The 57,671-nt window shown below is 44.9% G+C and carries 47 protein-coding genes, 1 tRNA gene and 1 pseudogene (2 of these 49 cut by a window edge); 17 read left to right on the forward strand and 32 right to left on the reverse strand.

What is annotated here, in order from left to right:
- The 3 genes from ldpA to QUB37_RS01935 form a co-directional block, all read right to left on the reverse strand.
- Positions 1-583: the 5' portion of a circadian clock protein LdpA gene (ldpA, locus tag QUB37_RS01925; protein ID WP_333158580.1), read on the reverse strand. 569 nt of this gene lie to the left of the window's left edge; the window shows 583 of its 1,152 coding nt (coding positions 1-583); it begins with the start codon at positions 581-583; its stop codon lies off the left edge, out of view.
- 425 nt (positions 584-1,008) lie between these two features.
- Positions 1,009-2,331: a four-carbon acid sugar kinase family protein gene (locus QUB37_RS01930; protein ID WP_333158582.1), complete on the reverse strand. Its 1,323-nt coding sequence runs from the start codon at positions 2,329-2,331 to the stop codon at positions 1,009-1,011.
- A 321-nt stretch (positions 2,332-2,652) separates the two neighbouring features.
- On the reverse strand, positions 2,653-3,321 hold the full coding sequence (locus QUB37_RS01935; protein ID WP_333158584.1) for a hypothetical protein: 669 nt from the start codon (positions 3,319-3,321) through the stop codon (positions 2,653-2,655).
- Between the two features lie 96 nt (positions 3,322-3,417).
- On the opposite strand from QUB37_RS01935, the gene QUB37_RS01940 reads away from it, so the two are divergent.
- Positions 3,418-4,590: an IscS subfamily cysteine desulfurase gene (locus QUB37_RS01940; RefSeq protein ID WP_333158586.1), complete on the forward strand. Its 1,173-nt coding sequence runs from the start codon at positions 3,418-3,420 to the stop codon at positions 4,588-4,590.
- A 133-nt stretch (positions 4,591-4,723) separates the two neighbouring features.
- Here the strand turns inward: QUB37_RS01940 and QUB37_RS01945 are convergent, their stop codons facing one another.
- Together QUB37_RS01945 and QUB37_RS01950 are read right to left on the reverse strand one after the other, a co-directional pair.
- Positions 4,724-5,728 (reverse strand): glycosyltransferase family 2 protein, encoded by a 1,005-nt coding sequence (locus QUB37_RS01945; RefSeq protein ID WP_333158587.1) that lies wholly within the window; start codon positions 5,726-5,728, stop codon positions 4,724-4,726.
- 52 nt (positions 5,729-5,780) lie between these two features.
- Positions 5,781-6,509: a C40 family peptidase gene (locus tag QUB37_RS01950; protein WP_333158589.1), complete on the reverse strand. Its 729-nt coding sequence runs from the start codon at positions 6,507-6,509 to the stop codon at positions 5,781-5,783.
- A gap of 111 nt (positions 6,510-6,620) precedes the next feature.
- On the opposite strand from QUB37_RS01950, the gene QUB37_RS01955 reads away from it, so the two are divergent.
- A complete protein-coding gene (locus QUB37_RS01955; protein WP_333158590.1) occupies positions 6,621-7,559 on the forward strand; it encodes a serine hydrolase in 939 nt (312 codons plus the stop codon).
- A gap of 116 nt (positions 7,560-7,675) precedes the next feature.
- Here QUB37_RS01955 and QUB37_RS01960 read toward each other — a convergent pair.
- The 5 genes from QUB37_RS01960 to QUB37_RS01980 form a co-directional block, all read right to left on the reverse strand.
- Positions 7,676-7,764 (reverse strand) — tRNA-Ser (locus tag QUB37_RS01960).
- Between the two features lie 97 nt (positions 7,765-7,861).
- Positions 7,862-9,001, reverse strand: a complete 1,140-nt coding sequence (locus QUB37_RS01965; protein ID WP_333158592.1) for a patatin-like phospholipase family protein — start codon at positions 8,999-9,001, stop codon at positions 7,862-7,864.
- Between the two features lie 47 nt (positions 9,002-9,048).
- Entirely contained in the window at positions 9,049-9,897 is an 849-nt protein-coding gene (locus QUB37_RS01970) for a mechanosensitive ion channel family protein (RefSeq protein WP_333158594.1), read from the reverse strand.
- A gap of 246 nt (positions 9,898-10,143) precedes the next feature.
- Positions 10,144-11,346, reverse strand: coding sequence for an alanine racemase (alr, locus tag QUB37_RS01975; protein ID WP_333158595.1), 1,203 nt, complete (start codon positions 11,344-11,346; stop codon positions 10,144-10,146).
- 110 nt (positions 11,347-11,456) lie between these two features.
- The gene (locus tag QUB37_RS01980) at positions 11,457-12,752 is read right to left on the reverse strand and encodes a transposase (protein ID WP_333158597.1); all 1,296 of its coding nucleotides are present in this window, start codon (positions 12,750-12,752) and stop codon (positions 11,457-11,459) included.
- A 421-nt stretch (positions 12,753-13,173) separates the two neighbouring features.
- Between QUB37_RS01980 and QUB37_RS01985 the strand changes: the two genes are divergently transcribed.
- Entirely contained in the window at positions 13,174-14,754 is a 1,581-nt protein-coding gene (locus QUB37_RS01985; RefSeq protein WP_333158599.1) for a peptidoglycan-binding protein, read from the forward strand.
- A 96-nt stretch (positions 14,755-14,850) separates the two neighbouring features.
- Here QUB37_RS01985 and QUB37_RS01990 read toward each other — a convergent pair whose 3' ends face one another.
- The 3 genes from QUB37_RS01990 to QUB37_RS02000 all read right to left on the reverse strand — a co-directional run bounded on the left by QUB37_RS01990 (position 14,851) and on the right by QUB37_RS02000 (position 18,293).
- Positions 14,851-15,885, reverse strand: coding sequence for an S-layer homology domain-containing protein (locus QUB37_RS01990; protein ID WP_333158601.1), 1,035 nt, complete (start codon positions 15,883-15,885; stop codon positions 14,851-14,853).
- Positions 15,886-15,962: 77 nt separating this feature from the next.
- Positions 15,963-17,396 carry a DUF3370 domain-containing protein gene (locus QUB37_RS01995; RefSeq protein ID WP_333158603.1) on the reverse strand — a complete coding sequence of 478 codons (1,434 nt, stop codon included), beginning with the start codon at positions 17,394-17,396 and terminating at the stop codon, positions 15,963-15,965.
- 12 nt (positions 17,397-17,408) lie between these two features.
- A complete protein-coding gene (locus tag QUB37_RS02000) occupies positions 17,409-18,293 on the reverse strand; it encodes a Uma2 family endonuclease (protein ID WP_333158605.1) in 885 nt (294 codons plus the stop codon).
- Between the two features lie 208 nt (positions 18,294-18,501).
- Here QUB37_RS02000 and QUB37_RS02005 point away from each other — a divergent pair, with 208 nt between their 5' ends.
- The 3 genes from QUB37_RS02005 to QUB37_RS02015 are packed head-to-tail and all read left to right on the forward strand — an operon-like array spanning position 18,502 to position 21,419.
- Complete coding sequence (locus tag QUB37_RS02005; protein ID WP_333158608.1) at positions 18,502-18,744, forward strand: addiction module protein; 243 nt, start codon at positions 18,502-18,504, stop codon at positions 18,742-18,744.
- Between the two features lie 23 nt (positions 18,745-18,767).
- A complete protein-coding gene (locus tag QUB37_RS02010) occupies positions 18,768-20,999 on the forward strand; it encodes a KAP family NTPase (protein ID WP_333158609.1) in 2,232 nt (743 codons plus the stop codon).
- 45 nt (positions 21,000-21,044) lie between these two features.
- Positions 21,045-21,419: a transcriptional regulator gene (locus QUB37_RS02015; protein WP_333158611.1), complete on the forward strand. Its 375-nt coding sequence runs from the start codon at positions 21,045-21,047 to the stop codon at positions 21,417-21,419.
- 97 nt (positions 21,420-21,516) lie between these two features.
- Here the strand turns inward: QUB37_RS02015 and QUB37_RS02020 are convergent, their stop codons facing one another.
- The 3 genes from QUB37_RS02020 to QUB37_RS02030 all read right to left on the reverse strand — a co-directional run bounded on the left by QUB37_RS02020 (position 21,517) and on the right by QUB37_RS02030 (position 24,146).
- Complete coding sequence (locus QUB37_RS02020) at positions 21,517-22,401, reverse strand: hypothetical protein (RefSeq protein WP_333158910.1); 885 nt, start codon at positions 22,399-22,401, stop codon at positions 21,517-21,519.
- 126 nt (positions 22,402-22,527) lie between these two features.
- Complete coding sequence (locus tag QUB37_RS02025; protein WP_333158613.1) at positions 22,528-23,133, reverse strand: DUF1517 domain-containing protein; 606 nt, start codon at positions 23,131-23,133, stop codon at positions 22,528-22,530.
- 467 nt (positions 23,134-23,600) lie between these two features.
- Positions 23,601-24,146 carry a hypothetical protein gene (locus QUB37_RS02030; RefSeq protein ID WP_333158615.1) on the reverse strand — a complete coding sequence of 182 codons (546 nt, stop codon included), beginning with the start codon at positions 24,144-24,146 and terminating at the stop codon, positions 23,601-23,603.
- A gap of 357 nt (positions 24,147-24,503) precedes the next feature.
- Between QUB37_RS02030 and rfbB the strand changes: the two genes are divergently transcribed.
- From rfbB to hpsJ-A, 4 genes are all read left to right on the forward strand, one after another.
- A complete protein-coding gene (gene rfbB / locus QUB37_RS02035) occupies positions 24,504-25,610 on the forward strand; it encodes a dTDP-glucose 4,6-dehydratase (protein WP_190735191.1) in 1,107 nt (368 codons plus the stop codon).
- Positions 25,611-25,996: 386 nt separating this feature from the next.
- Positions 25,997-26,848 (forward strand): cyanoexosortase A, encoded by an 852-nt coding sequence (crtA, locus tag QUB37_RS02040; protein WP_333158617.1) that lies wholly within the window; start codon positions 25,997-25,999, stop codon positions 26,846-26,848.
- Entirely contained in the window at positions 26,848-27,516 is a 669-nt protein-coding gene (locus QUB37_RS02045; protein ID WP_333158619.1) for a cyanoexosortase A system-associated protein, read from the forward strand. The genes crtA and QUB37_RS02045 overlap by 1 nt, the downstream gene beginning before the upstream one ends.
- 178 nt (positions 27,517-27,694) lie before the next feature.
- Complete coding sequence (gene hpsJ-A / locus QUB37_RS02050) at positions 27,695-28,372, forward strand: HpsJ-like protein, cyanoexosortase A-associated (RefSeq protein ID WP_333069035.1); 678 nt, start codon at positions 27,695-27,697, stop codon at positions 28,370-28,372.
- A 315-nt stretch (positions 28,373-28,687) separates the two neighbouring features.
- On the opposite strand, the gene QUB37_RS02055 is transcribed toward hpsJ-A, so the two are convergent.
- Positions 28,688-29,329, reverse strand: a complete 642-nt coding sequence (locus tag QUB37_RS02055) for a cofactor assembly of complex C subunit B (RefSeq protein ID WP_333158621.1) — start codon at positions 29,327-29,329, stop codon at positions 28,688-28,690.
- Positions 29,330-29,447: 118 nt separating this feature from the next.
- On the reverse strand, positions 29,448-30,179 hold the full coding sequence (gene rpaB / locus QUB37_RS02060) for a response regulator transcription factor RpaB (RefSeq protein ID WP_071587789.1): 732 nt from the start codon (positions 30,177-30,179) through the stop codon (positions 29,448-29,450).
- Between the two features lie 164 nt (positions 30,180-30,343).
- Here rpaB and radA point away from each other — a divergent pair, with 164 nt between their 5' ends.
- The 6 genes from radA to QUB37_RS02090 all read left to right on the forward strand — a co-directional run bounded on the left by radA (position 30,344) and on the right by QUB37_RS02090 (position 34,392).
- Complete coding sequence (radA, locus tag QUB37_RS02065; RefSeq protein WP_333158623.1) at positions 30,344-31,900, forward strand: DNA repair protein RadA; 1,557 nt, start codon at positions 30,344-30,346, stop codon at positions 31,898-31,900.
- A gap of 45 nt (positions 31,901-31,945) precedes the next feature.
- Entirely contained in the window at positions 31,946-32,182 is a 237-nt protein-coding gene (locus QUB37_RS02070) for a type II toxin-antitoxin system prevent-host-death family antitoxin (RefSeq protein ID WP_333158625.1), read from the forward strand.
- Complete coding sequence (locus tag QUB37_RS02075) at positions 32,179-32,565, forward strand: type II toxin-antitoxin system VapC family toxin (RefSeq protein WP_333158627.1); 387 nt, start codon at positions 32,179-32,181, stop codon at positions 32,563-32,565. The genes QUB37_RS02070 and QUB37_RS02075 overlap by 4 nt, the downstream gene beginning before the upstream one ends.
- A 31-nt stretch (positions 32,566-32,596) precedes the next feature.
- Positions 32,597-32,821, forward strand: coding sequence for a hypothetical protein (locus QUB37_RS02080; RefSeq protein ID WP_333158629.1), 225 nt, complete (start codon positions 32,597-32,599; stop codon positions 32,819-32,821).
- Positions 32,822-33,136: 315 nt separating this feature from the next.
- Positions 33,137-33,991: a TIGR02587 family membrane protein gene (locus tag QUB37_RS02085; protein WP_333158631.1), complete on the forward strand. Its 855-nt coding sequence runs from the start codon at positions 33,137-33,139 to the stop codon at positions 33,989-33,991.
- Entirely contained in the window at positions 33,988-34,392 is a 405-nt protein-coding gene (locus QUB37_RS02090) for a TIGR02588 family protein (RefSeq protein ID WP_333158634.1), read from the forward strand. The genes QUB37_RS02085 and QUB37_RS02090 overlap by 4 nt, the downstream gene beginning before the upstream one ends.
- Positions 34,393-34,612: 220 nt before the next feature.
- Here the strand turns inward: QUB37_RS02090 and QUB37_RS02095 are convergent, their stop codons facing one another.
- The 7 genes from QUB37_RS02095 to QUB37_RS02125 all read right to left on the reverse strand — a co-directional run bounded on the left by QUB37_RS02095 (position 34,613) and on the right by QUB37_RS02125 (position 39,571).
- The gene (locus QUB37_RS02095) at positions 34,613-35,206 is read right to left on the reverse strand and encodes a CPBP family intramembrane glutamic endopeptidase (RefSeq protein WP_333158637.1); all 594 of its coding nucleotides are present in this window, start codon (positions 35,204-35,206) and stop codon (positions 34,613-34,615) included.
- 31 nt (positions 35,207-35,237) lie between these two features.
- Positions 35,238-36,320: a DUF3326 domain-containing protein gene (locus QUB37_RS02100; RefSeq protein WP_333158639.1), complete on the reverse strand. Its 1,083-nt coding sequence runs from the start codon at positions 36,318-36,320 to the stop codon at positions 35,238-35,240.
- Positions 36,317-36,508, reverse strand: a complete 192-nt coding sequence (locus QUB37_RS02105; protein ID WP_333127563.1) for a hypothetical protein — start codon at positions 36,506-36,508, stop codon at positions 36,317-36,319. The genes QUB37_RS02100 and QUB37_RS02105 overlap by 4 nt, the downstream gene beginning before the upstream one ends.
- Before the next feature lie 57 nt (positions 36,509-36,565).
- Entirely contained in the window at positions 36,566-36,883 is a 318-nt protein-coding gene (locus QUB37_RS02110) for a 2Fe-2S iron-sulfur cluster-binding protein (RefSeq protein WP_333158642.1), read from the reverse strand.
- Positions 36,884-37,126: 243 nt separating this feature from the next.
- A complete protein-coding gene (locus QUB37_RS02115; RefSeq protein WP_333158644.1) occupies positions 37,127-37,666 on the reverse strand; it encodes a Uma2 family endonuclease in 540 nt (179 codons plus the stop codon).
- Positions 37,667-37,798: 132 nt separating this feature from the next.
- Positions 37,799-38,980, reverse strand: a complete 1,182-nt coding sequence (locus QUB37_RS02120; RefSeq protein WP_333158646.1) for a GTPase — start codon at positions 38,978-38,980, stop codon at positions 37,799-37,801.
- Between the two features lie 195 nt (positions 38,981-39,175).
- Positions 39,176-39,571 (reverse strand): Uma2 family endonuclease, encoded by a 396-nt coding sequence (locus QUB37_RS02125; protein WP_333158648.1) that lies wholly within the window; start codon positions 39,569-39,571, stop codon positions 39,176-39,178.
- Between the two features lie 199 nt (positions 39,572-39,770).
- Here QUB37_RS02125 and QUB37_RS02130 point away from each other — a divergent pair, with 199 nt between their 5' ends.
- Complete coding sequence (locus QUB37_RS02130; RefSeq protein ID WP_333158650.1) at positions 39,771-40,835, forward strand: ISAzo13 family transposase; 1,065 nt, start codon at positions 39,771-39,773, stop codon at positions 40,833-40,835.
- A gap of 44 nt (positions 40,836-40,879) precedes the next feature.
- Here QUB37_RS02130 and QUB37_RS02135 read toward each other — a convergent pair.
- The 7 genes and pseudogenes from QUB37_RS02135 to QUB37_RS02165 form a co-directional block, all read right to left on the reverse strand.
- Positions 40,880-41,812: pseudogene (locus QUB37_RS02135) on the reverse strand (serine/threonine protein kinase); the annotation flags it as partial.
- Between the two features lie 90 nt (positions 41,813-41,902).
- Positions 41,903-47,284: an AAA family ATPase gene (locus tag QUB37_RS02140; RefSeq protein ID WP_333158652.1), complete on the reverse strand. Its 5,382-nt coding sequence runs from the start codon at positions 47,282-47,284 to the stop codon at positions 41,903-41,905.
- 163 nt (positions 47,285-47,447) lie between these two features.
- Positions 47,448-52,829, reverse strand: a complete 5,382-nt coding sequence (locus QUB37_RS02145; protein WP_333158654.1) for an AAA family ATPase — start codon at positions 52,827-52,829, stop codon at positions 47,448-47,450.
- 504 nt (positions 52,830-53,333) lie between these two features.
- The gene (gene cydB, locus QUB37_RS02150; protein ID WP_333158656.1) at positions 53,334-54,347 is read right to left on the reverse strand and encodes a cytochrome d ubiquinol oxidase subunit II; all 1,014 of its coding nucleotides are present in this window, start codon (positions 54,345-54,347) and stop codon (positions 53,334-53,336) included.
- A gap of 8 nt (positions 54,348-54,355) precedes the next feature.
- On the reverse strand, positions 54,356-55,798 hold the full coding sequence (locus QUB37_RS02155) for a cytochrome ubiquinol oxidase subunit I (protein WP_333158658.1): 1,443 nt from the start codon (positions 55,796-55,798) through the stop codon (positions 54,356-54,358).
- Positions 55,799-56,071: 273 nt separating this feature from the next.
- Positions 56,072-56,545 (reverse strand): hypothetical protein, encoded by a 474-nt coding sequence (locus QUB37_RS02160; protein WP_333158660.1) that lies wholly within the window; start codon positions 56,543-56,545, stop codon positions 56,072-56,074.
- A protein-coding gene (locus QUB37_RS02165; RefSeq protein WP_333158662.1) for an urease accessory protein UreH domain-containing protein crosses the window boundary here: on the reverse strand, positions 56,520-57,671 show its 3' portion. It continues 54 nt past the right edge of the window; the window shows 1,152 of its 1,206 coding nt (coding positions 55-1,206); its start codon lies beyond the right edge, outside the window; its stop codon occupies positions 56,520-56,522. Before QUB37_RS02165 ends, QUB37_RS02160 begins: the two co-directional genes overlap by 26 nt.

The following is a 57,671-nucleotide window of genomic DNA, read 5'->3' on the forward strand; positions in this document are numbered from 1 at the left end:
GTCGCGCAAAATCTGCCTCTCTGCCTACTTGCGTGTGGATTTCTAGGGCGTCCGCACCGGATTGCAAGATTAAAGGTGCGATCGCGGCGGGAGCGGACACGTAAGAACGAGTATAAATTAGTTGGCTCGGACAAATCGGCAGACAGCGACCGCAGCCATAGCATTGCTGGTCTATCACCCCGGAAAAACCACTGCCAGCACTCTGAAAAACTATTGCTTCGGCTGGACATATTTTTTCGCACGGCCGCCAGCAGTCCGCCGGACAATCGGCTGGGTTGAATTCGGCTTTGCGAAAATGCGGGTCTTCCCCATCGTTTAAACTCACCATCAGCAACGGCAACCCTTTGCCGCCAAACCTGCGGTTTTGAGTTCTTGCCTGTAAGTCGCTGGCCACTTGTAGGGCTTCTTTCGCTGCTGCGACGGCGGCGGGATCTGCCGCGACATCGATACAGTCAGCGCCTGCTAGGGTGTAAGCCAAGGTGAGATTCCGTACAGCAGGCAGGTGTTGAAAGCTCGCCCCACAGATCAGCTTGAACCAATGGCCATCTTTTAATGAGTTTAGGGGATGATAATGTTCTGTCACCCTTATATGCTAATCCTTTGAGCTGAAAATTACTATGTGGAAATTTCTACTTAATTTTAAAATTTAGGCGGGTACAAGCTGGAAACGCTACTGATAGCAGTAACTGTTGCGCTGTTGGCTCTATATGTAGAGTTCTGCCTTAATTTTTTTTCCTAAATTTGATTTTTTGGACAGCGAATGCTGAGGGGGGATTTGGAGATGGGGCGATCGGCTTTAGTTAAAGACAGACTCTCTATTATATCATAGTTGGGTGGATTTGGCAAAGAAAAAGTAGGCTAGAGATTTTTTTTGAAGTGACCGTGCAGTGGCAGTTGCCCTAAAGTTCGATCGAGCTTTGAAACCCATCGACCAACCGCAGATGAACATTATCCTCCCTGACTTGAAGCTAAATTCATCTGGGTTAATCAGCGATTCAACGAGCTATACTACTTACTCAGCCGCTTGTAAACCGTAGCCAAAGCATGGCTATCCCCCACATTTCCCGGAAACAAAACAACTGGTAAATTGGGAAACAGAGGATGATTAGCCTCGGTTTTCACCACAGAACAACCTGCGATAATTTGACCGATTTGCCTGACACTTTTTAGCGACAAACCTGTACTCAAGACATCATTAGAAGTAATGCCGCCCTTGCTAATCAAAAACCCGATATCTGTGGGCAGTCCCCGCACGATATCCATCAATAAAGCAGAAACCGCCTCTCCAAATTTTAACCGGACTTCGGTATTTTCAAATTCGAGTTCCTTGCGGCTGGTATAAATTACAGGCGTTTTGCCCTCTGCATGAGCAGTGCTGGCTTTTTCTAGAATTTCATCGAGCATTTGGGTGCGATACTCTGGTGAATCTTCTAGCAAGTGAGATACATCTATTTCAATGCTAACTATATTGGGTTCTTTTAACAAGCGCTCCAATTGTTCAGTAGTTTTCTTAACGTGGGAACCAACTATTACTGCACCGGGTTTGCCATCCCTCACATATTTTGCCATTTCGTCGGCTGCTACTGGCTGCGGGCCGAGGTTAGCTAAGGATGTTAAAATACTCGCCGCGCTACGGAATAAAAACTTTTTGCCTTGACTGGCTGCCGCGAGAATGTGTTTGGCAAATGTGTCTAAATCGCCTTGGCTTTCGCCGTCAACAACTGCACATTGGTTGTCTTTCATCTCCATCAGTCGATCTAAACTTCCGTAGCGAATGTCTGCGAGTAAAATGCGATCGACTGCATCAGCGGGGATGCGACCTTTGGTTTTTTCTTCTACATAGTCTGGCAGGTAACTGTGACTGTATCCGAAGACTGAATCTTTGGCAAATTCGGTTTCGTGTACTGGTGTCGGGACACTGTTAACTATTAAATAGTGCACGCTGTGGCGGGTAATTCTCCCTCCTTCAAAAAAGGCGGGAATTAGAAAATGAGCGTCGAAGCGGCCGAGTTCTTCGGCGATCGCGTCGGTTTCGATGGGATAGTGACCGCGCAGGGTAGAATCGGAGCGGCTAACTATTAGGAAGTCTTCGATTTTTTCGCTGGCGATCGCCCTTTTTAGATTTTGGCACACTTCACGGGTGACGGAGGCTGCTTTTTCGGGAGTTAGCGATCGAGTATTTGTCAGTATGAAGAAAATCGGGCACTTGTCCCGCAGCCCCAAACGCAGGGTGTCTTCGTCCCAACGTGTCAGCAGCAAGCAACTGTGCACGGTTTGAGAACCAGTCGGATCGTCGTCGAGAACTATAATCTTGGGTTTGGCAGAAGACATACTGATATCAAATCCGTTAGCATCGGAATAGTAAATTCGAGTTCACTGTTGACTGTTGACTGTTCACTGTTCACTGCGTCAACAGTCAACCGTCAACAGTCAACATCATTCCGGTGTAACCGGAAATGATATGACCTGGTTGTTAACGTCACCTTTCCAAGATATCCTTACCTGTTACGTAACAGGAAAAAATTTACAATAATTATGATATTTTTTTCACAATTATCATAACTCCTAATTTGGAGAATGTGTTTGAGTTCGCTCGGTTCAGTAAGCTGCATATTGCTACTGGGTAAGATGTGCACGCAGCCGTATACGCTACTAAGTTTTGCCCTTTTTAAAATTAGCAGCGTTTCGAGCTTGCAACTTTTTCATTTCTGCTTGAACTCCCACGGCTACCTGCAAAGCTTCGTTGAGCAATCGCCCTTGTTCGCTGGCTCGATCGCTAATTTGCAGGGCATTCAGAGTTCTCAAATTATTGGCAAACAATTCGGAGTTAGTATCGACAAATTTTTTGTTTTCTCTGAGAATTCTTTCGGTTTTCAAAGCTCGAACTAAATCGTCTCTGATTAGCTGCAAGGCTTCAATAACTTTTGCTCGATCGCCGATTTTGACTTCCGCATTTCCAGCATCTTCTATCTGATCATTAATGGCGATCGCTTCGATTATACCATTATAGCGATCGACATCATCAAAAAGATTGATTAAATCTTTGTTTTGCCGACTGCATCGAATTTTCCACGCATCCTCAAGGATTAAACCGACTATCGCAACCAAGTGGAGGGCGAACCACAACAAATAAGCTCTAGGAAATATCGCAACCAGCAGCCAACAACTGATGAGAACCAAAACAATTAAACCGACAGTTTTCAAAGCTTCGCGGGCAAACTTAGTCGCTGTCGGCGGCCGGTATACGCGATCGGGCCCCGCGCCGGTGAGGTGCTTGAGCTCACCGAGAGTAATTTCTAATCCCTGAATGTCAGCTCGCATAAATCTTTACAAATATTTGTTAATTATAAAGTTTTGTAGTAGAACAAGGGGCTCGTCTACAATAAACCTAACACTTTTTTCACCCAAAACTGCACTATGTCCGCACGTCCTATATACCTCGACAACCACGCCACAACCCCCGTAGATCAACGGGTACTTGATGCGATGCTGCCGTATTTCACCGAACAATTCGGCAACGCAGCCAGTATCAATCACGTCTACGGCTGGGAAGCAGAAGCAGCGGTAAAACAGTCACGACAAATCATAGCAGAAGCGATCAACGCCTCGCCAGAAGAAATTGTTTTTACCAGCGGTGCCAGCGAAGCAAATAACTTAGCGATCAAAGGCATCGCCGAAGCTTATTTCAGTAAAGGAAAGCACATTATCACAGTAAAAACCGAACACAATGCAATTCTCGACCCCTGTACCTATTTGCAAAAATTGGGGTTTGACATTACTGTTTTACCGGTGAAAAGCGACGGGCTGATTGATATAGGCGATTTGATCAAAGCGATTCGGGCCGAGACAATTTTAGTTTCAGTGATGACGGCTAACAACGAAATTGGTGTCATCCAGCCGATCGCAGAAATTGCTGCAATTTGTCGCGGAAATGACATTCTTTTTCACACAGATGCGGCACAGGCGATCGGCAAAATTCCCCTCGACGTAGAGGAGATGAATATCGATCTAATGTCCTTGACAGCCCACAAAATCTACGGGCCAAAAGGGATCGGTGCTCTCTACGTGCGCCGCAACAAACCGAGAGTGCAGCTAGCGCCGCAAATGCACGGAGGAGGGCACGAACGGGGAATGCGATCTGGAACTCTCTACCCACCGCAAATAGTTGGGTTTGCCAAAGCAGTAGAATTGGCAATTGCAGAAATGCCGTCGGAAACAGAACGAGTGGTTAATTTGCGGCAGCGTTTGTGGGAAAATTTGAGTGAATTGGGCGATGTTTTTCTCAACGGTCACGCTACGAAGAGATTGCCGGGGAATCTCAATATTAGTGTAGGCGGCGTTGACGGTCAAGCGTTGATGTTGGGTTTGCAACCGGCGGCGGCAGTTTCTTCGGGATCTGCTTGCACTTCGGCGAAAATATCTCCATCTCATGTTTTAGCAGCGATCGGGCGATCGGACAAATTAGCTTATGCTTCAATTCGGTTTGGCATTGGCCGATTCAATACCGAAGCAGAAATAGATGCAGTCGCCGAACACGCGATCGCAACTATTCAATCTCTCCGACAAGCTCAAAAAGTCAATCAATTTTAGATTTTAGATTTTAGATTTTAGATGGGAGAATTGAAGATTAGGAAGTAGTTTTGAGTTTTTAGTTTTAAATGATTTAACTTAAAACTCAAAACTTTTCCTCTTTTTGTCATCGAGTATAATTTGGATCAACCCCTTATTTAGAACCAAATACTTCGCGCACCCGATAAATCGGTTTTCCCTGCGACTCGTGATAAGTCCGCATCATCACTTCCGCCAGCAAACCAAAACAAAATAACTGCACGCCAGTTAACAGCAAAACCACAGCCAAAATCAGCAAAGGACGATTGCCAATACTTTGACCAAAAGCAAATTTTAAGACGGTCAAATAAATCCCTAAAACCGTTCCCAACGTCATAGAACTCAGTCCCAAAAGTCCAAAAACGTGCATCGGTCGAGTCAGGAACTTTTTCATAAAAGAAATAGTTAACAAATCCATCAACACCCGAAAAGTCCGCCAAATTCCGTACTTACTTTGACCGAAACGGCGGGCGTGATGTCGCACCGGCAGTTCTGCAATTCTCGCCCCTTCAATAAATGCCAACGCTGGCAAAAAGCGGTGCAATTCCCCGTAGAGATTCAAGTCTGCTACCAACTCGGATTTATAAGCCTTCAAAGAACAGCCGTAGTCGTGCAAAGTTACGCCTGTAACGCGACCAATTAACCAGTTCGCAATTTTAGAAGGAATCAACCGGCTAATAGTATTGTCTTGCCTATTTTTGCGCCAGCCGCTAACTAAATCGTAGCCTTCATCTAACTTTGCCAACAATAGCGGAATATCAGCAGGGTCATTTTGCAAATCGCCGTCTAGGGTAACAATAGCACGGCCGCGAGCGCGATCGAAACCTGCAGACATGGCAGCAGTTTGCCCGTAATTGCGGCGCAAAATTACAGCACAAAGGTCATCGCGAGTGCTGGCTAACTGCTGGAGAAGTTCAGCAGAACCGTCCTTAGAACCGTCATCTACACAAATAATTTGATAGCTGAGTCCAGATGGTTGGATAGAAGAGGCGATCGCCTCAATCAAATGAGGCAAACTTTCCACCTCATTATACACCGGCACCACCACTGAAACGTCGAGAACAACCTCAGAGCCAGCCTGCTGTGCAGCCAATTTTTCCAAAAATAATGCAGCGTCCATTTTTTTATTCGATAATATTAACAGTCAACCGTCAACAGTCAACCGTCAACAACTAACTAGGTTGATAACTTGCCACAACTTTACCATATCCCCGCAATTGCTGGTAATAAGCTTGACTGACTCGATCGCCATCATCCGACAAAACATCGATACCGATACCGTTGCGACCTTGTGCTTGTCCAGAACTGTGAATGTAGCGATTATCTCCGAGATATAATCCTACATGAGTGGCTTTTTCGGGCGTACCAAAAAATACTAAATCCCCCGGTTCTAAAGCACTAATACTAATAGGTTTAGTAAAAGCTTCCTGCTGATAAGCATCCCTCGGCAACCAGATTCCCGCAGCCACGAACGCCGCCTGCATTAAGCCCGAACAATCATAATTTGGCCCGACTGTGCCGCCCCAAAGATAATAATTGGATTGGTTCATAGCCTCGCGAGCGAAAGTAATTACAAATGGTAATTTTTCCTGGATTTGGGCCTCAGAAACCACCAGAGGATGATACACTGTTTCTGCCAAATCGAGCAACTCAACATCTCGAATATCCAGCCATCCCGGATAATCATCTTCGCACAGCCGTACCATTACAGCCGTTGTATCCCCCTCAACAACCGAGTCTATGCCATTTCTCCCCTCCTTATGAAGGGGGGGGTCAACTACTCGCAAATGCCGCCCCAGCGCTGCTTGAGTTGCCAATCGATCGCACTTTGGGGAATCGTAAATATTTATGTGCGATCGCGCTCGGTACTCCACAACATCAGATAATTGATAATTGGCCATTGCTAATTGCTCATTGTTTGCTGTTAATTGTTCGCATTTATTGTTCGCATTTAACGATAAGAGATTGCCATTAGCTGCTAGCCGTTAACCGTTAACCGTCAGCCATTAACTATGACATTTTTTCACAAAGACGAACAATTAGAAAACCTCGGCAGTAGCATTATAGACTCCACATTGTCAGAATTTACAGGATTAAGTGGCGATCGTACAGCCATTACCTGGATAGTCTACGATCCGCCGGTGCGAGTCAATACAGGCGGCGCCCTGAGTCCAGAAGAATTTTGGAAATATCAACCGCGAGGTTTTAGCGCTAGAGCTTCCGAACGAATTTATCCAGCCAGCATCGTCAAATTATTCTACCTCGTTGCCGTCTGGGAATGGGCGCAAAAAGGCATGATTCAAACATCGCCAGAATTAGAACGCGCCGTCCGAGATATGATAGTTGATTCCAGCAACGACGCCACCAGTTTAGTAGTAGACGCCCTAACCGGCACCACCAGTGGCCCAGAATTATCACCAGGCCCCTTTGAAAGTTGGAAACAGCAGCGAAACATCGTCAACCGTTACTTTCAATCCTTAGATTGGTCGGAATTACAAAATATTAACGTCAATCAGAAAACCTGGTGTGACGGCCCCTATGGTCGCGAGCGAGCTTGTCTGGGAGAATTAATGGAAAATAGAAATATGCTGACCACAAATGCTGCAGCGCGTTTGCTGCACAGTATAATCGGCGGCGTAGCTGTTTCTGCCCAAGCATCGCAAGAAATGATGGGTTTAATGAAACGCACTTTAGACCCAGCAGAATTAGAGGCAGATCCCGAAAATCAAGTTACAGGTTTTTTAGGTGGCGGATTGCCAGAATCAGCAAAATTGTGGTCAAAAGCCGGACTGACAAGCCAAGTGCGTCACGATGCTGCTTATATTGAAATATCCGGTTTGCGGCCGTATTTGTTAGTTGTATTTACCGAGGGGAAAGAGAATAGCAAGAATGAAGAAATTTTGCCATTTATATCGCGGCAATTTGTCGAAGCGATGAAAGTGCTTAATTAGATTAAGTAGTTGATTATTGCGGCTAGACTAGACTTGAATTGCAAAAATAATTTGGACGGGCTAGAAGCCCATCCAAAAATTTGATTAAAAGGAATTTTTTCCTAGAAGCTCTAAAACGGAGAGGGAGGGATTTGAACCCTCGAAGGATGTTAACACCCTTAACAGATTAGCAATCTGCCGCTTTCGACCACTCAGCCACCTCTCCAAGATGACAGTAACTAACTATAGCACACACATCTTATTCTTGCCAACCCCTAATTTAAAAATTCCTCAATCCCTTACTCTGTATACTTTTCGCGACATCAACCTCCAGCCTCTTCCCCAAAGCCCCTGGCCTTCAAGTGCTTTTCCCAACTAAAATTGGAACTCAAAAAGAACCTCTTAGTATACAAATACCCCAAGCGGTACAGGTGAGCCTTGCGATCGCCATCGAGATTAAAGTCCGTCGTCGTCACCCCAGCTTCAGTCACATCAATATTAATCACCCTGCCCTTATCCATTTCTCGCTGGTGATAGCGGTCTCTTGCTTTCATCATCGTTCTGAACATCGCCGCCAGCATCGACAGGGGAGTATCAATCTTAGCTTTAGTCTCAATTCCGGTATCGACTAATCGAAACCCAAAGGTAAACCAGCGCGGTGCCACAAGAGTCGCACCGACGGATTGTTTGTCATAAATCCACAGGGGGAAATTGCTCAAAATTCCGCCATCTACAATTAAGTCATCGCCGAGTTTTCCTGGTTCAAAAAAGAGCGGAATACTCATCGACAACCGAACGGCTTCAGCAACGCTAAAATGTTCAGCGCTTTTGAGTCGCAACTGCTCGTACAAAGGATCGGAATCCGTCGATTCGCGTCGGTGTAAGTCGTCGGGCAGCACCAACATTTCACCGCGAGTAAGGTTCGATACTACTACTTTTAATTCCCGGTCTTTTACGATTTGTTTGACATCGGCAAAAGTGTGCAAGTTACCTCGACCGAGCATTGCTTCCAGCCACTGCCGGAATGGCTGCGCCGAATATTCTCCCATCTGACGGCTAACTGTTAAGAAAAGCAGCGTCCAAGCAGGAGATTGCAAGTCGTCGGCGGGGTCGCCGTTTAAAATTAGAGGACTGTTTTTTTGAGTTAAAAATAGGCTGTAATCGAGCTGTCCTAAAATTTCCTCTAAATCATCAATTGACAAGTCGGTTGCCAATACTGCCGCAGTAATTGCACCGGCAGAAGTGCCGGCCAATTTTCGCCAGTTGATGCCCAAATCGCTGCAGCACCTGAGTGCTCCTAAAAACGCAACTCCGCGCACGCCACCGCCTTCAAAAACCCCGTCGGCATAGATTTGACCGTTGTCGTCGGGAGGCGGAAATTTGCTAAGAATTGTTTGTTTCTCGGTGGCAGTGATTCTGACACCGGGTTCTTGCAAAATTTGCTGGGGATACCACTTGCTCATGGGAAATACCTCGGATCAATTTTGGGTTTGAGATTTTAGAGAGATATCTATGGTTCTTGATTTTGGTCGGCATCCATTGCCTCTTTGACGTATTGTTGAACTTGCGATCGCACTTGTTCGTAGGCCACCGACGCGCACCAAGGTCGGAGAGATAAAATAGTTGTATCGGGAGTAATCTCGGCTACCAAACAAGTCGGGGGCGGATTCTCCAGCACCAGCGGGTGAGAGTGGGCAATTTCTAATAACTCAGCTACAGTTGGACGAATTGGCCGATCGCCAATATCAATCTTCAAGTCTACTCGCCTCGTTCCCATTGCCGTTGTATTTTTCAGTGTACCGTTAAACAACTGATTGTTCGGGACAATAATTTTTATGCGATCGTCTGTCACCACAGTTGTTGAAAAAATCCCGATGCTGTCCACCACTCCCTTAACATCGCCAGCTTCGATCCCATCTCCGACTTCAAAGGGTCGCAAACTAATCAACATTACCCCAGCAGCAAAGTGCGACAAAGTATTTTGCCACGCCAAACCAATGGCCAAACCCGCTGCACCCACCACCGCAACCACACTGGTAGTTTGAATTCCCAACTGACTCAAAGCGGCGACTACTCCCACTACCAAAATCGTAATTTCAGCAGCTTGAACTAAGAATTTCCGCAGCGTGGCTTCGGTGCGACTCAGTGCACGGCGAGTCACGCGCCCCGCAAAGTTGATCGCAAATCGCGTAATTAACAAAATGCCGATCGCCCACAGCAGTTGAGGTACAATTTTAAACCCCAATTCTACGAATTTTTTCGAGAATTCTTGGGCTAGTTCCAAGGCTTGTGTTCTTTCTGCATTTAGCTGAGAATAGAAGGTTTGGGCTATTGGTAAAAACTTCTGAATAACTGTCATATCAATTGGGAATTGGGAATTGGAAATTGAGAATTGGGAATTGGGCATTGGGCATTGGGCATTGGTAAACGCAGTCTCAGTCTTCTGCATAAGTCGGAGAGTCCGACAGGGGTTTTTAACCCCTGTCTCATAGCTAAAGTCTTCTCAAAGAGGACTAAAATCAATAATTTACTCGCTCAAAATCTTGAGTCGGTTTCAACCGACTTTAGCTATGAGGCAGGGGTTTAAACCCCTGCCGGACTATTGTTAATAGTGTACTGCTACGCGGGGCAATCGGTGTTTAAAACCGCAGAGAATTTCCCACGAAATAGTTCCTAAAGTCGCGGCCCAATCGTCAGCAGTAATTTGATATTCCCCATCTTTGCCCAACAGCGTCACCACTTCACCGACTTCTAAATCTGGAATGTCAGTTACATCCAGCATTAACTGATCCATCGTCACCGCGCCCACTTGCCGCACGAATTGACCCCTGACTAAAACCTGCATTTTATTAGAAAGATTGCGCGGAATACCATCTGCATAGCCGATACCAATTACGGCAATCTGTGTCTGCCGCTGAGCTATAAATTGATAGCCGTAACTGACGCCGGTTCCTGCTTCAATTGTTTTCACCTGCGTTACCCTAGCTTTTACCTGCATTGCGGGCTTCAAATTGGATCTCGACTGTAAGTGAGGTGCTGGATAAAGACCGTAGGTAGCTAAACCGACTCGCACTAAATCGTAGTGCAAATCCGGGTCAGCGAGGGCGGCAGCAGAGTTTGCCAAGTGGAGGCGAGGAGGGTTAATTCCTACTATTTTAATTTGCTCGATCGCCTGTTGAAACCGCTGGTGCTGCTCTCTCATAACTGCGGGATCTGGACTGTCGGCTGTCGCCAAGTGAGAGTAAATACTGGCTAATTTTAAATTGGGCAACCGCTTGACTAATTGCACAAATTCTGTAGCTTCCTGCCAGGGTGTACCCAAGCGAGACATTCCCGTATCCAACTTAGCGTGAACTGGCAAAGATTGGTTGATATCGGCGAGAACTTCCGAAAAAATTAGGGCTTGTTTGGCAGTACAAATAGTGGGCTGCAAGTGCCAATGGGCGATCGCCTTTACCTGTGGGGCTGTATGGGTTGCCCCCAACAGCAAAATCGGCGCTTCTATCCCAGCTTCTCGCAATTCTATTCCTTCGGGAATTGTCGCCACTCCCAGCCAACTAGCACCTGCTTGCAATGCTGTTTGACTGACTGCAACAGCACCGTGCCCGTAAGCATCGGCTTTCACAACTGCCATCAGTTCTGTGTGGGTAGATAAGAGCTTTTTAAGCTGTTTTATATTGTGAGTTAAAGCTGCTAAATCGATTTCTACCCAAGCCCGCTGGCAAAGTCCCCCGTCACCGTCCCACAGCAACGTCTGACGGGATTGTTTTGTCGGTGATTCTGCGGTTGTTTGTTCCCCACTCCACATTGTCGATCGCTCCTACTTGCTTACACCATTAAAAACTGCTCTAAAAACTGCTAGGATATTTTACCCTAAGTTTGATTTTGACACTCCCCGGTCTGAAGACACGGGGATTATTAAGGACAAACTTTGGGGGATGAATCCACCCAAAGTTTGATTCTTAAAGGGTTTGTCAGCAAGCCACTACCCACTCGCTCAACAATTGAGTCTATGGCTACATTTGATTTTCGGATGATATTGGCAGCACCATTTACATCTGCATTCAGTATTAATCCGCTCGCCGAACGGTACAAACCTCTTTTGATTCTTTTACCTGATGGTTGCCAATTGTCAGGTTTTTCACCAACTTTCACTGGCAGAAAATCTCGGTCTAAAAAGCTGGCTTTTGAAGTGTAAGATTCATCCTGTTCTACAAATCTCCATCCTAGAGAGTCGCATTCTTGTTGTAATCTTTCTTTGACTTTAGCTGTCGGTATTTGGACAAAGTTCTGATTAGTTTTTCCTCCCATATTGAGCTCTTGCTTCTGTCCTTTATTCCAACCAAATGCTATGACATTTATTTGGTGACTTTCGCAATAATCTATGATATTTCTGACAGCTTTATTAACCGCATCTCTCATTCTTCGGGCGCGACTTTCCGATAACTGTTGCAGTCTTTTTGACGAAAAACCTTGAGGTAGATTATGTCGGGAATGTTCTGATTGAACTCTGGCTTTTTGTTTGTTAAACTCTTGGTTCCAAGATTTCAGCTTATGACCATCAATAATAAATGGCTTACCATTGCTAGAAACACAAGTTAGCCAGTTGTTGATACCATGATCTATCCCCAGAATCCCTGTTACTTCCAGACTACAGCTAGGAGCTTGCTTGGTAAGAGATTCATGGACGTATTCAATCCAGACCTTACCATTTCTAGGGATTAACCTGAGTTCTTTAATCTGGCAACCCTTAAGCCTTTCTGGTAGTGGAATCCAGAGAGCATCTGTTCCGAAGTGTTCTTTCCCTTGCTTTCCTAGAGGGAGTCTTACCCTACTGCCGACTATTTTTAAGGCTTGTCCCGGATAGGAAACTTGGTACATACCGCCTTGGGTTCTGTACTTAGGCAATCTGGGTTTTTGATTGATTTCCCCTTTTTTGGCTAACCTTTCCAATGTTCGGAAAGAGCTGAAAGATTCAGCAACAGATTTAAGGGATTGTTGCGCGACTTGCGAGTAAAGTAAGCTGTAATTATCGTTAGTCTTGGCAATCCTGTACAAGTCGGGATATTTAACCGCACTTTTGTCTTTAAAGTATCGTTGCCGACTTTCGTAAGTCCCGACATTAAACAGATTGTTTGACCATCTCAGCAGTTGCTCTACAATGGATTTGTCGAATCCCTTTAAATGCCAGATATCTTTTTGTACTGCATACATTTGACTTTCACCTTCCTTGATTAATTTTACTGCATTTGGTAGTTGGGAAATTGGTAGGCAGGATAAATCCTGCGATGCCCTTTTATCCCTGGACTAAAGTCACAGGGTTTTCAGGGAGTTTGATTATAATATTTTTCCTTTAATCAATGTTATACAACTTTAAAAAAAGAATGCAACTGTAGGCAAGCTGCAAGCCCATATTGCATCAGTCAATCGATTTTAGATTTTAGATTTTCGATTGAAGCATTGACCCCACGGATAAATTCGGGGGTTCCTTTATCGGATACACGTTTTTTATTTCTGGACGGATCAATCCGGGGACTTGTATCCTGGATGCTTTCGGTCATTCGCCATCTAAAATCTAAAATCTAAAATGGTATTAACTGGTGTATCATAGCACCAAAAATACCCGGTAAAAACTATGGACGGACTAGCCTACCTACATTTAGCTAAAACTTGGGAAACTGCTGTGGGTCAGACTCGATCGACAAACTTGAAAACGCACCTAAAGTTAGCTTATACTCCTTTACTTTTCTTTACGATCGTTCTCACAATTTTCAATTTAGTCAATCCCGCACTCGCCATCAAAAAAGGTGATTCAGGCCCGGAAGTAGCCCAACTTCAGAAAACTCTACAAAACGCAGGCTATTTTCGCCGCCAGCCCACAGGATTTTACGGTTCTCTCACCCTGGCTGCAGTGAAAAAGTTTCAAGCAGACAATAATCTGAAAGTTGACGGAATTGTCGGCCCTAAAACCTTGTCAGCGCTCAAAGGTACGCCGGAAGATGCGAGTATTGAAGCTGCGGAAAAAATCGCGCCAAATGTCGATCGATCTTCGCCATCTCCTACCGCCACAGAAAACCAAAACGAACTCGAAGAGGAAACTCAAACTCAGGCCCAAGAGCCTCTTTTTCAAGAACCATCTTTGCCACCTTTTAAAACTGGGAATTCCGAGGGTCAAGGAAGTGAATTACCACCCACAAGGCTAGTAAATCCTCCCGACAACACTCAAGGAAAAATGACCTTGAAAAAAACAATTTACGGCAACATCTCGCCAAAATCAATAGTTTATTCGGGAGATGGCTTGTTTTTTGCTCAAAACATGATGTACCGCCACACAATCACAGTTTATGACAGGAACTTTAATTTAGTCAAGACTATTCCCGATACAGTAAACTTGTCGAAGTTCGGCTTTTCTAAATTCAAAGGCAATTATAAAGGTTCTCCCGTAGAAGCAGCTTTTTCAACCGATGGCAAATATGCCTACGTCTCCAACTACAAAATGTACGGTTCGGGGTTTAGCAATCCGGGAACCGACAGGTGTTCTCCAGCGGCAAAACACGACCAAAGTTTTCTTTACCGCATCAATACCCAAAATTTGCAAATAGAAAAGGTAATTCCTGTAGGTGCAGTTCCGAAATTCAATGCTGTTTCGCCTGACAATCGCTTCGCCCTCACTAGCAATTGGTGCAGTTGGGATTTGAGCGTAGTTGATATTAATAAAAATCTTGAAATCGAGCGAGTGAAACTGGGTGCATATCCTCGGGGTATTGTTGTTACTCCCGACTCAAAAAATGCCTATGTTGCCATCATGGGTTCTTCCAATATTGCGAAAGTCAATCTCATAGACTTTTCGGTAGAATGGCTGAGAAATATTGGCAATGCGCCGCGTCATTTGACGATCGATCCCAATGGAAAGTATCTTTATGCCACTTTAAATGGTGAAGGAAATGTGGCAAAAATTGACCTAAAAACGGGTAAAGTGGTGGACAAAGTTTCGACAGGAAAAGCACCTCGCAGCATGACAATTTCCGATCAGGGAAAACTGCTTTATGTGGTTAACTATTTCTCGAATACTGTTAGCAAAGTTAGGACGAGCGATATGAAAGTGCTGCAAACAGTGAAGGTTAATTCAAGTCCGATCGGGATTACTTACGATTCGGAAACAAATCAGGTTTGGGTAGCTTGCTATTCGGGCAGTATTATGGTGTTTCAAGATTAATTTAGCTGCTTCGTAGTTAGGGCTTCAGTCCTGACTACAAACAAGAGCGATTAAATGTTATTGTGGGGCGTTGCTCTGAGCAACGCCCCTAAAATCTTACTTGGACAACTTTGCAGGCTTCACAACATACTCAGAAGACTTAGCAGGCACTTGACCTCTTTTGGCCATAGCTTGGTAAATCATGGCTGCTACTTCAGCGCGAGTTGCAGTTCTATTTGGCTGCAAAAGTGCGCGCTTCGGGTGGTTGACAACAATGCCAGCTTCCGTGGCTGCTGCTACTTTGTTAACTGCCCATTTCGGCACTTTTGTCCTGTCTGTATAAAGTTGTAAAGTTTTGCTTGCTTTTGTTGATGGTTTTAGGCTCAAACCGCTCGCTAAAGCTGCGATTACTTCGACACGCGGAATCTGTTTTTCGGGACGGAACTCATTGTTTGGGTATCCTTTAAGATATCCAGTTTTGACGGTGTGGTCGATCGCAGGAGCGACAGGACTCTTGTCTTTTACGTCTTTAAAATCAATTGGTTTTCGGATCGGCTTTTTGTCGTCGGACATTCGCTGAATCAAGCGCGCTAGTTCGGCTCGCGTCATCGGTTCGTCGGGACGAAATTTGCTGTCGGTGAAATCAGTAAAGATTTTGCGATCGACTAAAGCGACAATGAACGGACGCGCCCAATATTTGTCTGGAACATCGGAGAATATAACGGGCCCAACTTTGGGTTTATCGGCTTTGGGTTTATCGGCTTTGGGTTGGGTAATTGCTGGATTGGGAGTCGATGGCGCAATTGGCTTGGGAGGAACAACGATTACACCCACGGGAGGAGTTTGGGGTAAAATCGGCCCTAAAGGTGCCACAGGTGTGACTTCCCGTTGTGAGGGAATGATAGTTGTAGCGGGCGATCGCAAATCCGAATTTGGGGATTCTGGCGTTAATAATCCCGGACTCGCAGGAGTAACAGCAGGCTGAGAGAAAACGGCTGGAAATTGCCAATTTCTGGCATTCAATCGATCGGGATTTTTACCTGTTACCCAAAATAAAATTGCTCCCATCGTGCCGAAGGCAACCAAGATAGCAATCAATTCATCCAATCCTAGAGGATTTCTTTCCCCTGACGGGGGTTGTGAAGAAGACATATTGTCACCTACATATCACTGTAGAAATTAAATCACATATTTTTTGGGTCTGGGGGAAACAGAGAATGCTAAATCAACTATTCCAAAGTTCTCACTGTCAATACTTGCGGCGGCGTGGAATCGGGAGGATAAATAAAATCAACTTTTACCGATCGCGTTTCTGTCGCAGCTAACCTCAACTTTACCATCGGTTCCACAACTTGACCGAAACGGTGCCACAAATGCACGTAGCGAGTTACATCGTAACCTCCATCATCTCGGTAGCGCAGCCGCACAGTACCTCGAAAATAGGGAAAATCTAGGGGAGGTTGGCGAAATCGCAATCCATTTTTTGAGAGTCGATCTTCTTTTAAAGGCGTTTCCAAACTCACCGCTACCGTTTGCGGTTTTTGGGCAGTGTTATGCAGTGGCAAAATCAGATTGTAGTGTACGCCGTAATTGCCGTGGGCTTCGTAAGCGGTGTCGGGATAGCGCGCCAGCATTTTTCCTGCTTGCACTTGTTGGGTTCCCAAAGTGCCCCCGCGCAAGGTAGAGATCGCATAGGATATCGCTTTTCCAGTCTGGGGAATTGCCAGATTTTTAGAATCGCGATCGACTAATTCCGCTTCCCATCCCGAACCTTGCTGCACCCCTGCGACGCGGCCGTAAATCAGGCTTCCCGAAGTCGCGTCGGGGGGAGTCGGGGTTTTGTCGCGGGGGCCTGCCAAACCGCCATTATTCAGCAATTGCTGCCATTCTTCCAGAGTTGGCGCGCGTTGGCGCAGCCCTCGAAGAGGATCGCCCCCATCAGCATTTTCAGGTGCATACATTGCCAAAGTAGCGGCATAAACCTTGCCGCTACTTTTGAGCCGCACAAAGGTAGAACGACCATTTATCGGCTTTTCCAGACCCCGCACGGGAATGGGGCGATTCATCAACAATGCGGTTTCTCCCGGTGGAATGAGCAGTTTTTCGGGAAAATCCGGCTGCCGCATTCCCCGCAAAACGTTATCGACAGCGCGAATCCCAGGGCCGGAATATACTTCGCCGTTGGGACTCTCACTTAGTGCTGGCTTTTGTTTGAACGGCGCGTCCGGTTCCATCAGGTAACTGGCAGCCTGCAACACTTCCACCGTCACGGGTTCGGAGCCGGGATTGTAGAGCAAAGCTGCGATATACAAAGTGCGTAGATTTGCTGGAGTGTGAGAAAAGTGGTGAGCAAACAGGTTAAATTGCCCTTGAAAGGCGAAGTTAAGGTGAGCTGCGGGGACTTTTTTGCCGTCTGGGGGAAAGGTTGAGAGCAAAATGCCTTCTTTTTTGACCCATTCGGGACTGTTGCTGTTGAAGAGGGGGATGCTGTCGAGTTTTCCGGGGAGCGATCGCACTTCGGCATCTAGTACAATTTCCTCTGGTGCTGGTTTTGCGGGAACAGATTGTACGGGTTTTTTGACGTACAACAATCCGCCGACTGCACAAAGGACGATCGTAGAAATACCAGCAATTCGAGAAAAGAGATTTGGTTTCTCAATCATGAAAGTTAACTGTCAACACAATCTCTGTACATCTTCCACCGACAGCGACAGCGCCTGAGCCACTTGCTCTACGGTTAAACCCATTGCCAGCAGTTGGGGAATCGCATCCCGTTGGGTTTGTTCGGCGCGATCGGCCCGCTCTCGCTCTGCTTCAGCCCGCTCTCGCTCTGCTTCAGCGCGTTGGCGTTCCTGTTCGGTATGGAGGCGTTCGAGTCTAGCTTGTTCGCTACCAGTTAACAACAAATTACCCTCATTATCCCACCAACGCAACCATCGCTGATGCTGATTTTGATAGCTACCTTCCCACACACCTAACTCTACTCCCATCAAGTCGATGGGATAATGTCCGCGATCGTTCGGTTGCAAACGGCGATAACGAGTATTCACCCAGTTATAGACTTCCAATTCGCTCGTTTTAATGATGTATATCGCATAGTAAGGAATGTGAATAATCTGCTCGTATACCCAAAACTTTCCGGGTTTCTGGTTGACACCTTCTGGTAAGCGAGATAAGGGAGTATTGTTTCGTTCTTCAGAGCCATTACCACTAGCAAATTCGATCGCAATCAATGGCACAATATACTCGCGCCAAATCACGTAAGAGCGCCGAATTTCCCCATCTATTAGGGGCGGAACGTTGGGAACGTAGAACCAGTCAGGCGCTTCGGCTCCCTTTTCTGGAGGGTCGGTTTCGCGCCAGTAGATGCCACAATCTTGCCCTATAGCATATTGTCCGTCCGGGTGGAGGGTTTGCAGTGTGGTTTCCAGGGAGTCGGTGAGTAGGATACTCTGGGGATGTTCTTGGAAGTTTTTCACAAACGTGCCGTCGGAGTCAGGTAGTTGGGTGTGATCGGGAAAAGCGGGAGGTAAGGTTGTGGGGTTGAGGCTTTGGGTCATGTCAGCTATCCGATGGTGAAAGGACAGATGCTTTATTAATTAAAGCATAGCGATTGTTGATTGAGGGAGTTTATACTGTTTGATAAACTGTTTCTCGCTCACTGTTCGATAGTCGCGATCGCGAACCACATCAACCCCGGATCAATGACCTTCTATTGGTCTAAAATCTGTTACATTACGATCGTAATTAAGCATTTGGCCAAGAGCTATGCGGTCAATTGAACAACTAACAGAAGAGCTTTTATCTCTGCCTAGTGCATCAAGAGCACTTTTGGCAGAAAAACTCGCAGAAAGTTTAGAATTCGATATCGACCAAATGATTCAGGCAGCTTGGACAACTGAGGCTCATAGACGGCGTAACGAGATCCAAAGCGATGCTGTGCAAGCAATTACGGGGGATGAAGCCTTAGCTCAAGTAAGGCCATTAGTGTTAGACTTTGAAGTAGTATGAAAAAGTTTTTCAAGAGGTTGTTTGTGAATAATCAACAGCATCAAGATAAAGTAAATGCGCTTGCACCCGATTCAAATGTTCTGGAGCCAAAGGATATCTATACCATTGATGCTCCTGTTAATAACCCGGAACAAGACAAGTTTAAGCGCTGGCCTTTTTCCCAAAGAGTTGCACAAACGATTGCTTCTCGAAGCGCTCCAAGCAGCATTGTTATAGGAATTTATGGCCCTTGGGGTGACGGTAAAACAACAGTTCTTAATTTTATTAAAAGGAAACTTAAAGAATCGGATGAAATCATTTGTGTCAAATTTAATCCTTGGCGATTTACTGATGAAGCCAGTTTGATCAAAGGATTTATTCAAGCATTGGCGGAAGCACTTGGAAAATCTATAGATTCCTACCCAGAAAAGGTAGGCAAATGGCTTGACAAGCGTTTAGGTAGACTTGGACTGACTGGGTTCAGTTTCAATCTTCCTGGTTTTCGATTTAATCCTAGTCAAAGTATTCAGGGACTTTCATCTGTTGAACTAGAGGAATGGAAAAAGAGAATCGAGAACCTTCTTAAAGATGAGGGGAAGCGTGTAGTTGTTCTAATGGATGATATAGACAGGCTTGAGAAGAACGAGATTCAAGCTGTATTTAAACTTGTCAAATTATCGGCGGATTTTGACTATACAGCCTATGTTTTAGCCTTTGATGAGGAGATGGTAGCTTCTGCTCTTAGTGAAAGGTATGGCTCTGGAGATATTAAGGCAGGAAGAAATTTTTTAGAAAAGATAATTCAGGTTCCGTTAAACTTACCCAAGGCTGATCGAGTAGCTTTGCTTGAATATTGTATGGTAGGAATAGAAGAGGTTCTCAAAGATGCAAATATTCAAATTTCTGAGCAACAATTTCGATATCACTTCCTTAATCATTTCATTGACGGTTTAGAGATACGGGTTAAAACACCGAGAATGGTAAAACGCTATATAAATGCCCTTGCGTTTTCTCTACCTATATTGAAAGGAGAAGTTAATTATCCGGATTTAATGCTGATTGAGGGAATGAGACTATTCTATCCAGCATTATATGATGTCGTTAAAAACAATCATGATATTTTCTCAAGCTCACCGTTTACTTATAATCGTAAAGATTACAAACAGCGCAGTCTTGAAATTATAGACAAGGGGATTCAGGGTTTAACTACTGATGAAGGAAAATCTGCTAAAAATCTCTTGAAAGCTTTGTTTCCCAATCTAAAACAGAGTGGTATACTTGGCAATATTAATTATCTTTCTAGTGGTTGGAGAGGAGAATGGGATATAGAGCAAAGAGCCTCTTCTTCTCACTATTTTTCTCGATTTTTCTCCTACTCAATCTCAGATCAGGATATTTCCGATCAAGAACTTACGTCCTTTCTATCTCAGATACAGGATAACTCTGTTGAAACGACTATATCGAACATCCATCAAATTGTTGGAGAGCAACGAGCCGACCTATTTATCCTGAAGCTAAATAGTATAATAGAAAAGCTTTCTTCGTCAAGTTCCCAAAATCTGGCTCTTGCAATTTCTATGAGTGGAGATATTTTTTCAAAGGAGAAGACTTTTTGGAGGAGATCTTTGTCTAGTGCTGAGATACTGATCGGCAAACTTGTTAAAAATATTTCGGACGATCAAATAAAAGTGAACGTTGCAAAGCAAATAGTTTTACATGCAAACCCTATTGAATTTGCAATTGAATGCTTTAGATGTCTGGTTCCACTTAAAGAAGGAGAGGAAATAGAACAGCCTCTTTCTGTCGATCAAGAGCGTATTATCGGTGAAGCTTTCAGTCAGAAAATTCAAGAAATATCTCAAACATCTCCCCTCTATCTTCAATTTCCTGAAGATTCTACCAGCTTATTCTTATTGGATGTATGGTCTCATTGGGGAGATAAAGAGGAAGTAAAACAGTATCTTTTAAAAGCCTTAACTCAGAATCCTGAAACTGTCGTTGAATTTCTGAAATGTTATCTGCCGACACAGTGGAGTTCAGCATATTATGGATTGCGTAAAGGGGATTTTGAACGAAATCAATATAATAGCTTAGCTGAATATATAGAGCCTAGTCTCATATATCAGTTCCTTCGGAAGATATATGGCTCAAGTCTAGATAATCCAGAATACTACGATTCAAATAATCAGCAGCGATCCTTGGACGAAAAAGTTGTAAATCAGTTTGCTTTTATTCACCAAGTTGTAATCAAAGAGGTTGGCAGTAGTAACAATTAATCCAATTCGTGAAGAGAATACGTTATAATTAGTTATGGTGAATATATGGAATTGCGCCCAATTAGAAAGGAAACCGACTATCAGGAAGCCCTTCGAGAAATCGAGTTACTGTTTAATGCAGCCCCAAACACCCCTGAGTACGATCGATTAGATGTACTCAGCACCTTAGTGGAAGCCTACGAGAAGAAACACATTCCGATCGCAATCCCCGATCCGATCGAAGCGATTGATTATTACATGGAAACTCGCGGATGGTCTCGGATCGATTTAGAGTCATGTCTCAGTAGTCGGGCTAGGGTATCCGAGGTTTTATCTCGTAAACGTTCCTTGACATTGGAGATGATTCGGAAGTTGAATCAAGAACTGGGGATTCCCGCTGAAATTCTCAAACCGTATAAGTCGGTAAAAATCCCCGCGTAACAATATAACTCGATCGACCTTGGTAGTTGTAGGGTGTCTCGCTGCAGGAAACTTCCCACTAAGGCGCAGATATTCGATGGCGATGCACCCTACATTCTTAACGCCTTCTGCCACTCCCAAAAGACCGACTCCTACTCGGTTGACGAGAATTCCTGCCACTCCCAAAACTCGGACTCCGCCTTTGCTGCCGGGAATTTGAGTTGGGCGATCGCCTCAAAGTGCTGCCACCGTAACCCGAACCGGTCGCTCGATTGCCATTTGGCCGTGCTGAGGGTCTTACTGGCTGGTTATATGTGGGCGATCGCAAGCGGCCGGTCGTCCTTAAAACTTGACGGTTTCTCACAGCAGGAGGCGGAGTTTGGTACCGAGTTTGATACTGCTGAACAGCTTGGCCGTAAGTATTACCATACCCGCCATATCCTGTCATAATCCCCGGCTGATAGACTGGCGGCATATAATATCGCGGTCTAAATAACAAACTGCCGATCGCCTGACCGGCTACAGCCCCAGCAAACGGTGCCCAGAAGCCCGATTGCTGCCGTACCACTACGGTTTGTGGCTGACCTGTCTGAGGATTAGGAACAGTTTCGGTAACGTTGTGAACGTACTCAATTTTAAAATCTTCTGTCAAATGCAAAACCGCTTGATTGTTATCCAAATTTAGATAACTTTTCTTGCCTGCCGATATTTCTTCATCCGTTAAGCGAGCCATTTGCAAATCCCTAGTGCGGTAAACTGGAGGACTGCCGGGGGGAGTATTCAGCAACATTAAACTGTATTCGCCATCAGCATCGTCGTAGGTAGCTTGCTGTACAGGATATTGGCCTTGAGCCAAGTTATTGTTTGGTGCAGGGCGCACTGTGTTAATATTCGGATTTCCCGTAGGATTTGTATAAGTTTGTGTGCGAGGAGAACCGCAGCCGGTTGCCGTCCACAAAAAAGTTAAAGTCATTAAATAAATTGTCAGTTTTCGCAGCATCATAAATAGTAATTGGGAATTGGGCATTGGGCATCGGGCATCGCGCATTGGTAGCAAATAACCCTTCGACTCCGCTCTGGGCACCGCCAATAACTAATAACTAATAACTAATAACTAATTACTCCTTCCTTAAAGGGGAATCAGTTCGGGGAAATTGACCAACACTTGGTCGTTGGTAAGTTCGTCTCCCAACTGTGCGGGAGAAAAGTGAACTTGCACAGCTCGGAGCCTTTCTTGGTAATGTAAATTAATCAGGGCTTTTAAACCGACTTTCAGCGCGCTGATGTCAGCGAGGTCAGTTTCTAGGGCAGGAACTTCGCCTTCATACGCAACTGTCAGCATCACGACGATATTTCTAGTTACCGGCAAAGACAAGGGGGAATTTTTATCATAAACAGATGTGCTGTATTGAGGCTCGCTGAGATAGCGATCGGCTGAATCAATGAAAAGTTCATCCACATAATCGCCGGCTTCGCCTTCATTCCAAAAAACATCGCCTTCATTGGCGGCTGATTGCCAGTAGTTGTCGTACTGCAACAGGTGATTGCAAATTTCTACAAGACCTTCTCCTAAAACTGCTAGCTTGCCATCGGCATCAATTGCTTGTCTGGCGGTGCGGTTGAGAACTCCTAACAGCGGTGCAACTTCTTCGCCTGTTAGGTGAACGAACACCCGGCAAACTGCCAATCTAGTTTGACCTGTAAATTGATTGAATCGATCGCGCCAAGCATTCATAATAACCTATAGTTGTCATCTGTAGGGCTATATTTCCCACCATAGCAGGGGATTTGAACTCTTGCCGTCTACCCTCAGATTGATCTGAAGAGTATTTTTAGCGATCGCCTCGACCGCCTACTCTCTCGCTTTGACTCATCTAATTTTATAGCAGTTTTCAATCCGCTCAAATACAGTTCAAATACAGTAGGAAAACCGCACAGCCTTGTCCTGACGGAGAGCAGCGACTTTTAATAATTGCTATGAGATTGATGATGATAGCAAGAGTTTTTTTTAATTGATATTAATTCGGCACTTTTTTGCTTCGCAGGAATATGATATTGTGTGCTATCGATTCATATGTCTATTGTTTGCAGTGCTTGGCGATCGCAATGACAAGAAATTGTAGGCTAGATAATTTCCACTCAAAAAACCTCCAATCTGGGAAGATTGGAGGTGCGCTAAGCGAATACTTTGGTTTGAGATAACTATTTGACGATCGCGCTTTGGACTTGTTCGATCGCAATTTCAGAACTCAACTCGGCAACTGGCGAAACTGGTAAATCCAGCTCACCACCCGGAGCTTCTGGGTGTTCGCGAACGGCTGCAACCGCGTCTGCTGACTCAGCTACAGCACCCGCCGCCGCCAAATCGAGCAAGGCCGGAACTTCCATGTGTCCAGAAACACCTGCATCTGCGATCAGATCGATCGACTCTTCAAAAACTTCAAAATTATCGGTCATCGCAGCGCAAGCAGCAGAAGCGCGCTTGCCGGCGCGGTAGCTCATGTAGGCCGCACCTGCACCCCCAAGCCCAGCCAAACCGAGGAAACCGAGAGCTGCTGTTTTGTAGGATTTCCACGGATTCATGCGCTCCGAGCCGCCAGAACCTAGGAGGGTTGTTGCAGAACCAGATTTCGCCGCCCCAGATTTGCTGTAGGAACAGGGGAAAGCAGATGCAGCGTCACCTATGGCTATGCTGCTTGCGATCGCGACGACGGAAGCAATGCCAGCTAACACTTGAAACTTCTTCATGGTGCTCTGGAGATTGTAAAGGATAATTAAAAAATTAATGGTAACAGCTCTTTACAAATGTATCAACTCTGCGCGCCGCCGATATCGCGGATCGATCGCAAAAGTCAGCTATAGCCTCACCCAATTCAAATTTAAAATTGCCCGCCTAAATATCTAGAATGTTTGCTCTCTAAGCGTTTGGGCTAACAGAACGGTAGAAGTTCAAGTTTTGTGAACCAATACTGTGATCGCGCCCAAATTAGAAAATCTGAGGTGAGACAGTAGAAAATTTAATTACAGAGCCGCAAACACTTGGTGACAAACTACTTTTAAGGCTACTTTTGTAAAGGCTTAGTTATTGGAATAACTCTTATTTTTATGACAGACAACGCGACTCAAGGCATTGAGCGAGCCCCTCGCCGATTGTTGGTGACGGGCGGGGCTGGATTTATCGGCTCGAATTTTGTGCATCACTGGTGCAGCAGCTATCCGGGCGATCGAGTAGTGGTACTCGACGCTTTAACCTACGCCGGAAACCGACAAACCCTGGCAACTTTGGAAGGAGGAGAAAATTTTCGGTTTGTGCAGGGGGATATTTGCGATCGTACCTTAGTCGATACCTTGCTCAAAGAAGAAAACATCACCACAGTCGCGCACTTTGCCGCAGAATCCCACGTTGACAGGTCAATTATCGGGCCTGCAGCCTTTGTTCAAACAAACGTTGTCGGAACCTTCACACTTTTAGAAGCCTTCCGCAAGCATTTTGAAGCAATTGATGAGGCATCTCTCAAAGCACAAATGCGCTTCCTCCACGTTTCTACCGACGAAGTTTACGGCAGTCTCGGCCCCGATGACCCAGCCTTCACAGAAACAACTGCCTACTCGCCGAACAGCCCCTACTCAGCCTCCAAAGCTGGCAGCGACCACCTCGCCCGCGCCTATTTCCACACCTACGGCGTCCCGACAATTATCACCAACTGCTCAAACAATTACGGCCCCTATCACTTCCCAGAAAAGCTCATTCCATTAATGTGCATCAATATGCTATTGGGCAAACCGCTGCCAGTATACGGCGACGGTCAAAACGTGCGAGATTGGCTCTACGTTCTCGACCACTGCCGCGCTTTAGATGCCGTTATTCACCGTGGTCAGCCTGGGGAAACCTACAATGTTGGCGGCAACAACGAGGTAAAAAATCTCGATTTAGTCAAAATGCTGTGTCAGCTAATGGATGAATTAGCTTCTGATTTACCCGCCCGTCCTTGCGAACAATTGATCACATTTGTCAAAGACAGAGCCGGGCACGATCGGCGTTATGCTATTGATGCCACCAAAATTAAAACAGAGTTAGGTTGGACTCCCTCAGTAACAGTTGAAGAAGGTTTGCGACAGACTGTAGAATGGTACTTAGCCCATCGGGAGTGGTGGGAACCCCTGCTTTCGGAGGAATATCAAACTTACTACCGGAAAGTCTACTCTAACTAATCTACTCCTGGACGCACGGGCTACCACAAACCCGCACCAGTAAAAAACTGGTTTTCCAGCTCAAGAGTGCGTCCAGAAAGGTTTCTGTCTTGCCTCCAAGCTTTACATTTAAACTCTCGCCGCAGAAACCGGGTTAGAGAAAGGAAAATCTTTCGTTAAGTGCGATCGATCCGAGTTAAAAAACCTGTTTTCTTTGGTCTTTGCTCCTAACTTCAGAATTAATTGGGTGCAGGTAAGTATCACACACATTCGCCATTGTCAATCATTGTGAAGATTTAGTGAAAAATCATCCCAAACGCATAAATTTAAGTGTTTGTAGCTGATAATTTTAATAGAGTTACAAGCTTAAGCATTTTAGAAGCTTTTAGGAAAAACAAAAAGCAGCAATGACCGAAATAAACTCGCTCAAGCACATCCAAGAACCTAAATACTGGCTGTTAGGCATCGCCTCCGGTTTGATTGCCCTACACCTAACTCTAACTTCCAGAACAAACGACACAGACCTGTTCGGTACAATGTTACTGTTTTGGGGAGTCGTAGCATTTCTAATTTGGGAAAGGCACGAATCCTTAAATTTTGAAAGCGGAGTCTTCGCCAGCTTCTTTGGGACAGCGTTAATTGCTTTAATATTGCTCAAAAGTTCCTCGATATCGGGATACGACTTTTTTATCAGAGCAACGCCTTTTTTGTCTGGAATCAGTCTCGCATTGCTGGCTTCCGGCACAAAAGGACTCAAACAATATTGGCAGGAACTTCTAATTCTTGGCTATACAGCTATTCCTCCAGGATTGATCGGAGTATTCGTTGATGTTGCCCTATTAACAGCAAAATTTTCAGCTTTCCTCCTCCACTATCTAGGATTTGAAGTGGTGCGAAAAGGGGTTTTTCTCATCCTGGAAAAGGGCAGCGTGGAAGTATATCACGGCTGTTCCGGCGTAAATGCGATGCTACAATTGTTAGGACTAGCTCTGGTTTTCTTACTGATGTTTCCTACCACTACGGGTCAGAAAATTGTATTGCCATTCGTGGCCATAATTACTGCATTTCTAGTTAATGCCGCGCGAGTTGGTCTCCTGGCCGTGCTGGTATCGCTATCTCAATCCGAAGCATTTAAATACTGGCACGAAGGAAATGGTTCGGTAATATTTTCGATGATTGCTGTATTTATTTTCGGGCTATTCTGCTGGTTTGCAATTTTGAAAGACCAACCCCCAAATCAGGAAGGACAGAATTGCTAATGGCTATTACCTCTTGGAAACCACTGAGGCTTTCCCTGTTGGCTGTTACTTTGGGAGGGGTTTTGTTGGTTGCCGGAAAACTGGTTTTCTATCCATCGGACGGCAAGAATGTGGCAACCCCGTTTGAGTTTCCCGAGTCGGTGCCTCTAGCCGATTGGGAACTAAAAAAGAGCGCGCCTCTGGAAATTAGCGACAATTCAGAATTCAAAGCTGCCAGGAAATATGAATATCAAAAAAATAGCAGGGCTCTAGAAATAGAGATGCGCTATGCGGTAGACACCATTGGGGATGTGCAAGGTATGATGAAGGGACATACAGTTCTCAAGTCGTCTCCTGGTAAACTAGCATTGGCAAACACTCAAGGCGCGGGGTTTCACGGAATTTTGCAACAGCAAAATCGACTGTATTTGAGTTCGTGTATCAATCCTAATGGCAGTCCTACAGTAACTTCCCAACAGTTTAGATATAATCGAAATACTCGTGATTGGCAGCCAAACCGTATTCTGTTTTGGTTGTTGGGTAGGGGAAATATTCAAGACCGACGCTGTTTGTGGACTCAGATGTCTGTGCCTTTGGATAAAACAACTCCAGAAGATGCCAAAAAAATTCTAGAGAATGCTTGGGTTTCTTGGTATGAGTGGTGGCAGCCGCGATTCCCCAAACCTTGACTCGATTCCGTCGATTTTAGCTTTTAGCTTTTAGCTTTTATATTTACTCCACAGGTGAATCGGGAAGCTGGAACAAGAGTCTAAAATGTTTGACTCTCCACGACTGTTGTCTGGGGCTTGTATCCGCTCTTGGGCGGGGTCAAGAGAGATTTTTCTTAACAACAACTCTGATTATTTTATGAATGACTTACAAGGCGAACAAGGTTTTTCTATCTACAGACTGCGTTGGATTGGCTACGGTCTATTAATTTTGTCTGTATTGGATACGATTGCAGTTCTTATACCAGCAAATTTTGGCAATCGCCTCTGGGAATTGCAAACGATTGGGGCTGTAGTGGAACGGGTGCCCGTTCCTTTACTGGCAATGGCGCTGATATTTTTTGGCGAAGGGTACGATCGCAGAGGTTTGGAAGAAGTTTTTTTGAAGGTTTTGTCTTGGGTTTGTCTGCTGCTAGGTCTGCTTTTCCTGTTGATGCTGCCTTTGGGAATTTTTGGCACTATCTATGTGAACAACCAAAACAACCAGCAAATTACTACTCAAGCAAACCAACAATTAGCTCAGTTGCAGCAGGTGGAAGATCGGCTAAAGAAGGGTAGTCCTGAAGATTTAAGGAATTTAGCGGGGGAACTTACTCGTTTGGGGGTACAAGCGGATACACAAAACCCACAGCAATTGAAAGAGCAAATTCTTTCGAGAATTACTCCGGCTAAGGAACGGTTACAGACGCAAAGTGCTGCGGTTCAGTCAAATCAGCGCGTGGGGTTATTTAAAAATGCTGTTAAGTGGCTGCTGGGCGCGCTGATTTCTAGTGTTTTGTTTTTTACGCTGTGGCGCGGTACTGACTGGGCTCGCTAGTAGTTTTGAGTTTTGAGTTGCGATTTTTGAGCTAGTAAGGTGCGCCTAGCGCACCCAAAGAGCGTTGTTGAGGACTAAGGTGCGCCCTGTGTACGCAGTCGGCTCAGGAGTGGTGAAGAAGACTCTCAAACCCTGCAAATTTTGTTGGGGGGAGCGCTCGCTCTTTTTCTTTTCAAAAGATATCGGTAATAAATCTTGTTTATTGCCGATAGCCAACACCTAGAATGAGGCAAATCCGTCGTTAGCGCAGCCCTGGAAGACGATCGCACGTTGAGAGGGCTGGCATTGTGCAATCTTATATCTTATATCTAAAATCTAAAATTGATTGATGGTATTTTCTAGTTTGTCGGCAATGCCTTCAACCCAGTTTTCATCTTGTTTGGTGTAGCTGCGGGGCGCGTTAGCACCTAAGATTAAAACGCCTTGGGTGCCAATCGGCTGACAAATGACTCCTTGAGTATTTTCTGGCAAATAGTCAAATTCAATTTTGCCGGGATAAATATTGAGATTTACTAAATAAATTGGTTTGTTTTTGTCGAACACTCGCTGCAAAATCGGCCCTGGTTTGACTTCGGGATTGAGGCCTAAAATGCCGCGCCGCAATAGGACTTTTCCCTGATACACAATTACGATCGACCTTGTGGCGGTATTTGTCAACAGCAAACGTGACGCCCAGGCTAATTCTATTTTCACAGCCTCCGGCAAATCCGGCGCAAATTCAAAACCTTCTTCGCCGATAAGTTTTACGGAATCGGGCGATCGCGCTTGCACCTGCTGCCACAGCAAACCTGTTAAAATCAGCAGAGCGCTGATAATTACTCCCAAAGCGTCCGATCGAGCTTGAGAATCTGTAATTTGCTCTGTCAGCAAGCGGTTGACCATTAGCAGCGTACCTGCTAACCCTCCTGCAACTAACGGCAATTGCCGCAAAACTTTATTGGGATCAGATTTAGTCATTAGTCATTAGTCATTAGTCATTAGTCATTAGTCATTAGTCATTAGTCATTAGTCATTGGTAATTGGTAGTTGGTAATTTAACTAATGCCAACTGCCAACTGCCAACTGCCAACTGACTTTATCCTACTTCTCCAATTTCGACAATTCGCTGGAACAGATAACCTGTGCCGCGGGCGGTGAGAATTAATTCGGGATTGCTGGGGTCGTCTTCCAACTTTGCCCTAAGCCGGGAGATGTGAACGTCAACTACGCGGGTGTCTACGTGGCGTTCAGGCGTGTATCCCCACACTTCCTGCAAAATTTCCGATCGCGAAAAAGGCTCTCCAGAACGGCTGACAAGCAGTTCTAACAGGCTGAATTCCATGCCCGTGAGGCGAATTCGTTCGTCGCCTTTGTAAACTTGGCGCTTGTTGGTGTCAATCCTGATATTGGTGACGTGGATGACTCCAGAACTGGGAATTCCCGATGCGCCGTTTTTGTCTACCCGGCGCAATACCGAACGGATACGGGCTTCTAGTTCTTTGGGAGAGAAGGGTTTGACGACGTAATCGTCGGCGCCCAATTCTAAACCGGTGATGCGATCGGCTACGTCTCCCAAAGCAGTTAGCATGATGATAGGCACGTCTGACTCTTTTCGCAACTCCTGACAGACGCCGTAACCGTCTAGCTTCGGCATCATCACGTCCAAAACCACTAAGTCGGGTTCGGTGTTGCGAAATGTTTCAAGAGCTTCTTCGCCGTCAGCAGCGGTGACGACATCGTAGCCAATCATGGAAAGGCGAGTCTCCAGAATGCGGCGGATACTGGCTTCGTCATCGACTACCAGAATTTTTTCTTTATGGTTTTCCAAGTTACCGAGCACTCCTTAAGTTACATTTCAGATAATGTTATTTTTTTGTACCCTATCATAGAAGACACAAATTGAATCATGGGCGGCGATCGGTCTGAAAGCTTGATAATTGCTTTAACTCAGACTTTTCTAAATGTTAGGGTGACTATTTATCATAGTAAACAATGCCTAAGCCTCGAATACAATATATTTGTCGGGAATGCGGGTATGATTCACCACAATATTTTGGCAGGTGTCCTAGCTGTCAGAAGTGGGATTCTTTTGACGAGCAGTTAGAACAACCTACTGTTGGTGTGTCGCGGGCTGGTTTAACAGGGGTGACAACTAAGACAGTGGGCGGTTCGCCCCCTGATAAGTCGAAGGGTCAACCCAGGGTATCTTTCAGATTATCGCAGATTTCCGACCAAACTCAGTCTCGCTGGCCTTCTGGTTACGGGGAGCTCGATCGAGTTTTGGGAGGCGGGATTGTTCCGGGCTCGCTGGTGTTGATTGGCGGGGAACCGGGAATCGGGAAATCGACGCTGCTGTTGCAGGTGGCGAATATGTTGGCCCGCAAGGATCGGATACTGTATGTCAGTGCGGAGGAGTCCGGCCAGCAGGTGAAGTTGCGATCGCAGCGTTTGGGCGTAGCTAATCCGGTTGATTTGTCAAGCAACGGCGGGCATAAATCTGGCAGTAACGGGGAAGCTAAAAAGGATTCCGAGGACAATTCAGCGGAGAATTTCTATTTGCTTCCAGAGACGGATTTAGAAGTTGTTTTGCGCGAGTTGGAAGCGCTGAAACCGAATGTGGCGGTGGTTGACAGCATCCAAACAATTTATTTTGCTAGTTTAACATCGGCTCCGGGTTCGGTGGCTCAGGTGCGGGAATGTACTTCGGCTTTGATGCAGGTTGCGAAAAGGGAAAATATTACTTTATTTATTGTCGGTCACGTTACGAAAGATGGAGCTTTGGCTGGGCCGAGGGTTTTGGAACATTTGGTAGATACTGTACTGTATTTTGAGGGCGATCGCTTTGCTTCTCATCGACTTTTGCGATCGATGAAAAACCGTTTTGGCGCGACTCACGAAATCGGTGTTTTTGAAATGGTAGCCAACGGTTTGCGAGAAGTAGATAACCCGTCGGAGTTGTTTTTAGGGAATAGAGATGAATTTTCTCCCGGTACTTCGACGACGGTTACTTGCGAAGGAACTCGACCGATTTTAGTGGAGATTCAGGCGTTAGTCAGCCCTGCAAGTTTCGGTTCGCCGCGCCGTACTACTACTGGTGTGGACAATGCTAGATTGCAGCAAATTTTAGCTGTTTTGGAGAAAAGGGTGGGGATTCCTTTATCTAAATTAGATGTGATTTTGGCGACGGTGGGCGGGTTGAAAGTGGATGAACCGGCGGCGGATTTGGCAGTTGCGATCGCCGTTGTGGCCAGTTTTCGCGATCGGGTGGTTGATGCGCGCACTGTTTTGCTTGGGGAAGTTGGTTTGGGGGGACAGGTGCGGCCGGTTTCCCAATTAGAGTTGCGGCTGAGGGAGGCGGCGAAATTGGGTTTCAAAAGGGCGATTATTCCTAAGAATCAACCCGTACCAGAGTTAGGGATGGAGATTATTCCGGTGGCGAAAGTAATCGATGCAATTATTGCGGCGATTCCTGCTACTCCGGCTCAGTTGCAGTCTGGTGATATGGAGTTGCAGTCGGTTGATTTGGAGGAAGATGATTTGTTTAATTGAGTTAGAATGGTAATGTTGCAAATTGAGAGTAAGGAGGCACGAATTATGTATCAAGTAGACATTATTGAGGCCAAAGAAAAGCTTCTGGAATTAATCGAAGCGGCGATGAGAGGGGAAGAAATTGCGATTACTCAAGATAACCAGCCTGTTGTAAAATTGGTAGGAATACCGCCAGCTAATAAGAAGCGCTGGCCATCCAAAGCTGGGAGTGCTAAAGGAATGGTTTGGATGTCCGATGATTTTGACGAACCGCTAGAAGAGTTTAAGGAGTATATGGAATGAGGTTGTTGTTGGACACTCATACTTTCATTTGGTATGTCACGGACAACCCTAGACTTAGCGCCCATGTCAAACTGCTAATTGAGGATGAAAATAACGAGAAGCTACTCAGTATAGCTAGCATCTGGGAAATGGCGATTAAGCACAGCATAGGCAGGCTAAACTTTAGTCTGCCTTTTATGGAGTTTGTCGGACAGCAACTCACTGTTAGCAATATCGGACTACTGGAGATTAATCTCCAGCACATTGAGGTTGTAGCTTCACTGCCTTTGCATCACCGTGACCCATTTGACAGGCTGATAATTGCACAATCTATGGCGGAACAGATACCGATTTTGAGCGTTGATGCTATTTTTGATGCTTATGCGATCGCGCGGGTGTGGTGAATTAAGTTAGTTTAAAAATAAAGAGGCGAAGATGAAACAATTTAACATCCTCATTGAAAAATTTTTTGATGGTTATGTAGCCTATCCCCTTGGAATCAAAAGTGGCGTAGTTGGTGAAGGTGAGACCTATGAAGAAGCCTTAGCTGATGTCAAGTCAGCTATTCGCTGTTACATCGAAGTATTTGGCAAAGAAACAATCGAAAACGAATCACCTGCAATCAAGACTTTTTTGCTAGAAGCAGAGCTAGCTATTTAATGTCAAAGTTTCCTGTAGATGCTTCTAAAATACGAGTTATCATAACATTTCAGTTGTGGGATTTTCGGATTATTATAGAACGCGAATATATGGTCAGGATGCGATAGAATCAGGATGGCACGGAGACTCAGTTAGTAATGCCTAACCACCCTAAAATAAAATCAGAAACACTGAGAGGAATTTGTACTCAATCGGGAATTTATAGAAAGTTATTTTTAATAGCTTATGCACCAAGTTGAGTGCATAAGCTATCTATGATAACACTTGAAATATGTTAAATTATAGATTGCTTGTGAGGTACGTTTTCACTAAAAAATGAAGAAATCAAAAAGACGTAAAAATCAGTGGTCAAAGGAACTAAACGACATCATTCGAGGTGCATCGGGCGGCTTTTTGTTCGGGATTCCCCTGCTTTATACGATGGAGGTTTGGTGGATCGGTTCGTATACTACATCAGCGGAAATGTCGATCGCGATCGCAACTACTTTTCTCGTCGTTTTCTTGTTGACTCGCACGGAAGGTTTTCGCAAAACTCAAGAGATCCGCTGGCTAGATGCTGCAATCGATACCGTAGAAGCGATCGCCCTTGGCATTGTCTGCGCGGCTTTTGTCCTGTTTTTGCTCAGGGAAATTACCCCGGAGACTCCGCTGCAAGAAACTTTGGGGAAAATCATCTTTGAAGGCCTGCCATTTGCGTTGGGAGTAGCCCTGGCTAACGGTTTCTTGAGCGGCGATCGCTATCAAAGTTCAGACAGCGAAAAGGAACCTACCATTAATGCAACTGTAGCAGATATCGGCGCTACTTTAATCGGCGCGATGATCATTGCTTTCAACATCGCCCCAACTGACGAAATTCCCATGCTAGCGGCAGGTATTTCGCCGCCTTGGCAATTAGGAATTATCGCCGCTTCGTTGCTAATTTCCTACGGTATTGTATTTGTAGCAGGCTTTACTTATCAAGCAAAACGGCAGCAGCAGCAAGGGATTTTTCAGCGTCCCCTCAGCGAAACTGTCATGGCGTATTTAGTGTCGCTGGCGGCTTCTGCATTTATGATGTTTTTCTTCCACAAACTCAGTTTTGACGACCCGTGGTCGATTTGGTTGAACTATACGTTAGTATTGGGATTGCCGGCGGCTGTTGGCGGCGCGGCGGGGAGGTTGGCGGTATGAGTGAAAGTAATAACCAACAGCAACAAAAAAGAACTCCTGCTGAATGGGTGACATTTGCGATCGCCTGCTCGATCCTTTCTATCCTCATCGGACTCGTAATCTACAACTGGGTGACTAAAAAGCAGGAACCTCCGATTATTTCTGTCACTCGGAAGACGCCAATTCGCGAAAATCAAGGGCAATTTTACGTGCCATTTACAGTAACTAACACGGGTGGTGAAACTGCAGAATCCGTGCAAATTATTGCTGAATTGCGCGTCAACGGTGAAGTCTTGGAATCCGGCGACCAGCAAATTGATTTTTTGTCAAGCGACGAAACTCAAGAAGGAGCTTTTATCTTCAGCCGCGATCCGCGTCAAGGTGAGTTGATTGTGCGATCGAGCAGTTACAAACTGCCTTAACACAGATAAAACTCGGCGGTTAAAACCTTTTCTCATCTGTGAACTCTTCCTCTTCCTACCCTACCCTTCACCGAACCCCTGCGGGGAACGGGAACGGCTTCGCCGAAGGTGCTCTTAGCGTCTTCGCGGTTCGTTCAATCTAAAAACCCCCTTGCGCGTTAGCATTTATTGCCATATTCCGCGCAGGCGCGATTTCAATCACTTTGGAATTGCGATCAAGCTACCGCTTCACCAGATTGTGTTCCCACTTCCAAACACAGCTAGAAATCAAATTCGTGCAGATATGAGCCGTAATTGGGACTAACAAATTCCCAGTAGCTAAAACGCTGTAACCCAACAGCAATCCGACAGCCGTTGCCCAAACAGCATAAGGCCACTGATCCAGGGCTCCCAAGTGCAGAATACCGAAACAAAAACTCGATAAAACTAAACTGGTAACATTCAATCCCAAAGCAGACAGCATCACGCCTCGAAATAGCAATTCTTCGCTAAGTCCCGGCAGCAGTCCCAGCCAAATTAAATCTGGCCAAAACAAAGGTTTGAGCACTACTTCCAAGTAAACATCCGCACTCCGGCGATAACCCGGCCAGAGGTGATAAACGATCGCACTGCCACCTGTAATTGCCAGTCCGATCGCACATCCTTTTAGCAAGTCCATTCCTATCAATTTGACTGGCAAAAGCGATACCGATCCAAATAGCAACCACAATTTAGCTACCGCCAGCAACATAATTGCTGTCACGCCCATTGCTACTAAAACTTGGGTGCGCGTCAAGGGTTCAATTTCAGGATTTTCGGGAATTTTTTCTGCCACTTAATCACTTTTAGATTTGAGGTTTGAGATTTTAGATTTGTTTTGTTGAGTCAGACAAACAACGCAGGGAGGAGATATCTGCACCCAAGGAAGCTGGACTGATGCCGGCTCGCAAAGCGACCAAAACTCCGATCGCCTCTAAATATGAGTTTACCTGCAAAGCTTTGATTCCGAGTTTTTCTGGAGTCGCCTGCATCTGGGTTTTGTTGTCGCCGACAGCGATGATTTGTACCGACGATCGCCCACTCAAACTCAGAATAGCACTGCCGCCGCAGGCTGTGGCGGGTATCACCACCGCATCCACTCGATCGGCGGTAATTGATAATTGATTGTGCTGCTGGCTTTCTGGCGGTATCAATTGGGGAGCTTTGCTGAGGCCGGCAAGCACGCAAGGTAGGAAAGTATAGCCGATTTCCTCAGCAGCCGATCGCGGTGACAGGTGCGGATCGAGGGGAAGCGCAGACAACGCGGGGGCGTGGGCGCAGGGGATTTTAAACGTCCTGACGACGAGGTGGCTGATCACAGCTTCCGCGCCGGCGAGGGGGTCAACTCCTTTGCCGCGGCGGTAGTTTTCGAGGGCGAGGCTGCCTTCATCGTCGGGAAACCTGGCCACAACTGCGATCGCCTCTACTCTTGCTTGTGTGATTAATTTTTCTGCAGCGCGCAATAAACTGTCGGGATTGCCGATCGTCCCCCAAGATGCCCCTGATTCAGAAATACGCAATTCTACTTGCAGAGGGCGATCGGTTAAAACATAATCGGTTATATTCAAACCCAATGTAGCTCTGGCAGCATCAACGGCTTGCAAGTGCCGCAACTGCAAGTCTGGTTCGATCGCGGAATCTAGGATTAAGCCGATGCGATTTTGATGTACCGGTTGCAGTCCCCAGCATCCGGCAGCAAATTTGTCAAGGGCGTAACCTTCAACGTAGAGAGCGTTAGGTATCGGCCAATAAAGTTGAGCGCCGTTGAGGACGTTGGGGTGAGTGATCAGGGTGTCTGAAATTTGGGCGATCGCCCTAGCCACGGGCAGCGCATCTCCTGCAAAGCCCCCAATCGAGGCTCCAACGCCTGTGGGGACTATCAAAACCACTGTTAAAGGGCGCCGGTTCACACTGTTGCGGGGGATGCTTCCACGAGCACGTAGCCTTCTACCACAGCCTTTTGCCGATCGACATCCACGTCTGTGACTGCCCACCGCAGGGGTTCGCCGTGCTTTTGCAGTTCAATTTCAATCGCCGAGTGCAATTCTTCGGCGGTATCGTGGAGGTCAACTTCTGCGGAAATGAAATGGGTAGTCATCGGGCGATCCATAGTGGTTTTACTGCGATCGGTACTTAGCTCAATTTTAGCTTAGTCCTAGGATTTACCGAATTGGCGATCGTACACAATGTCTTCTTTTTCGGTTTCTATCTTCAAGTTTGATCGGGGATAAGCAACACACAGCAACACATAACCTTCTGCCTGAAGTTCGGGACTAACGCCCATGCCATCAACTTGATCGACTTGACCATCAATAATTTTAGCAGCGCAAGTAGTACAAACTCCCGCATTGCAAGAACTCGGCAACTCAATGCCGGCGGCGTTGGCGGCGCGGAGAATTTGTTTATCTTCGGGTACTTCTACGGTATAAGTAGTGCCTTGGTGGATCAATTCAACAGTGTAAGTCTTAGACATATTTCAATTATTGGTTTTAATTCCCCAATTGGAATTTACGCTAGATTTGCAAACAAAGCAATCAGTATTTTACCGCTGTTTGTGCTTTTGTGCAATTTTACAACTCCATTTTTTATTGATAATTTTTTTTATTAATTGGCTGGGCGAGCGAGTGGCATTTTGTCAATGACTTTTTCACAAATTATTACAAGCCTCACGGCCGAACTGTGCCACAAAGCACTTATACCTAATTAGTCTTTACCTTCAAACCAACAACTCATCAACCGCAACACTAAAACCCGGCAGCACTAGCTGAGTGCTGACTGTAGAACCCAAGTTAAAAGTTAACTTTTGAGTTTGAGTCATTATCATTATCCAGCGACTTTCTGGAAAAACAATCCAAACTTCCAGACAACCCGAATCTAAATACTCTTGTGCTTTAAGAAAAATCTCTTCCGCAATATCAGTAGGAGAAACTATTTCAGCAATTAACGGCGGACTTTGAGGCAAAGTAGGAACATCGCCATATTGAGCAACAAGTTCAGGAGTCAGATAAGCTACATCAGGACGGCGCACTCGCCTGTCAGTACGGCAAGGAACTTCTGTATACACTTCGCCACCTTGTCCGCTAGAATCTTTGTAATTTCCCCAAGAACGATCTAGTCGAGATTGGATTCGACTGTGTTTTACTGTCATGCCATTTTTCTCCGCGATTTGCCCGTCCACCCATTCCATATCGTCGGGGGGATTAGCCATAAAGTCTTCTAGAGAAACATTTTCTGATAAAACGGCAGCCATTACCATAGCTATTTACTCCTTTTTGCAGAATTCACTGATATTGTAGCAATCAATTGGGAATTGGGAATTGGGAATTGGGAATTGGGAATTGGGAATTGGGAATTGGAACTAACAAATAACCTATGCCCTATGCCCAATTTACTCAATATTAATTTGATTGGGAGGCTTAGGTTGATTCGGTTTGTCATCCTTCAAAGTTTTACGCCCAGAACTAGCATAATCCTTATAAAAATCCACAAACATCTTTGTTAACTGCTGCAAAGAAAGTTGTTCGCCATTAACTTGAGCTTTCATGTAAGCTTTAAGCACTTCAATGTAAGCCAAACCTAGGGCAAGCGTGAGAGTTGCTGCCGTTGCACCGGAGATTGCACCGCCGACAACAGTACCCGCACCAGGAATCATTTTAATCAAATTAGTAACAATACTTCTGCCGACAGCAGTAACCCCGCCAGCGCCGCTAATAGCAGACAGCATCGCCGAAATAAACCCCTTATCAAAGGGCATTCCAAAAATCACAGTAATATTAGCAATCATTGCCGTTTGCATGGTCATCAAAATCGGCGCATCAGCAAACGGTACAGGAGTCGCACCGACAATTGCAGAACCTGCAACATAAGCACTTAGATACTTAAATGCCATATCGGATTTGAGCGCAATATTTGCTATTTGTTCTTTAACAAAAGCTTTTTTAGCTACTTCCGGTAGCAGTTGAAAGGTTGCATCTACCAACTTATCTAAACCGTGAGATTTTACGGTATAATCCTCATCTATTTCTTCCGGTTCAGCCATGACGGGGATGATTTGACTGACTGGCAAATTCATGTGTTCCAGTTGCTTGAAAAACTCGCTCGGCTTTTTAGATGTCGTCTGAGTCAGCACTAGAATAACTGGTACATCTTTGACTTCCATTTCTTTGAGCCAGTTTTCCTCCACAGATTCTATTCTATTGGCGCTGTGATTGATGCAGTACCAGATGACGTGAATGTGTTCTTTGGGGTGCAGGAGTCTTTGGTCTTCAATTAGTTTAGCAACGTTTAATTGAATAACTTTAATTTGTTCGGCGTTGAGTTCGAGTCCGGGAGTATCGTAGACGGTAATTGGGCAATTCGGTTTGGTATATTGGCGAATGCCTTGAGTGATAGGGCGGCCGACTCCGGTTTCTGCTAAGCGTTGGCGAAAAACGGAATTGATCAGGGTACTTTTGCCGACGCCGGTTTTGCCGATGACTAAAACATTGCACTGTCCCACTTGGTTTTCTGCCTCTTTGAAGGCGTAGTAACTTCTATTTAAAAGCTCGTCTAAGGAAAAGTCGTCTGACATGGCGGTTTGCTCCGATAATAGTAGGATATTAATTCAATACCACCGAATAGAATTCCGATGCTCTACAAACGAAGTCCGCGAAGGCGGACTGAGGAGTCTTAAACATATTGTAGCAATTTGATTGCAGAACTGGTGCAACGGGTAGAGGAGAGTTTTGTGTCGCGTGCTGCTAAATGAAAGGTTGTAAAATTTAGTTTAAGCTAGCAATCGATCGACATCGATGCTAAAACCGATCAGGATTTGTTGGGTGCTGGCGGTATCGCCGGATCGAAATGTCAATATTTGATTTTGAGTCATCACGAATATTAAACGACTTTCGGGAAAAACTAACCAGACTTCCTGACAGCTAGATGCTAAATATTCCTGTGCTTTGAGAAAGATATCTTCAACGATATCGGTGGGTGAAACTATTTGTGCAATTAAGGGAAAACTTTGGGGTAAAGTGGCAAGATTGCCAAATTGTGCAACTAATTCGGGTGTGAGATAAGCGACATAGGGCCGGCGAATTAGTTGCTTAGGAATAAAAAATAAATAAGTTGATGAATTATCGGTTATACTGAAAAAAGTGCGCTTATTGCAATTTTCACCCAAACAGAGATTAACTCACAACGGATTTTTCTACTCAACTACTCTAATTGGCGTTTAAACCCATGTCTTATTCTAACTCAATTGAGTCAGAAATGAAAAAATTTTATAAATCCTTATCAGAAAAGGATAAAAGAAGGTATGCAGCTATCGAAGCTCAAAAATTAGGATGGGGTGGAATTAGCTATGTAATGCAACTTTTGGGATGCAGTCGAAACACCATCGTCAAGGGAATAGAAGATTTAGAAAAAATGGACTCAGAGACACTCAAGAGTTCCAGGGTCAGAAAGGAGGGGGAATAAAAAGTATTCTGTCTACTCAAATCGGCATTGATGCAGCATTTTTAGAAGTTTTAAAAAATCACACGGCGGGAGACCCAATGAATGAATTAATCAAAGGGACTAATTTGACCCATAAAGAAATAGCTGCGGGACTACCAGCGGCAGGTTTTACCATTAGTCTCCCATTAGTAGCCAAACTTTTAAAAAAGCATGGGTATGTGAAACGAAAAGCTCAAAGAAAACAAACAATAGGAATTAATAAAAATCGGGATGCTCAATTTAAAAACATTGCTAGACTTGATGCAGAGTATAGAGAAGCCAGCAATCCAATTATTAGTTTTGACACCAAAAAGAAAGAAGTTTTAGGGAATTTGTATCGTCCGGGAACTCTCTATACAAAAGAACCAGTCACTACTTTTGATCATGATTTTTGGAGTTTAGGTCACGGTAAAGTGATCCCACATGGAATTTATGATTCTCAACAAAACCGAGGATATATAACTTTAGCAAATAGTAAAAATACCAGTGAATTTGCCTGTGAGTCTTTAAAAAATTGGTGGAATAATTATGGTAAAGCTACCTACCCTAACGCTAATTCTATCTTGGCAAAATGTGATGGGGGAGGTAGTAATAATGCTAATAATTATATTTTTAAAGAAGATTTGCAGAAATTAGTGAATGAAATAGCAATTGAGCTCAGAATTGCTCATTACCCTCCTTATACATCTAAATATAATCCGATAGAACATCGACTTTTTCCTCATATTACCAGGGCTGGTCAAGGAGTAATTTTTACAAGTTTAGAATTAGTGAAAGTTCTCGTAGAAAAAACTCACACTAAAACGGGACTATCTGTAGCTGTAAATATCCTTAATAAAGTTTATCAAACTGGTCGAAAGGTGGCTGATAATTTCAAAAATACTATGCAAATTGTTTTTGACGAATATTTGCCCAAATGGAATTATCGAGCCGTACCCCAACCTGAGTAATTCATTAAGTTATTTATTTTTCATTCCTTAACTTGTGAGTAATGGTCGGGAATCAGGAAGCGATCGCATATATCCCGCGTTCCTAACTCAAATGTTTCAATCTTTCCAGTTTCTTGGCACTGCTGCAAACACCTTTCTAAGTCATGTTTCAATCCCAAGGCACTTTGATAGCGTTTTTCGGCATTTTTTGCCATCAGCTTCATCACCATATCCGAAATCACCTGCGGGATTTCTTTGCTGTTTATTGCAGGAGGTTGTTTGGCAATATGGCAGTGAACCAACTCCATGGGATCGTCACACTCAAATGGCAGTTTTCCTGTCAGCAGTTCGTAAAATGTGGCTCCCAGAGAATAAAAGTCGGTGCGGTAGTCTATACCTCGGTTCATTCATCCGGTTTGTTCGGGAGAAATATAGGCGAGGGTTCCTTCTAAAACATTGGGATGTTGAATTTATTGAGTTTCTCTTGGAAGTAGGGAGGCGATGCTAAAGTCAATCAGTTTGACTTGTTTAGTGTCGGGAGGTATTAGGAGGTTAGCTGGCTTAATATCTTTGTGGATGACTCGGTTTTGGTACAGTCCGTCAAGGATGTCAGTTATTTGAATGGCAATTTCCAATATTTCTGCCAGAGTCAGCGTAGGTGTCTCACCGACCCGTCTTCGGCATCGATCTTGGGCATATTGCCGTAGAGAAATGCCGCCAAAATCCTCCATCACTAGGGCATAGCTGTGGCGATAGGACTCCAAATTGTAGGGTTCAACGACTCGCGGCAGACGTAGATTTTTGGCAATGGTGTATTGGTTGCGGAATTGCAGCAGTTCGCTGAAGCTGGGATAGTCTCTATTTAATAGTTTAATGACAACTGGAAGCCGATCGACTTCTCGAATGGCTCAATAAACCAGGGTTTTAGAACCACTGTACAGTTGCTCGATTAGACGGTATCCGGCAATTGGACTGGTTAAATCTATACCTGCATTCATTTTGGCTATCCTAATCTCAAATATTGACTGCTAAAAATTAATGTGCGCCTCTATCTGTAAGGGTTAAATGCGGCGATCGCATAATTAAATTCATCCATTTGTAGGCAATGAGATAGTAAACTCCGTCCCTTCTCCCCGTACAGATTTTACCTCGATTGTACCGCCGTGTTTCTCAACTACAATCTGCCGTGCGATCGCCAATCCCAACCCCGTCCCTTTACCCACACCTTTAGTTGTAAATAAGTTGTCAAAAATATGACCTTTTATCTCATCTGATATCCCTAGCCCGTTGTCATAAATGCGAATTGTAACCCACTCCTTAGACTGTCTTTCTGTGCGAATCGTGATGCACTTGGCTGGGGCTTTAGTCTTCTCTAAACTCGGTTCCCGATTTGATTCTTCCAGTGCATCAATGGCATTAGCCAATATATTCATAAACACCTGATTTAATTGTCCGGGGAAGCAATCCACTGAAGGCAAGTTCCCGTACTCTTTCACAACTTCAATCGCTGGACGCTGTTCGTTCGCTTTCAATCTGTGTTTGAGAATCAAAATCGTACTGTTAATTCCGTCATGAAGATTGAAAGGAACTTTGTAATCTTTGTCAGCTCGGGAGAAGGTGCGGAGACTGGTGCTGATACCTTGAATGCGATCGCACCCGATTTGCATCGAATTCAACATTTTGGGTAAATCTTCTAAGAGATATTCGATATCGCTCTCTTCAGCTTTTTCTTCAATCTCCTCACCCGGACTGGGAAATTTTTCTTTATAGAGTTGCAAGTATTCTGTAATATCTTTGACGGCGGCGATCGCTTCATGAATATTGCCAGAAATAAATCCAACTGGATTATTAATTTCATGGGCAACCCCGGCCACTAAATTCCCCAACGCCGACATTTTTTCGCTCTGCACTAATTGCAGTTGTGATTGTTCCACCTGATGGGCGTAGTCCTGCGCTTGCTGATACAATCGCGCATTTTCTAGGGAAATGGCAGCCTGAGTGCAGAGGAAGTTGAGGACGAGGAGACGATCGCGAGTAAACACTCCTTTTGTCGATCGATGTTCGAGATAAAGTATCGCAACTAAGTTCCCGCGATCGAGAATCGGAGTACACAGCATACTCTGAGACTGATACTGGAGCATACAGTCATTCATTAAACCCGGAATATCGGTCTTACCGCCTTCAATAACGACAGTTTGCAGGGTATTTTTGACATAATAAACTAGCTTGAGCGGAATCACCGCCGAGCCATCTAGAGGTTGGGTTTGCAGTAAGGTTGTGGGTAACTCGTTATCTGGATTGATGTGAGTTATTGCCCGGATTTGCCATTCATCCTGATGGGGGAGTAGCAAAGCACAAGTTTCTGCGCCCGAAGTTTTTAAAATAATTTGGTTGAGGCTACCGAACAATTCATCAAGCTGAATTTTACTGGATAAAGCTTGAGCAGCTTGCACAATAGATGCGAAATCTAGGGCCTCGGAAATACTGGTGCTGCTATTAGTGGAAGTCTGCGAAGAGTGGCTAATCGTTGCCAGCGTCTCTAGAGGATTAAAGCGAAGTTGGGGCTGATTCAGGATGGGATGAAGTAACTGCGGATACCTTTTTTCTAAGTCTTCAACCTTGGCTAGTGCACCCCAACGGGCATAACAGTAATATGCTTCCTGCATATAGCTGGCGGCGACTTTTTCTTTGCCCCATTCCCAGTAGAATTTGGCTGCGAGTTCGTTGGCTAATCCTTCCTCTTGGATATAACCGTTTTCCTTGGCTCCTTGAATTGCTAAATCATAAAATTCTATAGCTTCTGTTTTGCAATTGAGGAGTTGATACTTTTGGGCTTCAACTAAATGATATTTGTGCAAGTAATTCATGGGGCCATAATCTGCCCAGTCTTTTAGCTTGGCTTGATTTTCTTCGATTCGCTGCCATCGCGGCTCTGACTCCGACATCGATTCAGGCCCAGTGGCCAGCAGGTTCAGAGAATCATAGAAGTAGAAGATCGGTTCAACAATACTTCCCATCCCTCCAGCCAAATAATGTCGCGTTTGAGCGGCATCATGTTCTGCTTTAGCAAAGTCTTCCAACCAGTAATCCAAGGTGAATCGATACAAGTAGAAGAAGGAGAGTCGGTAAAAATCGACTTTGGCCTCATCCAAGACTTTTTCTTCGTATGAATCCTGACGTAGGGGAATCTCTTCCTCTGACTCACCCAAGAGAATTTGAGCCGCCTGCCAGTACGCCAACACACAGTTTGCTGCCGTCAATTGGTTGAGGTCGCACAACTGTTGGTAATAAGCCTGAATTTGCGGTTCGAGTTCACCCAGCGGTTGACCGTACCAATAAGCATTGAAACAGTACAACTGGGCGTCATAGCCCATAAATTCTAGATTGCCTGTTTCTAATCCAGCTTGATAGCCATCGAGAAGAATGGGCAGCGTTTCTTGCAGATGGATCGTCCAAGAACCCACATACGCCCCCATTAACATGGCGGTTGCAGCTCGAATGTTTTTGGCATCGGGTTCTAAGGCGAGTTGATATCCTAATTGCCCAAACTGAGGCACCATTGTCATGTCGCCCCACAGCATCCTCAGTTGGAAGGCGTAACCCACGTAGCAAAAAGCTGAAACCGGACTATTGCCGAATTGGATGGACAACTTAACCTGCAGCGCCACCACCAGGAAATAAAGCTTGGTGCCGGACATATAACAGACGGGTGTTAGGCGAGCCGCATTTTGCATAATGGCTAATTGCTGAGGGTCACTCATTTTCGGCAGATCAAAGAATGATTCAATAGAGCGACCTTCAATTAAGACATCAATTTCTTCCTTCAACTGCCGAATATCGTCTAGGGTTGGTTCATTTGGTAGGTTTACGCCTAACATTTGGAAGACGGATTGACCGATCGCGATCGCCTCGACAAATTTATTGTGGGCTACCAATGCCTGGATTTTGACTTGGTAAACTTGCACCTGTTCTAAAGGTGTTTTGGCATGATGAATCACCGCTTCAATCCACTGGTGCATCTGCTCAAAATCGCCAGCCAAGAAAGCCACCTCGGCAGCTAAGTCGTGCAGGGATAGGGTCATTTCGTAATGCCGTTCCCAAGCATCGGTTCCCAGCAGTTGCAGGCCCACTTTGGCATATTCGCGGGCGGCTTGATATGCGGTGGCGGCTCTGGCTTTGTGGCAAGCAGTGAGGTTGAGTTGGGCGAGTTCCTCCCTTTCCTGTTGTTCTACAACCAGTATGGTTCCGTAGTTCAACTGATTGACTAATTCAAAAATGCGTTCTTCTCTGGCTTCTGCTGAAATTTGTTGCAGGAGTAGTTGCCCGATTTGATAATGGGCGATCGCGCGTTCTTCTTCGGGAATCAAAGAATAAGCAGCTTGCTGGACGCGATCGTGCAAGAAGCGATAGACAACTGTTTGAGAAGTAGATCGATCGATATTGTCTTCTTCCCCTACATAAAATTTATAAATCTCACTTTGGGGAATAATCAGCTCTTCCTGTAAAGCTTTCCACAATGCGGTTGCGGTTTCAGTCTCAGAACTCTCTGAAACAATTGCCAATGTTGCCAGATCGAACTGGTTGCCAATGCAAGCGGCTAATTTTAAAACTGACTGAGTTGTTGCTGGCATTTTTTGCAACTGCTGCGCCATAAATAGCACCACATCATCAGTGAGCGCGGCCTCTCTAACTTTGCTAATATCGCACTGCCAATGTCCCGATTCTATTTCAAAATTAATCAGTTCATCCTGATGCAATGCTTTGAGAAACTGCGTCGCAAAAAATGGGTTACCTTGAGTTTTTTGATATACTATTTCTGTCAGCGGTTGTGCCAAATTAGGATAACAAACTAGCGTATCTGCTACCAATTGATTTAAACTGATTTGATCCAGCGGTGCTAATGTAATAGTGTTGAGTGTGGTTCCTGCCTTCCTCACTTCATCTAGGGTCAACATCAGGGGATGGCCGGGTGATACTTCATTATCCCGATAGGCTCCCAGCAGCAACAGATAACCCAATTGCGACTCATTGACGAGCAATTGCATTAACTTCAGCGATGCCGAATCCGCCCATTGTAAGTCATCCAAAAATATCACCAATGGATGCTCTTTTGTGGTGAAGACAGCAATGAATTTGTGGAAGAGCAAATTAAAGAGATTTTGAGCAGCCATCCCCGATAATTCAGGGGTTGGGGGTTGTGATCCAATAATCAGTTCTAGTTCGGGAATGACTTCAATAATGACTTGTCCGCTGTCACCGAGCGCTTCGAGAATTTGACTTTTCCATTCTTGGATTTTGGCATCACTTTCACTCAGTAATTGTGCCATAAAATCGCGGAAGGCTTGGACAAATGCCGAGAAGGGAATGTTGCGGTTAAACTGGTCGAATTTGCCTTTGATGAAGTAGCCGCGCTGCCGGACAATCGGTTTATGCACCTCGTTGACTACAGCCGTTTTTCCAATCCCGGAGAACCCAGCGACTAGCATTAATTCTGAGGTGCCATTTGCCACGCGATCGAAGGCATTCAACAGGGTTTGTACTTCTGTTTCTCGACCATAAAGCTTTTCAGGAATCAGGAAGCGATCGCATACATCCCGCGTTCCTAACTCAAAAATTTCAATTTTTCCAGTTTCTTGGCACTGCTGCAAACATCTTTCTAAGTCATGTTTCAATCCCAAGGCACTTTGATAGCGTTTTTCGGCATTTTTTGCCATCAGCTTCATCACCATATCCGAAATCACCTGCGGGATTTCTTTGCTGTTTATTGCAGGAGGTTGTTTGGCAATATGGCAGTGAACCAACTCCATGGGGTCGTCACATTCAAATGGCAGTTTTCCTGTCAGCAGTTCGTAAAATATGGCTCCCAGAGAATAAAAGTCGGTGCGGTAGTCTATGCCTCGGTTCATTCGTCCGGTTTGTTCGGGAGAAATATAGGCGAGGGTTCCTTCTAAAACGTTGGGATGTTGAATTTCTTGAGTTTCTCTTGGAAGTAGGGAGGCGATGCTAAAGTCTATGAGTTTAATTTGTTTAGTTTCGGGATGTATTAGGACGTTAGCTGGCTTAATATCTTTGTGGATGACTCGATGCCGATAGAGTCCATGGAGAATGTCAGTTATTTGAATGCCAATTTCCAATATTTCTGCCAGAGTCAGCGAGGCCTCTTGGGCGTAATCTCGCAGAGAAATGCCCCCAAAATCCTCCATTACTAGGGCATAGCTGTGGCGATAGGAGTCTAAATTGTAGGGTTCAACGACTCCCGGCAGACGTAGGTTTTTGGCGATGGTGTACTGGTTGCGGAATTGCAGCAGTTCGCTGAAGCTGGGATAGTCTCGATTTAATAGTTTAATGACAACCGGAATCTGGTCTGTTTCTCGGATAGCTCGATATACTAGGGTTCTGGAGCCGCAGTATAATTGCTCAACCAGATCATATCCTGAAACTCGGTTTGTCAAATCCACTGCGGTACTCATCTGGATTACTCCATCTCAGACATTGACTTCTGTAACTTATTATACACTTCTCTTTGTCAAGTCTAACGGTGAGATAACTGATTTCGCCCCCAGCAGAAAGACTCTACCGCTTCTATTATTTTTTCATTCTCGAATAAAAATATTGCCATCTATCGATATCGTCTTATCCTTTCATCGGTAAGAAAATTGTAAACTCCGTCCCTTCTCTCAATACAGAATTTACCTCGATTGTACCGCCGTGTTTCTCAACCACAATCTGCCGTGCGATCGCCAATCCCAACCCCGTCCCTTTTCCTACTTCTTTGGTAGTAAATAACTCATCAAAAATCCTCTCTCGCACTGCTTCACTTATGCCCACACCGTTATCTTTAATGCGAATCCTCGCTTGTTTTTTGTCACCATAAAATTCGTCGGTTTTAATGGTAATTTCATTGACTATTTCTGCATAATGTCGTCCTTGATTGGATTCATCCAAAGCATCGATCGCATTACCTAACAAATTCATAAATACTTGATTCAACTGTCCGGCATAACACTCAACTTGTGGTAAATTACCGTATTCCCTAATCACTTTGATTTCTGGACGAGTTTCGTTAGCCTTGAGGCGATGTTTCAGGATCATAATAGTGCTATCGATGCCATCGTGGATATTGCAAGCTACGGGATAGTTAGTATCCGCACGGGAGAATGTCCGTAGACTTGTACTAATATCCCGAATCCGCTTCACACCTTCCCGCATCGAACCTACTAATTTCGGTAAATCTTCCCGGATGTATTCCAGATCGATGTTCTCGATTTCTTCTTGAATCTCTGGATCGAGTTGCGGATATTTTTGTTCATACAAATCGAGCAATCCAAACAAATCTTTGATATAATCTAAGGCGGGTTGAATATTACCAACCAGAAAACCAACCGGATTATTAATTTCGTGAGCAACCCCAGCCACTAAGTTTCCCAATGCTGACATCTTTTCGCTTTGAACTATTTTTATTTGTGCCTGTTTGAGTTCGGTAAATGCTTGTTGAGATTCTTGATACAAACGGGCATTTTCTAAGGAAATAGCAGCTTGAGAAGCCAGCAAATTTAGCATTTCAATGCGATCGCTCGTAAATGCCCCAACCGTCAGGTTATTTTCCAGGTATAAAACTCCTATCAACTGCCCTTGATTAAGAATGGGCATACAAAGAACACTGATCGGCTGGTGCTGTTCAATATAGCGATCGCTCGCAACCTGGAAACTTACCCTAGCATCAACTATTACCACAGGTTTCAAACTACGCTTGACAGTGTTAACCAAACTAATTGCTACATCCTGACTAGATTCTAGAGGTATTGATGGTAATAGCTTAGGTTCCTGTCCCTCTGCTACAAGAGCCGCTACCTGTAAATACTGTTTTTGTTTGAGCAATAAGACGCACTTAGTTGCCCCAGCATTCGCGATCGCTATTTTTAGGAGAGTAGTCAGGAGTTTATCGAGTTCAATCTCCCCAGAAATGGCTTGAGAGGCTTGGATCAGAGTAGGCAAATCTAGAAATTCAGAGTTGCTGCTAGAAGAGTGAGTAGAACTAATCGTTCCCCGGGCGATCGTTTCCTTTAATGAACTAAAGGCTTGAGCTTGCTGAAGGATAATACCGAGTAGGCGAGGATAACGTTTTTCCAAATCGTCAATTTTGGCTTTAGCACCCCATCGGGCATAACAATAATACGCTTCAATCATGTAGGCTTGAGCTACTTTTTCTTTGCCCCATTCCAAGTAGAATTTAGCTGCGAGTTCGTTGGCGAGGGCTTCTTCGTTGATGAATAGATTTTCTTGAGCGAGTTGGATAGCGCGATCGTACATTTCCAGTGCATCTGCCTTGTAACCCAAAACCCGCTGCCGTTCTGCTTCAACTAAATACCACTTATGCAGATGATTCATGGGAGCATTTTGCGCCCACTGGTGCAGACTCGTTTGATGGGTTTCCACAGAGGCCAGAATATCAGCTTGCTCGGTTTCTGGCTGTGTGGAAAACACTGCCAGGTACGTCAGGGCTGCATAGAAATGGAAAGCCGGAACATGAACCAATCCCGATAATGCCATCAAATACGGCTTGACTTGGCAAATATGGTTTAAGGCAGCCGGATAATTGCCCCAAAAGTAGGCAAGCAGCAGTTTGTAAATGTAGACAAGAGCGATCGCACTGAATTCACGATCCTGATAGTGCTTAGGAATCATCACCGTTTCATCATAGGCTTCGCCGATTAAGCAATCCGACAGAGTACGAACTTCCCTCAAGTTCTGCAACATCTGCCGCTCCATATGCAAATAAGTCCGAGCCGAATATTGCTTCACCTGAGCCAATGTAGCACTGTAGACTGCAAGTTCCGGTTCCCAACTATCCAGTTCTACCCCACCGTAAAAGTTGAGGTAGCTGTAAGTAGCTATGTTGTAGCCAGCGTTAAGAAAATCGCCAGTTTCCATGCCAGCTATAAAGCCCTCTTTCAGCGTTGGTAGCCCTGCCCTCATAGCATTTTGATGATGCTGAATAAATGCCCCAAACATATTATGAGTAATGCACTTAAATTCTCGTGCATTGACGCGATCGAGCAATGAGATGGCCAATTTACCAAAGCTATAGCCCGTTTTTGCCTCTCCCAAAAAGGCACTTAATACAAGCCCGTGAATCGCATAGCCCACTGTTGATGCGGGTGCATTCCCAAAGGAGAGCGATAAACTTACCATCGTGGAGCTCAGGAGGGGCACTAAGCCTGGAGTTCCTTGGAGAATGGGTGCAAATAACATTGCCAATATGGGCATAGCTGCCTGAGTCTGAGGATCACTCATCACAGGGAGATCGATTAGTTCCTCAATTTTTCTGCCGTTTAGTTGCTTCGCAAGGCTCTGTAGTGCTTTACCAATCAAGGTTTCGTCAGCTTCGGTGGGGAGTTCAACCCCCAATTGCCAGAGTGCATCTCTGGCTACTGCAATGGCTTCTAATGTCTTGCTTTGTGCTGTCTGTGCGACGATTTGAATTTCGTAAATTTTGATTTTGTCTAAGATTGTCTGGGCTGCTTGCAACACTTGTGCTGCAATCTGTTCCATGCCGTCAAAGTCAGCATTCAAATAAGCGGTTTCGGTAGCAGCAACATAGAGGTTCAGGGTCAATTCATACTGGCTTTGCCAGCAGTTGGCTGTTAGTAGATCAATGCCTGTTTGCAGATAAACTCTAGCTGCTGTGTAGGCGGTAGATTTTCTGGCTTTACAACCTGCTTCTAAGTTCAGTTTAGCTAAGGCTTCTCGTTCGCTCGGTTGGGTAATTAACTCAATTCCTCGATTCAAATGTCCGACAATATCAAACAGTTTTTCTTCTTGCTCTATTTTTGAAGATTTTTGCTGAAGTAATTGTCCAATTTTGAGATGCGTTGCTTTTTTCTGTGAATCGGGAATGAGTGAATATGCGGCTTGCTGGACGCGATCGTGTAAAAATCGATAAGTTGGATTAGCTGAAGCCTTGAAAACTTCATCATTATCCGATTCCGTAAAGAACTTATAGATTTTGGTCATGGGAATCACCAAACCTTCCTGTAATGCTTTCCATAAAGCCGTAGCCATCATTCCAGCAGATTTCTCACTGACAATTACTAACGTATTCAAATCAAACTGTGATCCTATACAAGCAGCTAAGGTGAGAACATACTGAGTTCCTTTGGGCAGCTTCTGCAATTGCAACGCCATGAATTCAACGACATCATCAGTGATAGCTAAGGCTTTCACTTGGGCAATATCACACTGCCAATGCCGAATCTCCCAGTTAAAGCTAATTAGCTGCTCGTCATGTAATGTCTTGAGAAACTGAGTTGCAAAGAAAGGATTACCCTGAGTTTTTAGATAGACTAATGTTGTCAAAGGTTGGGCAAGTGATGATTCGCAATTCAGCGTATCCGCCACCAACAAATTCATATCCAGTTCGCTTAACGGTTCCAAAGTAATTGTATTCACTGTTGCCCCCGTTTTAACTATCTCATCCACTCTTAAGATAAATGGATGCACGGGCCAAACTTCATTATCTCGATATGCCCCCAATACTAATAAATATCCTGTATCGAGCATCAATAATTGTAGCAAATTCAGGGATGCTGAATCCGCCCATTGCAAGTCATCCAAAAACATCACTAAAGGATGTTCTTTGCTCGTGAAAACTTGCACAAATTTCTGCATGAGCAGATTAAAGCGATTTTGGGCGGCACTTCCTGACAATTCTGTTGCAGGAAGTTGAGCGCCAATTATGCCTTCTAACTCAGGAATCACGTCAATCAAGACTTGTCCGCTGTCTCCCAATGCTGCTAAAATCTTGGTTTTCCATGTTTGCAGTTGGGTATCCGATTCTGATAGCAGTTGACCCATTAAATCGCGGAAGGCTTGCACAAATGCACTAAAGGGAATGTTGCGTTGAAATTGATCGTATTTGCCTTTGATAAAATAACCGCGCTGACGGACAATGGGTTTATGAACTTCATTGACAACGGCGGTTTTCCCAATGCCAGAAAAGCCTGCCACTAGCATCATTTCGGTGCTACCTGTGCTGACTCGCTCAAAGGCTGCTAATAGTTGATCGACTTCTTTTTCTCTACCGTAGAGCTTTTCTGGGATAGTAAAGCGATCGCTAATATCTCGCTTTCCGAGTTCAAAATGTTCTATTGTGGCGGTTTTTTGTAATTGAACTAAACAAATCTCTAAATCGTACTTTAGTCCTAATGCACTTTGATAGCGCTTTTCGGCATTCTTCCCCATCAGCTTACTGACAATTTTTGATAAAATTAGGGGAATTTGTGGATTTATTTGATGAATGGGTATCGACTGTTTGGCGAGATGACAATGCACCAATTTCATCGGATCATCCGAGATAAATGGCAACTGTCCTGTCAACAATTCATAAAAAGTCACACCCAGAGAATAAAAGTCACTACGATAGTCAATGCCTCGATTCATCCGTCCAGTTTGTTCGGGAGAGAGATAGGCTAAGGTTCCTTCTAAAATATTGGGATTCTGGATTTCTTGAGTTTCTCGTGGTAGGAGGGATGCAATACTAAAGTCAATTAGTTGAATTTTTTTGGTGTCGGGATTAATAAGAATATTAGCGGGTTTAATATCTTTGTGAATAACTCGGTTTTGGTATAGATAGTGAATAATGTCTGTTAGTTGTATGGCGAGTTGGAGAAATTCTGCTAAAGGTAAAGCTTTAGATGGTTGGGTTTCATTTGTTGCTGTTTTGAGATAAGTACATAGGGAGACTCCGCCAAAGTCCTCCATTATTAGGACATAGCTATTCTGGTAGACTTCCAGCGTCAGGGCTTTGACGATGTGAGGGAAGTCGAGATTTTTGGCAATAGTATATTGGTTGCGAAACTGGACGAGCTCGTTGAAGGTGGGGTATTTGTTTCGCAGCAGTTTGACTACGACTGGGTATTGGTCACGGGTACGGATGCCTCGATAGACTAGGGTACGTGTACCTACATAAAGTTTCTCTGTAATCTCATAACCTGACAAATTTGCGATCGCATCCATAACTGGTTGACCCTTTATTATACAACTGTTAAATTAAAACCTTCTATTCCATTGTATTTTATTATTTGACAAAGATAGCGATCGCAAACTCTGCACCCTCGCTAGGTACAGAATTAACTGTAATGTTTTCCCTATGTTTATCAACTATTATTTGACAATCAAGCAATTTGGTGACAAGCCCCCGGACTCATCCGTTTACCTGTGAAAAAAGCTCCGCATCCTGATCAAAATCCCTCGGACTCATCAGTGGAAGCCATCTCAAATATCAAATCTCAGATTGCAAATTTCAAATCCCATGAGGTGCGATCTCGCTAATTCTCAACCAGTTCCTTTCCCTATTCTGCACTATTGGCGCTATGGTATGTATAGTATAGTTTCGTAAGTTGTGATGGTATCATAAAACAATTATTTGTAATTTTTAACCGCAAATATACGCAGATAAACCAGCATATAAACTTGATACTATCTGCGTATATTTGCCTGGATCTGCGGTTGTATTATGTTTTATTCCCCGTAGTGGCCGCCGACAACCTTACCCCGAAACACAACATAATTGTAGATGTTGTAAAAAATCATAATCGGGAGCAGAATGCCCATAAACACAATCATAAATACCAGGGCGCTGGGCGAAGCTGCGGCTTGGTAAATCGTGATTTGTGAGGGAATAATGTAGGGAAAAACAATCAATCCCAAGCCGATGAAAGTAAGCAAAAAAATCAGAATCGTCCAGACAAACGGCGTGCGTTCTTCTTTGTTTGCGAGACTTTTCAGCAGTAGCCCCACCAACAGCACTCCCAACAAAGGAATCGTGGCAAACACATAAACTAGCGGTTTATCGAACAACCTGGATCTAGCACTTTCGTAAAAAATCGGACTGGCGATCGTAATTAAAACTGCTCCGATTAAAGTCGTCACCGCCGCAATTTTAGCCGTGCGATAGTGATTTGTTTGCAGTTCCCCCTCTGTTTTCATAATTAGATAGGTTGAACCGATCAAAACATAGCCTTGAATCAGCGTCAAAGCAACCAAGATCGATCGCCAATCCAGCCAATCCCAAGTTGTACCCACAAAGTGACCGGCTTCATCAACCGCAATGCCCTCAAGCACCGCACCGAGGGCAAATCCTTGAGCTAAAGCTGCTAAAAAACTGCCAGCACCAAAGGCATAATTCCAGAATAATTTGCGATTAGAATGCTCGCGAAATTCAAAGGCTACAGCGCGAAATATCAAACCAAAAAGCATCATGCAAATTGGTATATATAGCGCTGTCAAAATCGTGCCGTAAGCGAGGGGAAATGCGCCAAATAAAGCGCCTCCCATCAACACCAGCCACGTTTCGTTCGCGTCCCAAACGTTGCCCAAACTCGTCATTAAAATGCCCCTGCGTTCCTCGTCGGAAGCAGTCAGAGACAGAATGCCTACTCCCAAGTCAAAACCGTCTAGCATGACATATAGCAGGAGAAACAAAGCCAAAACTACAAACCAAACTTGTGGGAGAAAATGCTCCAAAGCTTGCATAAAATCTCCTATTGTTGTGCTTCTACGGGACGTTGATCGGGAATGTGTTCTGCAGGTTGACTTTCGATTGCAGGTTCATTGTCTAAACCTGGCACAGGCAGACTTAAATTAGGGCCTTGGCGGATAATTCGGCTGCCAAAATACAAGGCACAAACAAACAAAAAGCTGTAAACAACGGCAAAGAAACTGAGAGAAGTTAAAACATTGCTGGCGGGGATGTTTGACACCGCGTCAGCAGTGCGAATTTGCCCATATAAAGCCCAAGGTTGTCTGCCGACACAGCGGACAATCCAACCCGATTCTACAGCAATATATCCCAGGGGAGCAGCTAATACCCAAGCGCGCATTAGCCAAGGTTGACTGCTAATATTTTCAGCAGAAAGTTTGCCTCGCATCCACTGAATTATACTGAACAGCATCAGTCCTAAAAAGAAGAATCCAATGCCGGACATGATGCGGAAACAATAGTAGATTAAACCCACCATTCGCGGTCTATCTTCTGGCTTCCATTCCTTCAATCCGAGTACGGGTTCGGAGAGTTTTTGTTTGAATTCCAAAACGTATCCTAAGCCATTGGGTACGCTAATTTCCCAGTCATTTTTTTGGGCTTTTTCATTAGGCAAAGCTAGCAAAGTCCAATCGGCTGACTCTCCCGCTGGTGAAGTTTCCCACTTAGCTTCGATTGCTGCTAATTTAGTGGGTTGGTAGTGATAAACTTGTTCGGCGCTCAAATGTCCGATGTATATCTGCAAGGGTGCAACGGCGATTGCGGTTGCTATGGCAATTTTTAAAGACTTGGAAAAAAAGGCTTGGTTGCGCTTATTGAGAATGTACCAAGCGCTAATTCCGCCAATGACAAACAGCGAAGTTTCTAACGTCGCAAAAAACATATGGAGAATGCTGTTTAATGCGAACGGGTTCATAATTGCTTGAAAGTAATCGCTGACAATAAACTTGCCATTGACCATTTCTCCACCCGCAGGAGTTTGCAGCCAAGAGTTAGCGACTAAAATCCAGACTGTGGATAGGTTAGCGCCGAAGGCTACCATGATTGTAGCGAAATAATGGACGATCGGGTGAACGCGCTCCCAACCAAACAGCATAATGCCTAAAAAGCCGGCTTCTAGCATAAATGCCATTGAAGCTTCAAATCCCAAAATGCTGCCAAAAAAGTCACCAACAGCTTCAGAAAATGGTGCCCAGTTTGTGCCAAACTGAAATTCCATCGGAATTCCTGAAGCTACTCCAATACCGAAGTTGAGGACGTAGAGTTTAGACCAAAAACGAGCGTGATGGTAGTAGTCGGGATTGCGAGTTTTCAGCCACATTCCTTCAACAATTACCAGATAAATTCCCATTCCCGTAGTCAGAACTGGCCACAGCATATGGAATATGGCGGTTAGCGCAAATTGCATCCGTGATAGCGCCACGGTGTTAGATAAGATATCCATCGTTATGTCCTTTAGTCAGTTCAAGAGAGGTTAGCTTGCACGAGTTCTAGAATTGACACTGGTTATAATGTAATGTAAAAATTTGTGACATTTTGTAGAGTGGGCAACTTTTAAGGTTTTATACAGATTTCGGTTGTATTTTTTTGTATGTTAAAATAGGTAGATTATGATTTGCCGTCGGGTGGGGGCGGGTTTATCAGATTGTGGGTTTGAGGCATTTATTGTTGGTGAACCCGCCCTACAAGATTTATGTTCGGTGAGGGAAAGATTATCTTAGCGAACCGTGACTGTATAAGTCAGTTTAAAGGGTTTAAAATTAGCTTTATTTTTGGCTGTCCCGCTCAATTCTAGTTCATAAATTCCAGCCTTGGGAAACACGATATCAGCTCCCGGAATCCCTTGATATTTCTCGGCAGATATGGCGGTTAAAGGCGGCTGCATCAGCGGCTTATCCCCCTCTTTATGATTTTTAGGATAAACAGCCAATTTGCAATTACACTGCTCTAGCGGGATAATTTGACCGCCCCTGCGAGTTAGGGCAAACCACACTCTCGCAGGCTGTCCGGCGCGGGGGTTGTGGTTGGGTTCCAGGTGAAAGGTAGCGGCTACATCTCCCGATACTTCGACTTCGTGCGCCAAAACTGAAATCGAGTTTAACTGCGACGCACTGGGAATTGTTGCTTCAATTAGCACTCCCAAAAATACTAACAATCCTAAACTTTTACTTTTGTTTGACAGGGGAAACATAGAAATTTTCTAGTGATAAAAGTGACCAAAAAAAGCGCGATCGCACAAACATAACTAACACCGTCACCACCGCTAACACGGCTGTCAGCAGTTGATGGTGCAACTTCCATTCAAAGCCACCGAGATAGTGAGAACCGATGAGTGCCGCGTGTACAGCGCACAGCAGGAAAGCTGGAACGCTTAACAGGTGAAGCATTCGCCACAGCTTGCCTAAATAATTTTGAATACGATCGCAACTTGTAACCGCCGCCGGCAACATCAACATTAGCGCTGTCATCCCAGCCGCCATTCCCAACTGATGCTGCGGCAACATAAAAGATAGCGCGTCAAAATTCCATTGCAGCGTATGATCCAGCATATGAAACGTGTGGGCGACCGCGAGGACAAACGCGCCCACACCCAAAGCGCGGCGATAGCGCAACAGTTGCGGCAAAAACTTGCTAACCGGACGCGCCAACAGTGCTAGCATCAAGCACAGCAGCGCTGCGTGGCCAGTAAAATCAACCATTTCATCGGTTCGCAGCAAGGTAAGAATCCCGATCGCCACCGTCACCCACCCACCCATCCGAAACAGTTGACTGCGCTTGTCCGCGCTCAATCTGCCAGCAAAAAAACCCACTCCCAGCATAGTTGGCAGTGTGCCGAGTCCAAAAGCCAGCATCGTTGCCGCACCCAAAACCGGGTTTCCCGTTTCCGCCGCCTTAATCTGCGCCGCGTAGAGGAAACCGCAGGGAATCAAACCCCAAAGCAAACCCAAAGCAACCGGCACCCACCAGTTTTTTTGCGCCGAAAGCTTGCTCATTGCTTGTCCGACTCGATCGTGCGACATGGGGTGCAGCAGCGGCAATCGCGGCAGCAAACCCGGTTTAATTTGCACTACTCCGAACCAAATCAGCATCGTGCCCGTCAGAAGTGCGATCGCGCGCCGCAATTCGCTACCCGTACCTGCCAAAAGTCCGCCAGCAATTAACACCGAACCCAGTCCGCCAATTCCAGCACCAACCAAAGCGTAAGCAGCAATTCTCCCCAAATTTAGCAGCAAATGAAAGCGGAAAGCAGCTAATTTATCGTTGCCGGAATTAGAAAGAGAAAACGCCATTGTCAGCGGGCCGCACATCCCCGCGCA

The sequence above is a fragment of the Microcoleus sp. AT3-A2 genome, from assembly GCF_036705685.1.
GTDB lineage: Bacteria > Cyanobacteriota > Cyanobacteriia > Cyanobacteriales > Microcoleaceae > Microcoleus.

Bases quoted from the DNA above. Each gene is read 5' to 3' on its own strand.
- QUB37_RS01995 (WP_333158603.1), bottom strand. From the start codon at position 17,396: ATGATTGAGAAACCAAATCTCTTTTCTCGAATTGCTGGTATTTCTACG.
- QUB37_RS01955 (WP_333158590.1), top strand. From the start codon at position 6,621: ATGACATTTTTTCACAAAGACGAACAATTAGAAAACCTCGGCAGTAGC.
- QUB37_RS01970 (WP_333158594.1), bottom strand. From the start codon at position 9,897: ATGACAGTTATTCAGAAGTTTTTACCAATAGCCCAAACCTTCTATTCT.
- QUB37_RS01940 (WP_333158586.1), top strand. From the start codon at position 3,418: ATGTCCGCACGTCCTATATACCTCGACAACCACGCCACAACCCCCGTA.
- crtA (WP_333158617.1), top strand. From the start codon at position 25,997: ATGACCGAAATAAACTCGCTCAAGCACATCCAAGAACCTAAATACTGG.
- QUB37_RS01965 (WP_333158592.1), bottom strand. From the start codon at position 9,001: ATGAGCAAGTGGTATCCCCAGCAAATTTTGCAAGAACCCGGTGTCAGA.
- QUB37_RS02130 (WP_333158650.1), top strand. From the start codon at position 39,771: ATGCAGTCGAAACACCATCGTCAAGGGAATAGAAGATTTAGAAAAAAT.
- QUB37_RS02085 (WP_333158631.1), top strand. From the start codon at position 33,137: ATGAAGAAATCAAAAAGACGTAAAAATCAGTGGTCAAAGGAACTAAAC.
- QUB37_RS02020 (WP_333158910.1), bottom strand. From the start codon at position 22,401: ATGATGCTGCGAAAACTGACAATTTATTTAATGACTTTAACTTTTTTG.
- QUB37_RS01980 (WP_333158597.1), bottom strand. From the start codon at position 12,752: ATGTATGCAGTACAAAAAGATATCTGGCATTTAAAGGGATTCGACAAA.
- QUB37_RS02005 (WP_333158608.1), top strand. From the start codon at position 18,502: ATGCGGTCAATTGAACAACTAACAGAAGAGCTTTTATCTCTGCCTAGT.
- QUB37_RS01930 (WP_333158582.1), bottom strand. From the start codon at position 2,331: ATGTCTTCTGCCAAACCCAAGATTATAGTTCTCGACGACGATCCGACT.
- rfbB (WP_190735191.1), top strand. From the start codon at position 24,504: ATGACAGACAACGCGACTCAAGGCATTGAGCGAGCCCCTCGCCGATTG.
- QUB37_RS02115 (WP_333158644.1), bottom strand. From the start codon at position 37,666: ATGGTAATGGCTGCCGTTTTATCAGAAAATGTTTCTCTAGAAGACTTT.
- QUB37_RS01945 (WP_333158587.1), bottom strand. From the start codon at position 5,728: ATGGACGCTGCATTATTTTTGGAAAAATTGGCTGCACAGCAGGCTGGC.
- radA (WP_333158623.1), top strand. From the start codon at position 30,344: ATGCCTAAGCCTCGAATACAATATATTTGTCGGGAATGCGGGTATGAT.
- QUB37_RS02090 (WP_333158634.1), top strand. From the start codon at position 33,988: ATGAGTGAAAGTAATAACCAACAGCAACAAAAAAGAACTCCTGCTGAA.
- alr (WP_333158595.1), bottom strand. From the start codon at position 11,346: ATGTGGAGTGGGGAACAAACAACCGCAGAATCACCGACAAAACAATCC.
- QUB37_RS02025 (WP_333158613.1), bottom strand. From the start codon at position 23,133: ATGAATGCTTGGCGCGATCGATTCAATCAATTTACAGGTCAAACTAGA.
- QUB37_RS02120 (WP_333158646.1), bottom strand. From the start codon at position 38,980: ATGTCAGACGACTTTTCCTTAGACGAGCTTTTAAATAGAAGTTACTAC.
- QUB37_RS02155 (WP_333158658.1), bottom strand. From the start codon at position 55,798: ATGGATATCTTATCTAACACCGTGGCGCTATCACGGATGCAATTTGCG.
- QUB37_RS02145 (WP_333158654.1), bottom strand. From the start codon at position 52,829: ATGGATGCGATCGCAAATTTGTCAGGTTATGAGATTACAGAGAAACTT.
- QUB37_RS02075 (WP_333158627.1), top strand. From the start codon at position 32,179: ATGAGGTTGTTGTTGGACACTCATACTTTCATTTGGTATGTCACGGAC.
- QUB37_RS02080 (WP_333158629.1), top strand. From the start codon at position 32,597: ATGAAACAATTTAACATCCTCATTGAAAAATTTTTTGATGGTTATGTA.
- QUB37_RS01935 (WP_333158584.1), bottom strand. From the start codon at position 3,321: ATGCGAGCTGACATTCAGGGATTAGAAATTACTCTCGGTGAGCTCAAG.
- QUB37_RS02110 (WP_333158642.1), bottom strand. From the start codon at position 36,883: ATGTCTAAGACTTACACTGTTGAATTGATCCACCAAGGCACTACTTAT.
- QUB37_RS02160 (WP_333158660.1), bottom strand. From the start codon at position 56,545: ATGTTTCCCCTGTCAAACAAAAGTAAAAGTTTAGGATTGTTAGTATTT.
- QUB37_RS02045 (WP_333158619.1), top strand. From the start codon at position 26,848: ATGGCTATTACCTCTTGGAAACCACTGAGGCTTTCCCTGTTGGCTGTT.
- QUB37_RS02105 (WP_333127563.1), bottom strand. From the start codon at position 36,508: ATGACTACCCATTTCATTTCCGCAGAAGTTGACCTCCACGATACCGCC.
- QUB37_RS02140 (WP_333158652.1), bottom strand. From the start codon at position 47,284: ATGAGTACCGCAGTGGATTTGACAAACCGAGTTTCAGGATATGATCTG.
- QUB37_RS02030 (WP_333158615.1), bottom strand. From the start codon at position 24,146: ATGAAGAAGTTTCAAGTGTTAGCTGGCATTGCTTCCGTCGTCGCGATC.
- cydB (WP_333158656.1), bottom strand. From the start codon at position 54,347: ATGCAAGCTTTGGAGCATTTTCTCCCACAAGTTTGGTTTGTAGTTTTG.
- QUB37_RS02055 (WP_333158621.1), bottom strand. From the start codon at position 29,329: ATGACTAAATCTGATCCCAATAAAGTTTTGCGGCAATTGCCGTTAGTT.
- QUB37_RS02000 (WP_333158605.1), bottom strand. From the start codon at position 18,293: ATGACCCAAAGCCTCAACCCCACAACCTTACCTCCCGCTTTTCCCGAT.
- QUB37_RS02015 (WP_333158611.1), top strand. From the start codon at position 21,045: ATGGAATTGCGCCCAATTAGAAAGGAAACCGACTATCAGGAAGCCCTT.
- QUB37_RS01950 (WP_333158589.1), bottom strand. From the start codon at position 6,509: ATGGCCAATTATCAATTATCTGATGTTGTGGAGTACCGAGCGCGATCG.
- hpsJ-A (WP_333069035.1), top strand. From the start codon at position 27,695: ATGAATGACTTACAAGGCGAACAAGGTTTTTCTATCTACAGACTGCGT.
- QUB37_RS01990 (WP_333158601.1), bottom strand. From the start codon at position 15,885: ATGTCTTCTTCACAACCCCCGTCAGGGGAAAGAAATCCTCTAGGATTG.
- QUB37_RS02070 (WP_333158625.1), top strand. From the start codon at position 31,946: ATGTATCAAGTAGACATTATTGAGGCCAAAGAAAAGCTTCTGGAATTA.
- QUB37_RS01985 (WP_333158599.1), top strand. From the start codon at position 13,174: ATGGACGGACTAGCCTACCTACATTTAGCTAAAACTTGGGAAACTGCT.